48 protein-coding genes and 4 tRNA genes (2 of these 52 cut by a window edge) are annotated in these 57,671 nt (G+C 57.9%); 12 read left to right on the top strand and 40 right to left on the bottom strand.

Annotated elements, in window-relative coordinates:
• The 14 genes from fusA to H2O17_RS02815 form a co-directional block, all read right to left on the bottom strand.
• A protein-coding gene (gene fusA / locus H2O17_RS02880) for an elongation factor G (protein ID WP_182050249.1) crosses the window boundary here: on the bottom strand, window positions 1–281 show its beginning. The gene continues 1,846 nt to the left of window position 1, outside the view; only the first 281 of its 2,127 coding nucleotides appear in the window; the start codon lies at window positions 279–281; the stop codon falls past the left edge of the window.
• Window positions 282–336: 55 nt separating this feature from the next.
• Window positions 337–807, bottom strand: coding sequence for a 30S ribosomal protein S7 (gene rpsG, locus H2O17_RS02875; RefSeq protein WP_182050248.1), 471 nt, complete (start codon window positions 805–807; stop codon window positions 337–339).
• Window positions 807–1,181 (bottom strand): 30S ribosomal protein S12, encoded by a 375-nt coding sequence (gene rpsL / locus H2O17_RS02870; RefSeq protein ID WP_182050247.1) that lies wholly within the window; start codon window positions 1,179–1,181, stop codon window positions 807–809. The genes rpsG and rpsL overlap by 1 nt, the downstream gene beginning before the upstream one ends.
• Window positions 1,182–1,440: 259 nt before the next feature.
• The gene (locus tag H2O17_RS02865) at window positions 1,441–5,325 is read right to left on the bottom strand and encodes a DNA-directed RNA polymerase subunit beta' (RefSeq protein WP_182050246.1); all 3,885 of its coding nucleotides are present in this window, start codon (window positions 5,323–5,325) and stop codon (window positions 1,441–1,443) included.
• A 106-nt stretch (window positions 5,326–5,431) separates the two neighbouring features.
• Window positions 5,432–8,893, bottom strand: coding sequence for a DNA-directed RNA polymerase subunit beta (gene rpoB / locus H2O17_RS02860; RefSeq protein ID WP_182050245.1), 3,462 nt, complete (start codon window positions 8,891–8,893; stop codon window positions 5,432–5,434).
• A 444-nt stretch (window positions 8,894–9,337) separates the two neighbouring features.
• Complete coding sequence (gene rplL, locus H2O17_RS02855; RefSeq protein ID WP_182050244.1) at window positions 9,338–9,721, bottom strand: 50S ribosomal protein L7/L12; 384 nt, start codon at window positions 9,719–9,721, stop codon at window positions 9,338–9,340.
• 67 nt (window positions 9,722–9,788) lie between these two features.
• Complete coding sequence (rplJ, locus tag H2O17_RS02850) at window positions 9,789–10,310, bottom strand: 50S ribosomal protein L10 (RefSeq protein ID WP_182050243.1); 522 nt, start codon at window positions 10,308–10,310, stop codon at window positions 9,789–9,791.
• A gap of 317 nt (window positions 10,311–10,627) precedes the next feature.
• The gene (udk, locus tag H2O17_RS02845) at window positions 10,628–11,242 is read right to left on the bottom strand and encodes a uridine kinase (protein WP_182050242.1); all 615 of its coding nucleotides are present in this window, start codon (window positions 11,240–11,242) and stop codon (window positions 10,628–10,630) included.
• A 101-nt stretch (window positions 11,243–11,343) separates the two neighbouring features.
• A complete protein-coding gene (locus tag H2O17_RS02840) occupies window positions 11,344–12,663 on the bottom strand; it encodes a hypothetical protein (protein WP_182050241.1) in 1,320 nt (439 codons plus the stop codon).
• A gap of 162 nt (window positions 12,664–12,825) precedes the next feature.
• Window positions 12,826–13,542, bottom strand: coding sequence for a 50S ribosomal protein L1 (rplA, locus tag H2O17_RS02835; protein WP_182050240.1), 717 nt, complete (start codon window positions 13,540–13,542; stop codon window positions 12,826–12,828).
• A 101-nt stretch (window positions 13,543–13,643) separates the two neighbouring features.
• Entirely contained in the window at window positions 13,644–14,078 is a 435-nt protein-coding gene (gene rplK / locus H2O17_RS02830) for a 50S ribosomal protein L11 (RefSeq protein WP_182050239.1), read from the bottom strand.
• A 96-nt stretch (window positions 14,079–14,174) separates the two neighbouring features.
• Complete coding sequence (gene nusG / locus H2O17_RS02825; protein ID WP_182050238.1) at window positions 14,175–14,951, bottom strand: transcription termination/antitermination protein NusG; 777 nt, start codon at window positions 14,949–14,951, stop codon at window positions 14,175–14,177.
• Between the two features lie 39 nt (window positions 14,952–14,990).
• Complete coding sequence (gene secE, locus H2O17_RS02820; RefSeq protein ID WP_182050237.1) at window positions 14,991–15,239, bottom strand: preprotein translocase subunit SecE; 249 nt, start codon at window positions 15,237–15,239, stop codon at window positions 14,991–14,993.
• Between the two features lie 65 nt (window positions 15,240–15,304).
• A tRNA-Trp gene (locus H2O17_RS02815) sits at window positions 15,305–15,377 on the bottom strand.
• 242 nt (window positions 15,378–15,619) lie between these two features.
• Between H2O17_RS02815 and H2O17_RS02810 the strand changes: the two genes are divergently transcribed.
• A complete protein-coding gene (locus H2O17_RS02810; RefSeq protein WP_246311317.1) occupies window positions 15,620–16,825 on the top strand; it encodes a pyridoxal phosphate-dependent aminotransferase in 1,206 nt (401 codons plus the stop codon).
• A 157-nt stretch (window positions 16,826–16,982) separates the two neighbouring features.
• Here the strand turns inward: H2O17_RS02810 and H2O17_RS02805 are convergent, their stop codons facing one another.
• Window positions 16,983–18,242 carry a phosphotransferase family protein gene (locus H2O17_RS02805; protein WP_182050235.1) on the bottom strand — a complete coding sequence of 420 codons (1,260 nt, stop codon included), beginning with the start codon at window positions 18,240–18,242 and terminating at the stop codon, window positions 16,983–16,985.
• Window positions 18,243–18,463: 221 nt separating this feature from the next.
• Here H2O17_RS02805 and H2O17_RS02800 point away from each other — a divergent pair, with 221 nt between their 5' ends.
• Complete coding sequence (locus H2O17_RS02800) at window positions 18,464–19,486, top strand: adenosine deaminase (protein ID WP_182050234.1); 1,023 nt, start codon at window positions 18,464–18,466, stop codon at window positions 19,484–19,486.
• Window positions 19,487–19,533: 47 nt separating this feature from the next.
• Here the strand turns inward: H2O17_RS02800 and H2O17_RS02795 are convergent, their stop codons facing one another.
• The 5 genes from H2O17_RS02795 to H2O17_RS02775 form a co-directional block, all read right to left on the bottom strand.
• The gene (locus H2O17_RS02795) at window positions 19,534–20,709 is read right to left on the bottom strand and encodes a UDP-N-acetylmuramate dehydrogenase (protein ID WP_182050233.1); all 1,176 of its coding nucleotides are present in this window, start codon (window positions 20,707–20,709) and stop codon (window positions 19,534–19,536) included.
• A gap of 117 nt (window positions 20,710–20,826) precedes the next feature.
• Window positions 20,827–20,997, bottom strand: coding sequence for a 50S ribosomal protein L33 (gene rpmG, locus H2O17_RS02790; protein WP_182050232.1), 171 nt, complete (start codon window positions 20,995–20,997; stop codon window positions 20,827–20,829).
• A 48-nt stretch (window positions 20,998–21,045) separates the two neighbouring features.
• Window positions 21,046–21,119: transfer RNA gene (locus tag H2O17_RS02785), tRNA-Met, on the bottom strand.
• Between the two features lie 26 nt (window positions 21,120–21,145).
• A tRNA-Thr gene (locus tag H2O17_RS02780) sits at window positions 21,146–21,221 on the bottom strand.
• 111 nt (window positions 21,222–21,332) lie between these two features.
• Window positions 21,333–21,414, bottom strand: a tRNA-Tyr gene (locus tag H2O17_RS02775).
• Between the two features lie 207 nt (window positions 21,415–21,621).
• On the opposite strand from H2O17_RS02775, the gene H2O17_RS02770 reads away from it, so the two are divergent.
• Entirely contained in the window at window positions 21,622–22,116 is a 495-nt protein-coding gene (locus H2O17_RS02770) for a YajQ family cyclic di-GMP-binding protein (protein ID WP_182050231.1), read from the top strand.
• Between the two features lie 189 nt (window positions 22,117–22,305).
• Here H2O17_RS02770 and H2O17_RS02765 read toward each other — a convergent pair whose 3' ends face one another.
• From H2O17_RS02765 to H2O17_RS02735, 7 genes are all read right to left on the bottom strand, one after another.
• On the bottom strand, window positions 22,306–23,724 hold the full coding sequence (locus H2O17_RS02765; RefSeq protein WP_246311315.1) for an FAD-dependent oxidoreductase: 1,419 nt from the start codon (window positions 23,722–23,724) through the stop codon (window positions 22,306–22,308).
• A gap of 102 nt (window positions 23,725–23,826) precedes the next feature.
• A complete protein-coding gene (hpf, locus tag H2O17_RS02760; protein WP_182050230.1) occupies window positions 23,827–24,456 on the bottom strand; it encodes a ribosome hibernation-promoting factor, HPF/YfiA family in 630 nt (209 codons plus the stop codon).
• Between the two features lie 198 nt (window positions 24,457–24,654).
• Entirely contained in the window at window positions 24,655–25,557 is a 903-nt protein-coding gene (locus H2O17_RS02755) for a ComF family protein (protein ID WP_182050229.1), read from the bottom strand.
• A 176-nt stretch (window positions 25,558–25,733) separates the two neighbouring features.
• On the bottom strand, window positions 25,734–27,422 hold the full coding sequence (locus tag H2O17_RS02750) for an LpqB family beta-propeller domain-containing protein (RefSeq protein ID WP_182050228.1): 1,689 nt from the start codon (window positions 27,420–27,422) through the stop codon (window positions 25,734–25,736).
• Entirely contained in the window at window positions 27,419–29,317 is a 1,899-nt protein-coding gene (gene mtrB, locus H2O17_RS02745; RefSeq protein ID WP_246311314.1) for an MtrAB system histidine kinase MtrB, read from the bottom strand. Before mtrB ends, H2O17_RS02750 begins: the two co-directional genes overlap by 4 nt.
• Window positions 29,314–29,997, bottom strand: a complete 684-nt coding sequence (mtrA, locus tag H2O17_RS02740; RefSeq protein ID WP_220456812.1) for an MtrAB system response regulator MtrA — start codon at window positions 29,995–29,997, stop codon at window positions 29,314–29,316. Before mtrA ends, mtrB begins: the two co-directional genes overlap by 4 nt.
• Window positions 29,998–30,205: 208 nt before the next feature.
• Window positions 30,206–30,547: a DUF3499 family protein gene (locus H2O17_RS02735; RefSeq protein WP_246311313.1), complete on the bottom strand. Its 342-nt coding sequence runs from the start codon at window positions 30,545–30,547 to the stop codon at window positions 30,206–30,208.
• A gap of 121 nt (window positions 30,548–30,668) precedes the next feature.
• On the opposite strand from H2O17_RS02735, the gene H2O17_RS02730 reads away from it, so the two are divergent.
• Window positions 30,669–31,103, top strand: coding sequence for a metallopeptidase family protein (locus H2O17_RS02730; protein WP_182050225.1), 435 nt, complete (start codon window positions 30,669–30,671; stop codon window positions 31,101–31,103).
• Between the two features lie 157 nt (window positions 31,104–31,260).
• Here H2O17_RS02730 and H2O17_RS02725 read toward each other — a convergent pair whose 3' ends face one another.
• Genes H2O17_RS02725 through H2O17_RS02715 form a run of 3 tightly spaced genes read right to left on the bottom strand, consistent with a single transcriptional unit; the run spans window position 31,261 to window position 36,014 of the window.
• On the bottom strand, window positions 31,261–32,673 hold the full coding sequence (locus H2O17_RS02725; RefSeq protein ID WP_182050224.1) for a DUF5719 family protein: 1,413 nt from the start codon (window positions 32,671–32,673) through the stop codon (window positions 31,261–31,263).
• Window positions 32,670–35,732 carry a glycosyltransferase family 2 protein gene (locus H2O17_RS02720; RefSeq protein WP_182050223.1) on the bottom strand — a complete coding sequence of 1,021 codons (3,063 nt, stop codon included), beginning with the start codon at window positions 35,730–35,732 and terminating at the stop codon, window positions 32,670–32,672. The genes H2O17_RS02725 and H2O17_RS02720 overlap by 4 nt, the downstream gene beginning before the upstream one ends.
• 3 nt (window positions 35,733–35,735) lie before the next feature.
• Window positions 35,736–36,014: a WhiB family transcriptional regulator gene (locus H2O17_RS02715; RefSeq protein WP_182050920.1), complete on the bottom strand. Its 279-nt coding sequence runs from the start codon at window positions 36,012–36,014 to the stop codon at window positions 35,736–35,738.
• A 344-nt stretch (window positions 36,015–36,358) separates the two neighbouring features.
• Between H2O17_RS02715 and H2O17_RS02710 the strand changes: the two genes are divergently transcribed.
• Genes H2O17_RS02710 through rfbA form a run of 3 tightly spaced genes read left to right on the top strand, consistent with a single transcriptional unit; the run spans window position 36,359 to window position 38,749 of the window.
• Window positions 36,359–37,222, top strand: coding sequence for an inositol monophosphatase family protein (locus H2O17_RS02710; protein ID WP_182050222.1), 864 nt, complete (start codon window positions 36,359–36,361; stop codon window positions 37,220–37,222).
• Window positions 37,215–37,868 carry a TIGR03089 family protein gene (locus tag H2O17_RS02705; protein ID WP_182050221.1) on the top strand — a complete coding sequence of 218 codons (654 nt, stop codon included), beginning with the start codon at window positions 37,215–37,217 and terminating at the stop codon, window positions 37,866–37,868. The genes H2O17_RS02710 and H2O17_RS02705 overlap by 8 nt, the downstream gene beginning before the upstream one ends.
• Window positions 37,869–37,882: 14 nt before the next feature.
• A complete protein-coding gene (gene rfbA, locus H2O17_RS02700) occupies window positions 37,883–38,749 on the top strand; it encodes a glucose-1-phosphate thymidylyltransferase RfbA (RefSeq protein WP_182050220.1) in 867 nt (288 codons plus the stop codon).
• 262 nt (window positions 38,750–39,011) lie between these two features.
• On the opposite strand, the gene H2O17_RS02695 is transcribed toward rfbA, so the two are convergent.
• From H2O17_RS02695 to H2O17_RS02675, 5 genes are all read right to left on the bottom strand, one after another.
• Entirely contained in the window at window positions 39,012–40,706 is a 1,695-nt protein-coding gene (locus tag H2O17_RS02695) for a DUF2142 domain-containing protein (RefSeq protein WP_182050219.1), read from the bottom strand.
• Between the two features lie 162 nt (window positions 40,707–40,868).
• Window positions 40,869–41,717, bottom strand: coding sequence for a dTDP-4-dehydrorhamnose reductase (rfbD, locus tag H2O17_RS02690; protein ID WP_182050218.1), 849 nt, complete (start codon window positions 41,715–41,717; stop codon window positions 40,869–40,871).
• 78 nt (window positions 41,718–41,795) lie between these two features.
• Window positions 41,796–42,830: a lysylphosphatidylglycerol synthase domain-containing protein gene (locus H2O17_RS02685; protein WP_182050217.1), complete on the bottom strand. Its 1,035-nt coding sequence runs from the start codon at window positions 42,828–42,830 to the stop codon at window positions 41,796–41,798.
• On the bottom strand, window positions 42,827–43,948 hold the full coding sequence (locus H2O17_RS02680) for a glycosyltransferase family 4 protein (protein ID WP_182050216.1): 1,122 nt from the start codon (window positions 43,946–43,948) through the stop codon (window positions 42,827–42,829). Before H2O17_RS02680 ends, H2O17_RS02685 begins: the two co-directional genes overlap by 4 nt.
• 22 nt (window positions 43,949–43,970) lie before the next feature.
• On the bottom strand, window positions 43,971–44,966 hold the full coding sequence (locus H2O17_RS02675) for a glycosyltransferase family 2 protein (RefSeq protein WP_182050215.1): 996 nt from the start codon (window positions 44,964–44,966) through the stop codon (window positions 43,971–43,973).
• Window positions 44,967–45,164: 198 nt separating this feature from the next.
• On the opposite strand from H2O17_RS02675, the gene H2O17_RS02670 reads away from it, so the two are divergent.
• Window positions 45,165–45,776 (top strand): dTDP-4-dehydrorhamnose 3,5-epimerase family protein, encoded by a 612-nt coding sequence (locus H2O17_RS02670; protein WP_182050214.1) that lies wholly within the window; start codon window positions 45,165–45,167, stop codon window positions 45,774–45,776.
• On the top strand, window positions 45,776–46,669 hold the full coding sequence (locus H2O17_RS02665; protein WP_182050213.1) for a glycosyltransferase family 2 protein: 894 nt from the start codon (window positions 45,776–45,778) through the stop codon (window positions 46,667–46,669). Before H2O17_RS02670 ends, H2O17_RS02665 begins: the two co-directional genes overlap by 1 nt.
• A 22-nt stretch (window positions 46,670–46,691) precedes the next feature.
• Here H2O17_RS02665 and H2O17_RS02660 read toward each other — a convergent pair whose 3' ends face one another.
• From H2O17_RS02660 to H2O17_RS02645, 4 genes are read right to left on the bottom strand one after another with little or no spacing between them, the layout of a single operon-like run.
• Window positions 46,692–47,033: a hypothetical protein gene (locus H2O17_RS02660; protein WP_182050212.1), complete on the bottom strand. Its 342-nt coding sequence runs from the start codon at window positions 47,031–47,033 to the stop codon at window positions 46,692–46,694.
• Between the two features lies 1 nt (window position 47,034).
• Entirely contained in the window at window positions 47,035–50,001 is a 2,967-nt protein-coding gene (locus H2O17_RS02655; protein ID WP_182050211.1) for a YfhO family protein, read from the bottom strand.
• Between the two features lie 3 nt (window positions 50,002–50,004).
• Window positions 50,005–51,246, bottom strand: coding sequence for an ABC transporter ATP-binding protein (locus H2O17_RS02650; RefSeq protein WP_182050210.1), 1,242 nt, complete (start codon window positions 51,244–51,246; stop codon window positions 50,005–50,007).
• A complete protein-coding gene (locus H2O17_RS02645) occupies window positions 51,247–52,182 on the bottom strand; it encodes an ABC transporter permease (protein ID WP_182050209.1) in 936 nt (311 codons plus the stop codon).
• A 163-nt stretch (window positions 52,183–52,345) separates the two neighbouring features.
• Between H2O17_RS02645 and H2O17_RS02640 the strand changes: the two genes are divergently transcribed.
• From H2O17_RS02640 to rfbB, 3 genes are all read left to right on the top strand, one after another.
• Complete coding sequence (locus H2O17_RS02640) at window positions 52,346–53,932, top strand: hypothetical protein (RefSeq protein ID WP_182050208.1); 1,587 nt, start codon at window positions 52,346–52,348, stop codon at window positions 53,930–53,932.
• Window positions 53,929–56,379 carry a glycosyltransferase gene (locus H2O17_RS02635; protein WP_182050207.1) on the top strand — a complete coding sequence of 817 codons (2,451 nt, stop codon included), beginning with the start codon at window positions 53,929–53,931 and terminating at the stop codon, window positions 56,377–56,379. The genes H2O17_RS02640 and H2O17_RS02635 overlap by 4 nt, the downstream gene beginning before the upstream one ends.
• Before the next feature lie 133 nt (window positions 56,380–56,512).
• Window positions 56,513–57,505: a dTDP-glucose 4,6-dehydratase gene (gene rfbB / locus H2O17_RS02630; RefSeq protein ID WP_182050206.1), complete on the top strand. Its 993-nt coding sequence runs from the start codon at window positions 56,513–56,515 to the stop codon at window positions 57,503–57,505.
• 102 nt (window positions 57,506–57,607) lie between these two features.
• Here the strand turns inward: rfbB and H2O17_RS02625 are convergent, their stop codons facing one another.
• Window positions 57,608–57,671: the 3' portion of an N-acetylmuramoyl-L-alanine amidase gene (locus H2O17_RS02625; protein ID WP_182050205.1), read on the bottom strand. It continues 2,048 nt past the right edge of the window; the window shows 64 of its 2,112 coding nt (coding positions 2,049–2,112); the start codon falls outside the window, past its right edge — the gene reads right to left on this strand; it ends in the stop codon at window positions 57,608–57,610.

The following is a 57,671-nucleotide window of genomic DNA, read 5'->3' as shown; positions in this document are numbered from 1 at the left end:
ACCTCGACGGTAAAGTCCACGTGTCCGGGGGTGTCAATAAGGTTGAGCTGAGTGCCCTTCCAGAAAGCAGTGATGGCCGCGGAGGTAATTGTGATACCGCGTTCCTTTTCCTGCTCCATCCAGTCGGTGGTGGACGCACCATCGTGCGTTTCGCCGATCTTGTAGTTGACACCGGTGTAGTAAAGAATGCGCTCGGTGACGGTGGTCTTACCAGCGTCAATGTGCGCCATAATGCCAATGTTGCGGACCTTGTTCAGGTCGGTTAGCACGTCAAGTGCCACGTAAGGCTCTCTTCTCGTTCAAGGACGCGACCCTTGGCCCGCGCCCGGCAGTCTATTACCAGCGGTAGTGAGCGAAGGCCCTGTTGGACTCCGCCATACGGTGGGTGTCCTCGCGGCGCTTGACTGCGGCACCAAGGCCGTTGGAAGCATCGAGGATTTCGTTCATGAGACGCTCAGTCATCGTCTTCTCGCGGCGATCACGTGCGTAATCAACGAGCCAACGAAGAGCCAAAGTGGTAGCGCGGCCAGGCTTAACCTCAACGGGGACCTGGTAGGTTGCGCCGCCAACACGGCGAGAACGAACTTCGAGAGAAGGACGGATGTTGTCCATAGCGCGCTTGAGAACTGCCAACGAATCTTGGCCTGACTTCTCTGCGACGCCTTCGAGTGCGCCGTAAACGATCTTCTGAGCGGTGGACTTCTTGCCATCGATAAGAATGCGGTTTACGAGCTGAGTGACCATCGTGGAGCCGTAGACCGGATCGTTGACGAGGGGGCGCTTGCGAGCGGGTCCCTTACGTGGCATTACTTCTTCTCCTTCTTGGCGCCGTAGCGGCTACGAGCCTGCTGACGGTTCTTCACACCCTGGGTATCAAGCGCACCACGGATGATCTTGTAGCGAACGCCAGGAAGGTCGCGAACGCGGCCACCACGGACCAGCACGATCGAGTGCTCCTGGAGGTTGTGGCCCTCGCCAGGGATGTAAGCGGTGACTTCGATTCCTGAGGAAAGACGGACACGCGCCACCTTGCGCAGAGCCGAGTTCGGCTTCTTTGGGGTGGTGGTGAAAACACGGGTGCAGACTCCACGACGCTGCGGGCTCCCCTTGAGAGCTGCGGTCTTGGAGGCCCCGACTTTGTTGCTGCGGCCCTTACGGACCAGCTGCTGAATAGTGGGCACTATTTCTCCTGAATAATTTGTTTCGTCTTTTGCTCGCCGGGCCGGGCGGATGTACACCGCTCATCCTCGCAAGCTCTCCCGCAATTTGGCGCGGAATTCGCGTGCCGGGCCCGCGAACGGGCAACCCACACAAGATTAGCCGCTCACCATTGACATCGTCAAAGAATGAGCAGCACTGGTGGCGGGGAACACAAGATCCCGCCCCCGCGCCGAAGCGCGGCTGCTGGGCTGGCAGCAACTCCAGCCCAGCGCGCAACGATTAGTACGGACCGTAACCAGAGCCCAAGTCGAACTCTGGGAAATCCGTGTAGGAGTAGCCGTCGTCGAATGGCTCGAGATCGCGATGGCTAAAGCCATTGGTCTTCTCGAATTCGACTCGTGCCTCTGCGGTTGGCTCAACGCGTGCCTCACGCAGCTGTTCCAAGCCGGTACCGGCCGGGATCAGCTTTCCAAGGATGACGTTCTCCTTCAGACCCGCAAGCGGATCCGACTTGGAGTTCAGTGCAGCCTCGGTAAGTACCTTGGTGGTCTCCTGGAACGATGCAGCCGAAAGCCACGAATCGGTAGCCAGAGAGGCCTTTGTGATTCCCATGAGTTCAGGACGTCCGGAGGCTGGCTTGCCACCTTCCGCCATAGCTGCACGGTTCTCATCTTCGAAGATTGCCACATCCACCAGTTCGCCCGGAAGCAACTTCGTGGTACCAGCCTCAAGGATGGTAACTCGGCGAAGCATCTGGCGAACGATGACCTCGATGTGCTTGTCGTGGATCTCCACGCCCTGCGAACGGTAAACGTTCTGCACCTCGTTAACGATGTGCTGCTGGGCGGCCTTGCGTCCGTTGATACGCAGGACCTTCTTCGGATCAACTGAACCCTCGACAAGCTGCACACCAACAGCAACGCGTCCACCTTCGGGAACCAAGAGCTTGGCGCGCTTGGCAACCTGGTAGATGATGTCGTCGTCGCCGTCATCGCGAACGATGATGAGGCGGCGCATACGCTCGCCATCCTCGATCTTGAGCGTGCCAGCTGCTTCCGCGATGGGAGCCTCGCCCTTCGGGGTACGTGCCTCGAAGAGTTCCTGAACACGAGGAAGACCCTGTGTGATGTCGTCAGCAGATGCCGAACCACCGGTGTGGAAGGTACGCATCGTCAACTGGGTGCCTGGTTCGCCAATGGACTGCGCGGCAACGATACCGACGGCTTCGCCAATATCAACAAGCTTGCCTGTAGCCATCGAGCGTCCGTAGCACTTGGCGCAGGTTCCGATGCGAGAATCACAGGTCAACACGGACCGCACTGTAACTTCGGTGACGCCTGCAGCAATGAGCTGCTCGATGACCACGTCACCCAAGTCAGTTCCAGCAGACGCAATGACGTTGCCTTCGGCATCCGTGATATCGCGAGCAAGTGTGCGTGCGTACACCGAGGTGTCCAGTGCCTCGTCTGGAACGAGGTTCCCTGAAGCATCCGGAGCGGCAATGGTCTTTGTGAGGCCACGGCGGGTTCCACAGTCGGTCTCGCGAACGATGACATCCTGAGAAACGTCCACCAGACGGCGGGTCAAGTACCCGGAATCGGCCGTACGAAGAGCCGTATCGGCAAGACCCTTACGAGCACCGTGCGTCGCGATGAAGTACTCAAGGACTGAGAGGCCCTCGCGGTAGTTGGACTGAATTGGGCGAGGAATAATGTTGCCCTTTGGATCGGCAACCAAGCCTCGCATACCAGCGATCTGACGAACCTGTTCCCAGTTACCACGCGCACCGGAGGAAACCATGCGGTTAACCGTGTTGGTGCTGGTGAAGTTCTCGCGCATTTCCTGAGCGATCTTCTCCGTCACGTTGGACCACAGATCAACGAGGTCGCGACGGCGATCCTCATCCTCAATACGGCCCGTCATGAACTGGTGCTCGATGCGCGCAGCATCAGCTTCAGCCTGAGCGAGAATCTCTGGCTTGTTCTCCGGAACGATGACGTCAGAGACCGCAATAGTTGCGCCAGAACGTCCTGCCCAGTAGAAACCGGTGGACTTCAGTGCGTCGAGCGATGCGCCCACGGCGACCTTCTCGTAACGCTCAGCAAGCTCATTGACGATCGATCCCAAGACCTTCTTGTCCACAACACCGTTTACGAACGGGAAGTCGGTTGGAAGAGTCTCATTGAAGATCGCACGGCCCAAAGTGGTTTCCAGCAACAGATCGTTGCCTTCTTCGTAGCCCTCGGGGGCGACCCAGTCACGCGGAGGAACAACATCACCTTCAAAGCGAATGTGGCACTTGGCGTTCAAGTGCAGTTCGCCCAAATCCATCGCCATTTCTGCCTCTGCAACGGAGGAGAAGTACCGGCCTTCGCCAGCAGCTCCCTCTCGCAGCGTAGTCAGGTGGAACAGACCAATGATCATGTCCTGTGACGGCATGGTCACGGGGCGACCATCCGACGGCTTCAAGATGTTGTTCGAGGAGAGCATGAGGATGCGTGCCTCGGCCTGAGCTTCAACAGAAAGCGGCAGATGGACAGCCATCTGGTCGCCGTCGAAATCGGCGTTGAATGCGCCACAGACCAGTGGGTGAAGGCGAATAGCCTTGCCCTCAATGAGCTGCGGCTCGAAGGCCTGGATGCCCAGACGATGCAGGGTTGGTGCACGGTTGAGCAGCACTGGGTGCTCCTGAATGACCTCTTCAAGAACGTCCCACACTTCGGAACGCTGGCGATCGATCAGGCGCTTTGCAGCCTTAATGTTCTTCGCGATCTCAAGATCCACAAGGCGCTTCTGCACGAAGGGCTTGAAGAGTTCCAAAGCCATGATCTTGGGCAGACCGCACTGATGCAGCTTAAGTGTTGGTCCGACGACGATGACCGAACGGCCAGAGTAATCGACGCGCTTGCCCAGCAGATTCTGGCGGAAGCGTCCCTGCTTGCCCTTGAGCATGTCAGAGAGCGACTTGAGCGGACGGTTACCGGCGCCCTGAACCGGGCGGCCACGACGTCCGTTGTCAAACAGAGCGTCAACAGCTTCCTGAAGCATGCGCTTCTCATTGTTGACCATGATCTCCGGTGCACCGAGATCAAGCATGCGCTTGAGGCGATTGTTGCGGTTGATCACGCGACGGTACAGATCGTTGAGATCGGAGGTGGCAAAGCGGCCGCCGTCGAGCTGAACCATTGGGCGCAGATCCGGTGGGATAACCGGAAGAGCATCCAGAACCATCGATTCAGGCTTGGTGCCTGAATGCAGGAAAGCGTTGATCACGCGAATACGCTTGAGCGCGCGAGCCTTACGCTGAGCAGTACCGGTCTCAATAACATTGAGCAGGTTGTCATGCTCGGCCTGAAGATCGAAGGTCTGCAGGCGCTTCTGAATAGCTTCCGCACCGCGGCAAGCCGAGAAGTAATCGGAGTAACGGGACTCCATCTCACGATAGAGATCCTCATCGCCCTCAAGATCGCCGACCTTCAGCTTAGAGAATCGATCCCACACCGCATCCAAGCGAGCCAGATCAGCATCAAAGCGCTTGCGAGTGCGCCCGAGATCCGTTTCAGCGGCTCGCTTGATCTTGTTGCGAACATCAGCCTTCTGGCCTTCGGACTCCGCTTCTGCGAGGTCTGCTTCGAGGCGCTTCTGGCGTTCTTCGAGCTCGACATCGCGAGCCTTCTCGAACTGGGCGCGCTCAAGTTCGTATTCGGACTGAAGGCTGGGAAGATCGTCACGGCGTGCTTCGGCGTCGACATCGGTAACCATGTACGCAGCGAAGTAAATGACCTTTTCCAGATCCTTCGGAGCGATGTCTAGCAGGTAACCCAAGCGCGAAGGAACGCCCTTGAAGTACCAGATGTGGGTGACGGGAGCGGCGAGCTCAATGTGGCCCATGCGCTCGCGGCGTACCTTCGAACGCGTGACTTCAACACCACAGCGTTCGCAAACAATTCCCTTGAAACGAGGGCGCTTGTACTTGCCACAAGCACACTCCCAGTCACGGGTTGGTCCAAAAATGCGCTCACAGAAAAGGCCATCCTTTTCAGGCTTGAGCGTACGGTAGTTGATGGTTTCAGGCTTCTTGACCTCGCCGTGCGACCACGCACGGATATCTTCCGAAGTGGCCAGGGCAATGTGGAGCTGTTCGAAGCGATTGACGTCGAGCAAGATTCCTACTTCCTCAGGTATTGCACCGTTTAGTTCTTGTGTGGGAGCCGGTAGGTGGGAGGGAGCCGCAAGGCGCTAATCGCGCTCCCTCCCCCAAGAAGAATTCTTAGAACTCAGCTCCGGACGTCAGATCCTCGAGGCCGGTTGGCATTGCAACTGGCTCAGGGGTGTGGAACTGGTCTTCTTCGGCATCTTGCAGGTTGATTGCTTCGCCACTGGCGTCGAGTGCTTCGACGTTCAGGCACAGCGAACGCATTTCCTGAATGAGGACCTTGAAAGACTCAGGAATGCCAGGTTCAGGGACGTTGTCGCCCTTCACAATGGCTTCATAGACCTTGACTCGACCGACCGTATCGTCAGACTTGATCGTCAGCATCTCCTGGAGAGTATGCGAGGCACCGTATGCTTCCAGGGCCCACACCTCCATCTCACCAAAGCGCTGACCACCAAACTGAGCCTTACCACCGAGCGGCTGCTGCGTAACCATCGAGTACGGACCAGTCGAACGGGCGTGGATCTTGTCATCCACAAGGTGGTGCAGCTTCAGCATGTACATGTAGCCAACTGAAACCGGATCCGGGAAGGGATCGCCAGTGCGGCCGTCAAACAGCTGAGCCTTGCCTTGCGGGTTAACCAGAACGTCACCATCGCGGTTCGGCAATGTATGGCAAAGCAGACCATCGATTTCGTCAGCCTGAACGCCATCGAATACTGGAGTTGCAACGCGCTGACCAGGAACACCTGTCACAGTGCCTTCGCCCAAACGCAATGCCCATTCCTCGCCCGCCTCACGTGGAGTCGTGGCGTCCCAACCTTGGCTGGCAACCCAACCCAAGTGGAGTTCGTAGACCTGACCGAGGTTCATTCGGCCAGGAACACCTAGTGGGTTGAGGATGATGTCAACTGGAGTTCCATCGGCCATGAACGGCATGTCTTCAACGGGAAGGATGCGCGAGATGACGCCCTTGTTACCGTGGCGTCCTGCCATCTTGTCACCAATGGTGATCTTGCGGCGCTGAGCAATGTATACCCGCACGGTTTCATTGACATCCGCAGCAAGTTCATCATTGTTGTCCTTCGTGAACTGGCGAACGCCAATCACGATTCCGGACTCACCATGAGGAACACGCAACGAAGTGTCACGAACTTCCTTGGCCTTCTCGCCAAAGATGGCGCGAAGCAAGCGCTCTTCCGAGGTCAGTTCGGTTTCACCCTTTGGCGTGATCTTGCCAACGAGGATGTCGCCAGCCTGAACTTCAGCGCCGATTCGAATGACACCGTGTTCATCGAGATGGGAAAGCATCTCTTCGGAGACGTTCGGAATATCGCGAGTGATTTCCTCCGGTCCAAGCTTCGTGTCACGGGCATCCACCTCATGCTCTTCGATATGAATCGAAGTCAGGAGGTCATCCTTGACGCAACGCTCAGACAGAATGATGGCGTCTTCGTAGTTGAAGCCGTTCCATGACATGAACGCGACCAGAAGGTTTTGGCCAAGCGCAAGCTCGCCGCCTTCAGTGGCTGGGCCGTCAGCTAGAAGCGTTCCAGCTTCTACCCGGTCGCCTTCACTGACAACAACGCGCTGGTTGGTGCAGTTGCCCGGGTTTGAACGATCAAACTTGGTCATCTTGTAGAGGACGTGCTTGCCGTCATCCTGTTCGATGTGGATTGCTTCCGCTTCCACCTCGGTTACGACGCCAGCTGCCTTTGCCACGGTGGCATCGCCGGCGTCAACAGCCGTGCGCATCTCCATGCCGGTGCCGACGAATGGTGCGACGGGACGAATGAGCGGCACAGCCTGACGCTGCATGTTGGCGCCCATGAGTGCTCGGTTCGCATCGTCGTGCTCGAGGAACGGAATCATTGCCGTACCAACAGAGCACATCTGGCGTGCCGAAACGTCCATGTAGCCGATTTCGTCTACAGGAACCAGCGCGGGTTCGCCACCCGGCATACGGCACAGCGCTTCATCCTGGACGAAGTGACCGGTCGCATTAAGCGGGGCCTCAGCCTGGGCGATAACCGTGCGGTCTTCGTCGTCGGCCTGAAGGTAATCGATCTGCTCTGTAACCTGGCCGTCAACAACCTTCCGGTACGGAGTCTCGATGAAACCAAACTGGTTGATACGCGCGAACGATGCCAACGAACCGATCAGGCCAATGTTCGGGCCTTCAGGAGTTTCGATGGGGCACATGCGCCCGTAGTGGGAAGGATGGACGTCACGAACTTCCATGCCCGCGCGATCACGGGAAAGTCCACCAGGACCAAGAGCCGAAAGACGGCGCTTGTGGGTCAGACCCGCAAGCGGGTTGTTCTGATCCATGAACTGGGAAAGCTGGGACGTTCCGAAGAACTCCTTGATAGCTGCCACGATCGGACGAATGTTGATAAGAGAAGAAGGCGTAATGGCTTCCGTCTCTTGTGTGGTCATGCGTTCGCGAACCATACGATCCAGACGCGCCAAACCAGTACGAACCTGATTCTGAATCAGTTCGCCAACGGCGCGGATGCGGCGGTTGCCGAAATGATCGATATCGTCGGTCTCAACGGCCACAGCCGTAGCGCCCGGCGCACACACGACTTCCTCAGACCCCGCGTGGATAGCGAGCATGTAGCGCAGAGCGGCAGTGATGTCTTCAATACCAAGCTGACGCGAGTTTGATTCGGACGGCAGACCAAGCTTCTTGTTGATCTTGTAGCGGCCGACCTTCGCGGTGTCATAGCGCTTCGTGTTGAAGTAGAAGTTGTTCAGCAGCGTGCGGCCTGCTTCCGCTGTTGGCGGTTCGCCTGGACGTAGCTTGCGGTAGAGATCCTGAAGGCATTCTTCCTGTGTGTGAACCGAATCCTTCTCAAGAGTCTCAATGAGGATCGGAAAATCGCTGAAGCTATCGCGAATCTCGGATTCAGAAAGGCCAAGAGCCTTGAGGAAGACAGTGACAGACTGCTTACGCTTGCGGTCCACGCGAACGCCTACGGCATCGCGCTTGTCAATCTCAAACTCTAGCCATGCGCCACGTGACGGAATGAAGCGTGAGGAGAAGATGTCCTTATCGGACGTCTTGTCAGCTACGCGCTCAAAGTACACGCCGGGTGAACGGACCAGCTGAGAGACGACCACGCGCTCAGATCCATTGACAATGAAGGTGCCGCGGTCAGTCATGAGCGGGAAGTCGCCAATGAAGGTGGTCTGCGACTTGATTTCGCCGGTCTCATAGTTTTGGAACTCGGCAGTGACATACAAAGGAGCGGCGTACGTCAGATCGCGCTCACGGCATTCCTGAATCGAATACTTCGGTTCTTCCAGGTGCGGCGCCGAAAGCACAAGACCCATAGTTTGGGCGGCATTTTCGATCGGTGAGATCTCCTCGAAGATCTCCTCAAGTCCAGATTGTTCACCGGGGTGCTCAGCCGCCCATGAATCCGATCCGATGAGCCAGCCAAAGCTGTCAGTCTGAAGACCGAGCAGGTCAGGCACCTGCAGCGGCTCATGAATCTTGGCAAAGGAAACACGGTCAACAACCGGCTTGCCATTGAGAGCGGAGAGCGAATAGGTGCGCGAAGCAGCCAAAGGGGGTTCCTTCCCTGACGTTGGTAAGGCATTGGACCAAACATTATCCGCAGCAGTTTCGTATTCCAGCTGCTCATTGGAGGTTTCACCAGGAGTGAGCCACCAAACTGAGCCAGAATTGGACATAACTGTAGATATGTCGGCGCAAATATCCAATATACACGTAAGGAGTGTGCAAAGCTACCCCTCACCCTGTGAGGGAGGGCACCAGGAACCACGATGTTCACCTGAACTCTGACACAGAACCTTCAAACATGCAAACAGATCTCTAGAAGAGGGGCACATTAGGGCACAGAGATGCATGGAGATGCCCAGGGACGCCCATTACGGTAGAGACGCAAAGTGCGGGGCACGGATTCCTCCGTGCCCCGCACTTGTCAAGCTGCAGGATGCAGTTGCCTGCTCGATGAAGAGCTGTCAAGGTTGCGGCTCAAGCCGCATGCCTCACTTGAGGGTGACGGTTGCGCCAGCGCCCTCGAGAGCTTCCTTGGCCTTGTCGGCAGCTTCCTTGTTGACGCCTTCGAGGACAGCCTTAGGAGCTGCATCGACGAGATCCTTAGCTTCCTTCAGACCGAGGGAGGTAAGGCCGCGCACCTCCTTGATGACTGCAACCTTCTTGTCGCCAACGGACTCGAGAACGACGTCGAATGAGTCCTTCTCTTCTTCAGCGGCGGCTTCGCCGGCGGGGGCTGCGGCAACAGCAACGGCGGTGGGAGCAGCGGCGGTAACGTCGAACTCCTCCTCGAATGCCTTGACGAAGTCGGAGAGCTCGACGAGTGTGAGCTCCTTGAATGCTGCAATGAGCTCTTCGGTGGAGAGCTTAGCCATGATGGCCTTCCTTCCTGATGCCTGCTACGCGAGCAGATATATCTGGTTAAGTTGGCGCCGCCTGAAATCAGGCAGCAGCCTCTTCCTTCGCGCGCAGCGCGTCGATGGTGCGTACAGCCTTGGAGACTGGCGCCTGGAAAACGTATGCCGCCTGGTACAGGGCAGCCTTGAGCACACCCGCAGTCTTCGCGAGCAAAACCTCGCGGGACTCGAGATCGGCAAGCTTCTTGACGTCGTCGCTGGAGAGCACGCTGCCCTCGAGAACGCCGCCCTTGACGATAAGTGCCGGGTTGTCCTTGGCGAAGTCGCGAATAGCCTTGGCGGCATCGGAAACTTCACCGGTAACGAAAGCAATTGCGGTTGGGCCGGAGAGAAGATCAGAAAGACCTTCGACGCCTGCCTGGTTTGCCGCAATGTTTGCCAGCGTATTCTTGGCGACCTTGTACTCCGCATTGCCTGCGAGCGAACGACGCAGCGTCTTGAGCTGCTCGACGGTCAGGCCGCGGTATTCAGTGAGCAGGACGGCGCTGGAGTTCTCAAAGTTCTCCTTGAGTTCAGCGATCGCTGCAGACTTGTCGGTCCTTGCCATTGGGCCTCCTTCCGGTCATGTGCCGCAGAGCTCATAAAAAGAACCCCGTGCAGGCGCACGGGGTTCGACTGAGTTCTATCAGTAAATCCTGTTATCACCTGCGCTGGCCTCTGCTTATGAGTTTCATCCCGAACGAATCCGGGAAACCTGCGGTCTTGGGCATCAGCCAGCTTAGCGGCTCGCATCCACGATTCCAAGTCATTGGCACAGAAGGTGATACAGGTCGCGCCGTCGTCGCCCAAGTCCCTCACACGTAGCCAACGCTCAGGCCCTTGGTACCACACCAACCCTCAGGCCCTCCCCCAAAAAGGCGACCCTCAGTTTTCTATCGCTCCACGCACGCGATGGATGAGCATATCGAGGGCTACGAGGTTGCGGCCGCCTTCGGGAACGATAATATCCGCGTTGTGTTTGGAAGGTTCCACGTATAGCTCATGCATCGGCTTAACCGTCTCAAGGTACTGGCGTTCCACAGATTCCAGTGTGCGCCCGCGGTCGATAACATCGCGTTTGATGCGGCGGAGGATGCGCACGTCGGCGTCGGTATCAACAAAGATCTTGATGTCCATGAGTCCGCAGATCTCCGGTTCGGCGAAGATGAGAATGCCCTCAACGATGATCACGGGAGCGGGCTCAACGTGCTTTGTCTCTTCGGATGGGTTGTAGATCGAGTAGTCGTAAAGGGGCATGTCAATGGACTCCCCCGCCACGAGCTTCTGCAGATCTTGGACCATCCGATCGTTGTCAAAGGACTCAGGCGCATCCCAGTTGAGCGCCTTGCGCTCTTCATACGTGAGGTCAGGGTGCGCCTTGTAGTAGGCGTCATGGTAGATCACGGCTGTCTGGCCCGGAAAGGCATCCATGAGTGCTTGGGTGAGGGTTGTTTTCCCACTTCCCGTTCCGCCCGCGACGCCAATGACCAAGGTCTTCATCGCCTCACCTTTCTGCGGCCGGCCGTACCGCACCCACCAAACCTTCCGTACTACGTTAGCCGATCTGGAGAGCAATCATTGACAACTAGCCGTTAGCCTCCTCACCCTGCCGTTAGTGGGAGCCACGGGCTCGCCATCACAACGGCATAGGAGGCAAGTCCAAAACCGAGCAAAACCCACCGCAGAATCTTCCTGTCGAATAGCGCCGCAGCGGTGGCGCCAAATAGTGGAACTGCGGCCATCGCGTATCGGCCCGAAAGCACCCGGAAGAAAGAGTGGTTGGTGAGGAGTTCACGCCCTTGTACAACAACGGCCGCCACAAATGGCCCAATTGCCGCACTCCCGGCAAGCAGACGCCTCGCGCTATCCCCAAGGAATGCCAGCAGTCCAACCCACGGCAAGGCAATGTAGAACCAGTACAACACGTTGTTCGACCAGCCAATGAGCACGTCTGAGACGAGCGTATCCTGCATGTACCAGTCGTACGGGTGCTGCGTAATCCCGTAAGGCGCGATGAGCGTGCCGATCACTTGGGCAAACTGGCCCGTGAACTCCGAAGTCGACAGCCCGTTGATGGCGGGAACGTACCCAGTTGGCGTGCGCGCGTTCTGCCACATCGACCACGCAAAGTAGCCACCAAAGATAGCGATAAGACCGACGACGACGATCGTCACCAGCTTTCTTCGATCCGACCTTCCGAATCCGCCAGCCTTGGGGAAGATGGCGCTCAGCGCCACCATGGCAAGGACACAAATGATCCCGACAGTCGAGACCACCCGTGTGAGTGTGATGGCGAGAGCTACGAGGGAAGGCACCGCCCAGCCCAGCTTGTGCTGCACGAAGATTCTCGCGCCAATCCACACTGCCGCGGCTCCAGCCAAAGCGTTGGCTGATTCGCTATGGACCATAGTTCCCGATGCGGCCACAGCGGGTGTAGCCAACACGACCAACGCACCGGCGAATGCTGCCACCGGCCTGACCCGCCAGGCCCGTATGGCCAAATAGAGAGCGGCGATGCCACACGCCAATACGAGCGCACAAAACACCCTCGCTCCGGTTACGAATCCGGCGCCTGTGACAAACGCGAAGGCCCGCCCAAAGAGGCCAGTGAAAAGAAAGAAGAACGGCGGGTGGAACGCGTTATAGTTCTCGCCGTTAAATGGCCAGTCATGGGCGGCGTGGCTCGCCACTTCGGAACATGCGGGCGGTACGACTTTCCGTATCGCGCCCTCCATGCCACGGCAGCTCCACGCGGTACGCGCCTCGAGCCCTAGCGCCTCTCCACGAACCGGTATATGCCCCGCCGAGATCTTCCACGAATAGTCGATATAGGTCCATTCATCTAGACGTGAAAGCTGCGGTGCGTGATACATGGCGTTGATTGACCACGCCACAGATAACACAATCAAGACTATTGCCAATAGTGCATCCACCTGGCGCGGCCGCTGGCGGAAGCGTCGAAGCGGCCGTGGAGTGAGTGTCTGAGTTATTGCTGGCACACGGAACTTCTATCAGAAAAGGCTGGGAGTGCAATGTGGCCCCGCTCCATACGGAACGGGGCCACACATGACGAACGTTGCCTATCAGGCGGCGTCGTCTGCGAGACGAGCGCGAAGCTTGCTCAGATCCAGCGGGATTCCAGGACCCATGGTGGTGGAAACGGTTCCCTTGAGGATGTAACGGCCCTTAGATGTGGCCGGCTTGAGACGAAGGATCTCTTCGCGGGCAGCGGTGTAGTTCTCCAGAAGTTGATCTTCAGAGAACGACGTCTTGCCAATGATGAAGCCGAGGTTGCCGTAACGGTCAACACGGAACTCGATACGTCCACCCTTGATGTCCGAAACAGCCTTGGCCACATCCATGGTCACGGTGCCGGTCTTCGGGTTTGGCATAAGACCACGCGGGCCGAGCACGCGGCCGAGGCGGCCAACGCGACCCATGAGGTCTGGGGTTGCAACTGCCGCATCGAAATCGGTGTAGCCAGCGGCCACCTTTTCAATGAGCTCGTCGCCACCAACTTCATCAGCGCCGGCGTCAATTGCTTCCTGTGCACGTGGACCAACGGCGAAGACGATGACCCTAGCGGTCTTGCCGGTGCCGTGAGGAAGATTGACGGTGCCACGAACCATTTGGTCGGCCTTACGAGGGTCAACACCGAGACGGAACATGACTTCAACGGAGGAATCGAACTTGGTGGTCGATGTCTCCTTGGCGAGGCGAATTGCCTCAGTGGGGCTGTAGAGGACGCCGTCGGCAATCTTCTCAGCAGAGTTGCGGTAATTCTTTGAGCGCTTAGCCATTCTGCTATCTCCTTAAAACAAGCAGTTGTGGTCAGCGGGCCTGCGCAGGCCCTTCCACGTGCCCGATGGGCACTTGGGTGCACCCTAAGGTGCGAGCGAAATCAGATTGCGTCGGACGTGATGCCCATCGAACGAGCAGTGCCGGCGATGATGCGAGCAGCGTTGTCGATGTCATTGGCATTGAGGTCTGGCTGCTTAGTCTTGGCGATCTCGCGAAGCTGATCAGCAGTGAGGTGCGCGACCTTGACGGTGTTGGGGGTTGCAGAGCCCTTGGCAACGCCAGCGGCCTTCTTGATGAGTTCGGCTGCCGGAGGAGTCTTGAGAACGAACGTGAACGAACGATCTTCGTAGACAGTGATTTCGACAGGAACGATGTTGCCGCGCTGAGATTCAGTCGCAGCGTTGTACGCCTTGCAGAACTCCATGATGTTGACGCCGTGCTGGCCCAGGGCAGGGCCAATCGGCGGAGCAGGAGTGGCTGCACCAGCAGGAATCTGGAGCTTAATAAAGCCCGTAGCCTTCTTCTTCGGTGGCATAGTAGGGTCCTTTTCTTGTTTCTAAAACTGCCGCAATGGCATGAGCGACAGCCAGCCAACAACCTTACGCGAAAGACGCGCTGATCCGAAAGTGGGTCAGTCTTCCTTGCGTACCTGGTTGAAAGCCAGTTCGACGGGAGTTTCCTGGCCAACGAGGGTCATAAGCACGGTAAGACGCTGGTTTACCGTGTCCACAGAGGAAACTGTTGCGGGCATTCCGGCCCACGGTTCGGAGGTAAGTGTGACCGATTCGCCAACTTCGAATGGAGAAATCGTCTCTGGCTGGCTGCCAGTTGGCAGGCCCGCGGCTACTGCTTGAGCCGCAGCTTCTGCTTCGATCACTGGCGTCAGCATCTTGACAACCTCATCGGGTGTCAATGCGACCGGAGTGCGCCCGTTACCCACGAATCCTGTCACACCGTTGGTGGACTGGACTACGCGCCAGGCGTCGTCGGTCATATCCATGCGAATGACTACGTAACCGGGCATACGCACGCGTGAAACCAACTTGCGCTGGCCACGGCGGATTTCGAACACGCTTTCCATTGGGACCTCGATCTGGAAGATGAAATCTTCCATGTTCATGGTCTGGATACGGACTTCGAGATCCTGCTTTACGCGCTTCTCATAACCGGAGTACGTGTGCAGCACGTACCAGCGGCCCGGGAGCCCGAGGAGCTGGGCGCGCACTTCATCTTCAGTAGCTGGGGCTTCATCACCGGCATCTGAGCTGGCTGCTGGCGCCTCGGTTGCCGGTACTTCGGCTTCCGCGGATTCCTCAGTAAGCTCTGCTGCCGTTTCTTCGGCGGATTCTACGGCTTCGGTCGCTTCCTCACCGGAAACGTCCTTGGGCTCGAGGGTATCCTCAGGCACGCTCTTCCTGCTTTCTGACTAATGGAGAGGCCAGGTGGCCTATCCAAAGATCCACAGTGTGAGCCGTCCGAACGCAGCGTCAAGCAGCGCAACGAACACCATGATGGCGACGACAAACACAATTACTGTCACGAACATCTGCCCCAGTTCCTGACGGGTGGGGCGCTGAACCTTCTTGAGTTCTGAAAGAACCTGACGGAAGAAAAGAGCAATACGTGCGAAGAGGCCACGCTTCTTGGGTGCCGCGGCCTTCTTGTTAGCGCTCGAGGCGCTGAGGGCTTCGTTCACATCCGTCCTAACCGTCAAGTTCCTTTAGTTGAAAAGGCGGCCCATGCTTACATGAGCCGCCTTTGCAGGGTAGGAGGGACTCGAACCCCCAACCGCCGGTTTTGGAGACCGATGCGCTACCAATTGCGCCACTACCCTTCGGCTGTTTGAGCTCTTAGCATTATGCCTCATTACTGAGACTATGTGCCAACGAGCTCGGCACAACGAGTATGAGAGTACATCATTTTATAGCCCGACGTCGAACTGGTTGGCATAGTTGTTGTTCCTTGGTTACACACCTCACAAGGCCACAGGCGGCTGTTCGCGATGACCTGCGTCACTCACATTCACTATCCGGATATGAGTTCCCCCGGCCGTGTGGCCCGTGCGACGATGAGCGTGTGACCACATCTACTCCAGCTCGCCGCGTTTCGGCCCGGCTCGCAGCTATTCAGGAATCTGCTACTCTCGCCGTCGATGCGAAGGCCAAGGCTCTCAAGGCAGCCGGCCGGCCCATCATTGGTTTCGGCGCTGGTGAACCCAACTTTCCCACACCGGACTTCGTGGTAGAAGCCGCCGTCGAAGCCGCTCGCGATCCAAAGAATCACAAGTACTCCCCCGCCAAGGGGCTCCCAGAGCTTCGCAAGGCCATCGCTGAGAAGACGCTCGCTGATTCCGGTGTGGTGGTTGACCCGAACAACATCGTCGTAACCAACGGAGGAAAGCAGGCCGTCTACCAGGCCTTTGCTGCGCTCCTTGACGAAGGCGATGAGGTTATCCTCCCAGCCCCATACTGGACCACCTATCCCGAAGCCATCCGCTTGTCTGGTGGCGTCCCCGTCGAAGTATTCGCCGGGCCCGATCAGAACTACCGCGTCACTGTGGATCAGCTAGAGGCCGCGCGCACGCCAGCCACCAAGATCTTGCTCCTGTGTTCGCCATCTAACCCAACAGGTGCCGTCTACACCGAAGAAGAGCTCACGGCGGTCGGCACGTGGGCGCTTGAACACGGCATCTGGGTGATCAGTGACGAAATCTATGAGCATCTAACCTATGGGATCAAGAACACCTACATCCTCGCAGCAGTTCCCGAGCTTGCCGACCAGACGATCGTTTTGAACGGTGTTGCAAAGACCTACGCCATGACGGGTTGGCGCGTGGGCTGGATGTATGGCCCAGCTGACGTCATCAAGGCTGCAACGAACATGCAGTCGCATACCACGTCCAACGTGGCCAACGTTTCACAGCGTGCGGCACTAGCGGCGCTCACTGGCCCCCAAGAAGTAGTTGGTCAGATGCGCGAGGCATTCGATCGGCGCCGCAAGCTGATCGTTTCTATGCTTCGCGAGATTGAGGGAGTTGAGGTTCCAGAACCTCAGGGCGCCTTCTATGTTTATCCAAATGTTGAGGCCCTGCTTGGCCGCGATATCAACGGACGGGTGGCCACCAACACCTCGGAGTTAGCCACAATCATCCTCGAGGATGCAGAAGTTGCGGTAGTTCCAGGCGAGGCGTTTGGCGCCTCCGGGTACCTCCGTTTGTCCTACGCACTCTCGGACGAAGACCTCGTTGAGGGCATAACTCGCCTCCAGAAGCTCTTTGCGTAAGAAGCTTGGCGGGTTCGCGGCCTAGCAGGTTCGCGAGTTCGCAGCCCAGCCGGCCAGCCGGCCAGCCGGTTCGCGAGATGTCCTTAAGCAAGTATGTTGGAAACGGCGCTCCTCAGTGGGGCGCCGTTTCTGTACGTGGGAGCACGTAGTTCTGGGCTTATCCGCGCGCCTCGCGATAGCTTTGCGAATCTCGCCAGCTGCGCGCCCTAGCCAACCACATCTCGGATGTCTCGAGCCGCCCACGCGCGTCCCGCTCCCATTCAGAACCGTCCACGCGTTTGGCACCGGCAATCAGCGAGAGCACCACACCTGCACAGCGAGCGTTGAGCGCCACGGGATCTACGGATCTCTCTGCCATTTCGAGCCACACAGGGAGCTCCGCACTGACTTTGGGATAGGAATCTGGCGCTAGGTGCGGCAACACAGAAAGGTGGCCAAGGAGGCACGCGAGATCATCCACCCGATGGCCTGGGCCCATCGAATCGACGTCAATGATCCCAGTTACCTTCGGCAGCTTCCGGTCTACGAAGACGTTTGCCTCGTAGAAGTCCCCGTGCACAGGAACGATCGGACCGGGGTGTGACACCGCCATGAGTTCAAAGACCTCGCGGGCCACTGCAAAACAGCGCGTGGACTCAGACGGCAGCACCGTAGCTGCAGCGTGAGCGTAGTGCTCCGCGCGTTCAGACCAAGCTGGACGGCGCCGAAACCTCGTAATGTCGGCCGGAAGTGCGTCTAGCACGCGTTCGAGGGCGCGAAACATGCTCCGCACCTGCGTGCCGAGACCTCGAGAAATGACGTTTGCAAGAGGAATCCCGCTGATTGCCTCCGTCACCAGCAGCCCTTCTGGATGATCAAAAAGGAGCAGCGGGGCCGGTACTCCCGCTTGGGTGAGCATACGGTAGCGTTGCGCGAGCGCAGCCACCTGCGTGGGCCGCACCACCTTGCCAAATGCCATGACTCCGATCTCTGAGGAGATCTTGACAACGGCGCGCCGTGTTGGGCGGTATCCGAGTAGCTCTATCGAGACGGGAGTGCCGAGCAAATCGCTCATGTGTGCTGGTGAACATGCCACCCGCAGGATTGGCAGTTCCGGGTCTTCGGGAAACTCCCACACACGAATATCGGTTCCGTTGGTGGCAATAGTCCGCACGCCAGCGGAGGGAACGGTGTGTGCAGTTGAGGCGCATAAGTACTTCTCACGCCGGACTATGCTTCCGTCGGGCTGAGGTTCGTCTACGACGACGCCGTATCCAACGCTCACTCCCGCTCCTGGACGATGATGCTGCGAGTGAACGCCCCATGAGCGTAAAACAACCCCTGGCCCCAACGCTGCGCGCAGGACCTCGGCGGCGCCAGAGCTCGTAAGGAAAGCTAGGTCAGCTCCTTCGCGGGCGGAGTCGGCGGGAAGTGTCATACGTATGTTGTACCCTATTTCGAGCCAATCAATGTAGCGTGAAGGTGACCGGGCTCTCATTCTGATGGTGCCCGCCTTGTTACTCCCTGCCGTTGTAGCCTTACGCGCTTCCAACAGCAGTTGCCGCAACCTCGAACTACTCCGCCACGCGTCAGCAACACCACGTCCGTTCACTCAGCACGCGCGCAGGGGAACGCACCCTAGTGTGAAAAGATGAGAATGTGCGAGACCTCAACAAGCTTCCCAAAGCACATCTGCATCTTCATTTCACCGGGTCAATGCGCGTGCCCACTTTGCAGGCAATGGCCACGGATCAGCAGATCCGACTTCCGGATACCTTGGTTGATAATGTCGCGCTGCACGTGGCACCCGACCAGCGCGGCTGGTTCCGCTTTCAGCGCGCTTACGACGCCGCACGAAAGGTAGTTCAGTCCGAGCAGGCTATGCGCCGCATCATTTCCGAAGCGGCGGCCGACGACGCGAGCGAAGGCTCACGGCGTTTGGAGATTCAGATTGATCCGACTTCCTACGCTCCATTCGTTGGCGGAATAACACCGGCGCTGGAGATCGTGCTCGATCAGGCCCGTATATCAAGCAAACAGACTGGCGTCGAGGTCGGGGTCATCGTTGCAGCCTCACGCATCCGCCATCCGCTTGAAGCACGTACCTTGGCACGCCTAGCGGCTCAATACGCTGGTACGCGCCCTGGCGACGTCGTCGGCTTTGGACTCTCTAACGATGAAAGGCGAGGCGCGACTCCGGAATGGGCGGCCGCGTTCAACATCGCGAGGCGTGCGGGGCTGCCAAGTGTTCCACATGGTGGCGAGCTGCTCGGCCCAGATCACATCCGTGACGTCCTCACTCATCTTGGCCCAACACGAATTGGGCACGGTGTGCGGGCTAGCGAGGATCGCGAGTTACTTGATCAGATAGTGACTTCCGGTATCGCTTTAGAGGTGTGCCCAGAGTCGAACGTTTCATTGGGCGTGTATGCCGATGAATCACAGGTTCCTGTGCGTCAGCTCATGGAGGCGGGTGCAACCATTGCACTGGGCGCCGACGATCCCCTGCTCTTCCTCTCACGGCTCACCCAGCAGTACCAGATCCTGCGTGACCGCGGATTCTCGGATGCTGAACTGGCATACCTCGCCCGCAGCTCAATCAACGCATCCTTCGCATCAGAGACGTCAAAGCGCGCCTGGAACGCGGAAGTCGACCAGTGGTTGGCTGCGCCCGAGAACTAGTTGCTCGCTCGCACTAGCTGCCGGCTCGCACTAGCTGCCAGCTCGCACTAGCTGCCCAAACCGCCCAACACGACTGGTTCTGGATGCAGCTCGACTCCGTATGCCTCATGTACTCCGCTCTGAATGGTTCGGGCGAGGGCGCGCACATCCGCGCCTGTTGCTCCCCCACGATTTGTGAGGGCAAGGCAGTGCTTTGTCGAAAGTGCAGCGGGCGCGGGCAGGCCGTAGCCTGCAGGGAATCCCGCGTGGTCGATGAGCCAGGCCGCAGATGTCTTGACTTGCCCCGGGATGGTAGGAGCAGCGACACCCAACATCGCACGCGACTGGTCGCTCACAGCGAAGCGAGGAGCCTCTGGAGGTAGTTCGGCGGCTTCTGCCTCAGTCAAGACCGGATTGGTGAAAAAGGACCCGCAAGAGAACGTATCGGGATCCATATCGTCCAACACCATGCCCTTGGACCTGCGCAACTCTAGGACGGCGGCACGCACGTCGGTCGAAGGCACACGTTTTCCAGGTTCTACGCCAAGCAAGCGAGCCAACTGGCCGTACTGGATGGGGGCTGAGAGCGAGGCAATTCGTAGTTGCAGATCAACGTTCAGTACGACGTATCGCGGGGTCGGGCCAAAGCCATCCGTGAGCGATTCCTTAAGGATGCTGGACCGGTAGCCAAAATGCAGGTCAGCCATCGAAAACTCGCGGGTCCGCAGATCCTGACGGTCCCATACCCGTACGCGCGCGACGGAGGTAGAGATCTCCTGACCATACGCGCCAATGTTCTGAACCGGCGCCGCGCCTACCGTGCCCGGGATTCCCGAAAGCGACTCCAAGCCCATCCATTCGTTCTCAATCGAATGGACCACTACATCGTCCCACGCAGTGCCAGCCAGCACGCGCAGGTTTGCCCCTTCACAGCCACCTTCCTGGACCAACGTGATCTCCGAACGCATGTCCCGAACCACAACGCCCTCGAAAGTAGCGTCGTTGGCGAGAACATTGGAACCCCCACCCAATACAAGAAGCGGCACATGTTCCTCGTCGGCATAGCGAACCGATTCGATGACCTCTTTCTCAGACTCAGCCTCAACGAGCTCCTTGATGGGCCCACCTACGCGAATCGTGGTGAGGTCTGCCAGCGTTGTGGCGCCCTTGCGGCTGCGGTTCGATGGAACCGCTGGAACAACATCTAGTGGAACATCCGAATGCTCAGGAATACTGCAACTCACAAGTTGAGCCTACCAGCGGGCCTGCCAGATCTATCACCCGCGGCATGAGCTCTTCGGGCACAACCAAACGGGGCCCGCAACTTTCGTTGCGGGCCCCGTCCAAACGCTCTCAAAGACTCAACGAGTCTCGCGATGCGTCGTCGACTTGTTGCACCTTGAGCAGAACTTCTTGAGTTCAAGACGATCTGGGGTGTTACGACGGTTCTTCTTTGTAATGTAGTTGCGCTCTTTGCACTCCTCGCAGGCGAGAGTGATCTTCGGGCGAACATCCTGAGACTTGCTTGCCACTTTTAGCTCCTCACGGTCCGGCATGAAGCGAATTGACGCTTCCTATTGTAGCGGGGGCGGGGTTTGAACCCGCGACCTCACGATTATGAGTCGTGCGCTCTGACCAACTGAGCTACCCCGCCTCATCTCGCTGCCTTGTGAGCAGCGATGGAGCCCCGAAAGGGAATCGAACCCTTGACCTTCTCCTTACCATGGAGACGCTCTGCCGACTGAGCTATCGGGGCAACGCGGATAAGCTTAGCAAGAAGACCGCGCTGATCCAAGGTGGAAAAGCAGAACTCCAAGTGAAGCCAATCACGCCCGCCATTAGACGGCGACTCGGAAAACCGAACCAGTGGCGGGTGCAGGATTCGAACCTGCGAAGCTTACAGCGACTGATTTACAGTCAGTTCCCTTTGGCCGCTCGGGAAACCCGCCTTGCTGCGAGCGGGAAGTACCGCATCGCTGCCAGATGAGATTAGCAGCTTGCACCCGTAGACTGTCAAACTGACCGACACTCGTGTGACGCACGTGGCTTTTTTGGTGTGAACGCCGAAAGCCCTGCACGCTCGAGGCTACGTGTATCAGTGCCTTGCTCCCCCGGATTACCTGAGGATGCCGGGCTTTGGATCCAGAAGGGACATAATGGCTGACTCATCATTTGACGTTGTTTCCGAATACGACATGCAGGAGGTGGACAACGCAGTCAACCAGGCAGCAAAAGAGATCGCCCAACGCTACGACTTCAAGAACGTGGGAGCTTCGATCACACTGGCAGGTGAGACCATCACAATGGTTGCTAACGCGCCGGAACGTTGCTTGGCCGTGTGGGATGTGCTCATTTCCAAGTTGACGCGCCGCGGAGTCTCCATCAAGTCTGTGGATATTGGCGACGGCGAACCCAAAGCATCTGGCAAGGAGTACCGCCTAGAGGGGCACCTGAAGAAGGGCCTGAGCAAGGAAAATGCGAAGAAACTCTCAAAGCTCGTTCGCGACGAAGGTCCTAAGGGAGTCAAGGTTCAAATCCAGGGTGAGGAGCTTCGCGTCTCGTCGAAGTCGCGCGATGATCTTCAGGCCGCTATAGCCCTGCTCAAGGGCGCCGATGTGGATTGCGCGCTCCAGTTCCAGAACTACCGCTGAGATCCACCCTGAGCCACGTGGTCAACCTGCGCGGCGGGCACCGGCGCGAGCTACGGGACGCGCCTGATCACTACGGGACACGCCTTTACCATGGCAGAGGGAGAGTGGGCGGGTAGGGACGGTGTCCACCGTCCCTACCCGCCCACTCTCTCAGTTCGATCTAGGTTGAGCTCTCAGTAGAGCTTGCCGTCAGTAGAGCTTGCCGTTGTGTTCTTCCCCGCGGGAGATTGCAGTCATGGTCTCGCGCTCAACCACCTTGATGCGTTCGCGCCCTTCTGCCTGCCCGAGCTGCATCTCATAGGCTTCCAAGAGCTCCCATCCGCGCCATGAGGTGTAGCGCACTCCGCGCTTCTCGAGCAGATCGAACATGCCGTCTGCTCCAGTGCCAGGACCCGTGGGAGCTAGGAGACCCGCATTGGCGTCTTCTACCAGATTCGAGATCGTTTCCTGCGCGTCTGACTTAGTTGAGCCGATGAGGCCAATTGGCCCTCGCTTAATCCATCCAGTGGCGTAGAGCCCATCTACCGTCTTGCCGTCCCGTTCCACGCGTCCACCCACGTTTGGTACCACGTGCCGCTTGGCATCGAATGGCGCACCAGGAACAGGCGAGGAGGCGTAGCCCACCGCACGGTAGACCGCCTGAACCGGGTAGTCGATAAACTCACCCGTACCCTTGACCGAGCCATCGCCTTGCAGCTCTGTGCGCTCCATGCGGATACCTTCAACCTTGTCAGTGCCCAACACTTCAACGGGCTGCTGCATCATGTGGATGTGTATGCGGTGGGAGGCCGTGAGGTCTTCCGGTTCTTGGAACACCCAGTTGGTCAGCTGCTCCACTACCTGCTTGGTCATCTTGGATTGCTGAACCGCTTCTTCGGAAGCTTCGTCGTACTGGAAATCTTCGGGATCGACGACGATGTCGACGTCGGGTACGTGCCCGAGCTCTCGCAGCTCCATGGGAGTGAACTTCACCTGAGCGGGCCCACGGCGGCCGAACACATGGACATCGGTGACGTTGGATGAGCGTAGCCCTTCCACAACGTTTGCCGGGATCTCAGTCTCCATAAGATCGTCTGGATGCTTGGCGAGGATGCGCGCCACATCGAGAGCTACATTCCCCACTCCGATAACTGCAACTTCCTTAGCTTCGAGTGGCCACGTGCGCGGGTAGTCTGGGTGCCCGTCATACCAGGAGACGAAGTCCGCCGCACCATAGCTTGCGGGAAGGTCAATACCCGGAATGTCCAGCGCGGCATCTTGGTCTGCACCTGTAGCCAGAATGACTGCGTCGTAGTAGTCATGTAGCTCACTCAGTGTGACGTCAGTGCCGATGTTGACGTTTCCGTGAAGTTGAATGTCACCCCTCTGCAGGATGTTGTAGAGGGCATTGATGATGGCCTTAATCCGTGGATGATCCGGAGCAACTCCGTAGCGCACCAATCCGTAGGGTGCGGGGAGCCTCTCGAAAAGGTCAATGGAGACATCGAGTTCGGACTTAGACAAAATGTCCGATGCGTAGATTCCGGCGGGGCCAGCGCCGACAACGGCGACGTTGAAATGACGGTCTGTCACAGTATTCCCTTCGTTGCGCACAACGAGACCCATCATAGCGGGGCAACGTCCCACTCCCACAGGGATGTGTGGTGAAACGCAGGTGGACGGCAGTGATGATTCACTGCCGTCCACTGCTTTCTTCGGGTCATTGGAGGGTTATTGCACTTCCGCGTCCAGCCGAATCACGCCATATGTCCATCCGTGCCGATGGTAGACCGCGCACGGTTGCTTGGTCTCCTCGTCGATGAACAGGTAGAACGGGTGCCCCACTAGCTCCATTTCATAGAGAGCTTGATCAATGGACATTGGTGCGGCCTCGTAAAGCTTCTGGCGAACCACGACTGGTGAATCACCGAGCTGCGTCTCAACTGCTTCGCCCGGTTCTGAAGGCACGCGCTTTTCGTCACGCTCAACCTTCTGCTGGGGAATATTCACGTCTTCTGGCGTCAGGTTCAACGGCTCCGCCACGTTCTCACGCCGCGGATGCTCCTTGCGACGATCGCGCACCCGGCGCAAGCGTTCGATGAGCTTTCCCATTGCAAGGTCCAAAGCGCCATATCGGTCAGACGCCGCGGCTTCTGCGCGGATGACCGGGCCTTTGTCACGGATTGTGATCTCAATGCGCTCGGAAGTTTCGGCCTGCGCCGGATTTGGTTCGTGAGTAACTTCCACATCCACGCGCTGTGCGCGTGGGGCGAACTGTTCGATCTTCTGGAGCTTTTCTTCTACGTGCCCGCGGAATCGGTCAGACACTTCAGCGTTCCGACCCTTTACAACAATCTCCACGATGCCCTCCTCAGGTTCAATCTAATAGATGTCATGCTGTGCTTCTCACGCATGCCTGAGACGACCACCCCCTTGAGTCCCCATTGGGCCGATTGCCCGACCGGAGCCTGCTGGCTTTGTTGGCTCAATGTTAGCCCAATCACAGGTCAGAAGTTCACCGTAGACCGAAGTTTGCTCGGCATTCTTTCAGTATTTCGCTTATGGCTTGTCACGCTGGCTTCGGGAGACATTGTGTGCGTTGGCACGGCCGGTATCGCGGGGATCCCGCGCGGCTAACAGGACGATTGCTGCCACCACATGGCCGCCACCGCCTTCGATTGCATTGGCTGCACCCGCTAGAGTCGCACCCGTAGTGACGACATCGTCTACCACAATCGTTGAATGCGAAACGCGACTGCCGCGCTTCAATCCGATCCCCCGCGTCTTCGACCTTCGTGCGGCAAGCAATCCATCACCGCGCGCTCCCCGCGAGCGCAACGCCGCGTTGTAGCGTGCCTCAATGCCACCAGCCTGCAAACCTTCGCATGCTGCCTGCGCGAGTGATCCCGCCACAAAGCGTCCGTCATGTATGCGCGTGAATCGAGAAGGTGCCGGCACCACATCCACTCCACCTTTGCCCAACGCCGGCAGTTGCAACGCAGCTGAACTATCCTCCGGTCTGCCGGAAGAGCTGACCTTCCGCGAATCCGCGCGCGGCACCAGCTCTTCCACACGTTGTGCGAATAGCGCGCAGATTGCCTCTGTGAGGCCGCGATTAACGGTGTTCTTCCACGTTAGAACCACACCGCGTTGTGGGAGTTCGTAAGGAGCCATCGCGAAGACGGGAAAGCGAGATTCAAACGAGGGTGCATAGCGCTCAGTTCCTTCAGGGGATGCGACCAACTGGAGGTAGGGAGCTTGAACTGCTACATCACGCCACGGGCCGGCCAACGCCGCTGCGCACGGATCACACAGGAAGCAGTCCCATTCCCCACACCCCGCACACCACCGCGGAAACACCACATCAGCTAGCTCCGCAAGATACCCCGATACACCCATAGAACGATTGTGTTTGAGTCCGCCGCGATTGAGCGAAGATGTGCACACGTGATCCCCGCGCATGATTCCGAGCATGTCTGTGGAACGCGAGCCACCAGAGATGCCGTGGAACGCAAACTACGAAAGGCGCGGCAAAGCGCAGGCGGTAACGAACCTGTGGAACGCGAGCCACCAGAGATGCCGTGGGATGCGAACGACACACGACGCTCCGGAACACGCCGCGATAAGTACTGCGGGAATCATCCCGGATAGGCAGCCCACGTCACATCTGTGATGAGCGACCTCCAGGCACCACCACTGCGTCCGATCACCACACCAGCGGAGGTGACTCCCGCAATAGACTGTTCATCCCGCCCGGAGGTGACAATCTGGATCGGGGACGATGGCGAGGCCAGCCTCTCCATTGGACCGCCGATTGGAAGCCTGTATAGGCCAGTCTCAGAACCGGCCGCAGAGGTTCCGAGCACCACCAGATCAGTAGCGCTCATCCACGAGACATCGGTAACTGTTGCGAGGCGTTGGGCAATCTGGACCGGTTCGTTCAGGCTCGATGGGACTCCGTCGCCATCACGGGTGATGGAGGATGCATACACCACGGTATCGCCACCCACATCGCACACAACGATTACTCGGCTCCCCTCGCGGGATACCGCAATGCCGGTAATTGTGACACCCTTCAGCCACGACGCAGTGACGGAGATGCCATCACTTGATCCGGCCTGATAAGCGGTAACAGAACCTTGGCCGATGGACTCGCCGCTCCAAATCCAGCCATAGACGTCAATTGATGGGTCAACGAGGTTGCTACCGCTACCAAGTTCAGTGACTGTGTCAGTTGCGCTTTCGATGGAGTACAAAGTACTGCCGTCTTGGGAGAGTGCGGCGTACACGGCGCCGGAATCTTGGTAGCCAACGGCCAATGCGGTCAGGTCAAGCCCATCCACCACATTCGCACTCACAACGGGACTTGCCTCACCATCGGACACCGTGGCCGGAACACCGTCCGCCAAAACCGAAAGTGCGTACGATCCGAACGGATAGATAGACAAATCTGGCATCGACGACGCCGTCAGTGCGGCTCCTTCGACAGTCACCTCGACTTGTTGGATCGAAGAGAGTGAGATGAGCGTGCGCCGCAACTGGGCAAGCAGTTTGCCGCGCTGTTCGGCTGAGGCCGACAAAACCTCAGACGAGAGGTTGACAGTTGCCACACCATCGTCAACGGTCACAGAGTTTTCGAGCGATGTGCCGTCTGGGAAAGCCGTACCCACGCCCCCGGATAGCCAATCGGAGGGCCCTGCTAACAATGCGCGAACGGCCTGTGTGGCAAAGCTTCGGCGCGGGTACCAGTGCAGATCTGCCACCAAGGCGCTTTGATCGGCGGAAAGAAAGTAGAGCGGGGATTCCACATAGAGCTGACCAAAAAGGTGCTCGGAAAGGAAGAAGCCGTCCTCAAGGCTAGCGATACGCCATTCCCCATCCGAGTTGCGTGCTAAGGAGAACTCCGTGGTGATCGTCGCGTCATTGGACGATTCGGAGTACACACCCTCATCTGAAAGCGTTCCTATGGATCCCACTGAAACGCGAATAGCGCCAGAATCCTCAGTAGAACTCTGGAGATTCTGCGTATCGGGATACACGCGCACCTCAGCCAGCGGGTTCCAATCGGAGGCGGCCGTGCCGGTCAGATACTGCCGTGCCACAGCGAAATCATCATCCAGACCCGCGGCCGATGCTGCCAAGAATCCTGCCACAATCTGCTCAGGTGTAGCTCCTGATGCCGGCGGCTGGGCCACGAGCCCGATCTCCCCTTCTTGGGTGGCAGATGGGCTCACAGCGTGCACTTCGCCGCCACGGGGGAGGTTGGAGCAGCCCGCCAACACGATGGCTACCACCGCCAGGATCGCCAGAAATCGGGTCCGATTCACTGTTGCTCCCTCGATTGGCCAGTTGTAGTTGCGTGGTCTCTGCCGTCTGCCACATCGCGCACCTGTTCGCCCTCGTTGCGCTTTATCGCACCGGGATCGCCAATACCGACGTCTATCGCAGGGCCACCTTGTTCGGCACCAGAAGCCCGCGAGGGCGAGCTTTGCGTATCACCGGAATCCAAAGGTTCGGCAGAGTCCACAGGCTCGGCAGAATCCAAAGGCTCATCGGAATCCAAAGGCTCATCTGGGCCGGGCGCCTCCACATCCCATGACGGCTCAGCAGCAGCCACCCGCAGGGGAAGTGGAGCACTCCACTTCTTGCCAGGTTCACGCGGCAGCGTGAGGAGGAAAGTGGAACCCACACCCAGTTCACCCGCACATTGCAGCTTTCCACCATGCAGGAGCGCATCTTCACGGGCAATAGTGAGGCCTAACCCAGTGCCACCGGACTTGCGCACGCGGGCAACATCAGCTCGCCAGAACCTATCAAACACATGAGCGGCCTGCTCCTCGCTGAGTCCAATGCCGTGGTCTGAAACCTCAATAGCCACCGCAGACTCCGCGCCAGCCACCGTCACGCGAACGTCCTGACCATCCGCGTGTTCGAGGGCATTAACTAGCAGGTTGCGCACAATCCGCTCCACCCTGCGCGGTTCCACCTTGGCTTGCGTGTCACCTGTGACCACAAGTCGAACTTCCACTCCATTGGCCTCGGCCAGCACTTGTTGCGCTTCGATCGTTTGGGAAACCAGTGCACTCAAATCGGTGTGTTCGGTGGCTAGGCTCATTGCTCCGGCGTCAAAACGGGAGATCTCCAGAAGATCCGAGAGTGTGGTATCTAGGTTTATGAGCTGGCCATGCTGTAGCTCCGCACTTCGCCGCAAGGAGCTGGGCAGTTCGTCACGCTTGTCATAAATGAGTTGACCAGCCATGCGGATGGTAGTGACAGGCGTACGCAACTCATGTGATACCGCAGAAACGAACTCTTGCTGCACCTTGGACATCCGTTCGAGGCGCGTGAACTGCTCCTGCAGGGACTCCGCCATTTGGTTGTAGGATTCGGCCAAATGCGCCAGTTCATCGTCGCCACGAACAACCATGCGGGTATCAAAGGCGCCATCTGCCAAGCGTTGAGCGTTACGGGATGCCTCTTGGACCGGGCGCAGAACAAGCCCTACTACGATCCACGTAATGAGTGCAAGCAGCAGGATCAGAACCATTGCGCCTGCTGTCAGAGTTCCAACCACTAGGCGGATTGAGGATTCTTGGCTTTCGAGTGAGTATGCGACATAGAGTTCGTAGTTGCCTGCGCCAGGAAGGCTGAGCGATGCACCCACCATAATTCCTGGTTGGGAAACACCGTCACTGCCCACCAAATCGATCGACTGCCAGTGCACGGCGTTGCCACCAGGTACTTGTGCGCGCATCTCATCAGAGATCAAAGTCCGAATCTGAGAAGAGGATTGGGTGAACGGTTCAACAATTTGGAACGAGGTGTCATTCTGGCCCGGGGTGCGCAGCATTGCACTACCCACAATTCCGCGTGCGGAGTCATCTAGTGAAACCACCACTGAGTTGGCGATCTGTTGCATTTCGCCAGCCGTAGGCGATGTAGAAGCATCGAACTGAGACTGGGCGTTGCTCCGAGCAGATTCAAACTGATCCACCACAGAAGTGACGGCGCGCTCAAACAGTTGCGAACGAGTCTGCGTGACGATGATTGATCCCGCCATAAGCATCGAAAGAATGCCAGCGGCCATGACCAAGCCGACTACGCGGACAGTCAGGGACGAGCGCCACCACGCCGAGAGCGACCGCACCCGCGCCCGAAAGACATCAACAACGCTGCGCCGTGCACGTGGACGGTACTGGGAAGTCCCAGACTTTCGAATCACTCCTGCACGGCCCCCGCCCTGTATCCCACACCGCGAACAGTCACAACAACCTCAGGAGAATCCTGATCCTTTTCCACCTTGGAGCGAAGGCGCTGGATATGAACGTTTACAAGCCGCGTATCAGCCGTTGAGTGACGGTATCCCCACACCTGCTCAAGGAGTTCCTCGCGAGAAAACACCTGCCACGGTTTGCGTGCCAGAACTGCAAGTAGATCGAATTCGAGAGGAGTGAGCCGAAGATCTTTGCCACCGCGTAGTACTTGGTGCCCCTTGAGATCAACAGTGAGATCGGCAATGCGCAGCGATTCGGACTCAGGTTCTTGGCGGCGCAGCCGCGCCTTGACGCGAGCGATAAGCACGGAGTTTTCGAAAGGCTTAGTGACGTAATCATCCGCCCCGGCTTCCAAGCCAGCAATTACATCCACAGAATCTGTGCGGGCACTCATCATGATGATGGGCACATCCGATTCCTCGCGTAACTGCCCGCAAACAGTGACGCCATCAAGGCCCGGGAGCATCACGTCAAGGAGGACTAGATCAGGGCGTTCTGCCCGGAATAACGGAAGTACATTCAGCCCGTTTGCGCACACAGTGACGTCATAGCCTTCGGATTCCAGAAGGATAGCCACCATTTCTGAAATGCCTGGATCATCATCAACCACGAGAATGCGAGTGCTCATGGACATATCTTCGCACGCAATGGGGACAAATGCGCGATGGGTTCGAGAGGCTCACACGACAGAGGTCCCCATCTCCCGCGAGAAAATGGCATCTCAAGACCCCGCGAATTGTGTGTAAGCTCCAATGCCCACGTCCGCTGCCCCCAGATGACTCATTACTACTGCGCTAGGCGACGACCATTCCGGGACTCCCGGTAACTCGAAAGAGTTACTTCTCAGGTCCTGGTACAGGAACGTCAGAAACCGGGGCTGGGACCGCGCGCAGTTGTGGGCGTTCCTTCACATCGGTGCGACGGCGCACGTCGCGGGCGGCACGATCCGGAGCTGGCACTTCGCGCTTCGAGGTCTCCCGAATGGCGTTCGCGAGCGCCATGAGATCTGAGTTGGAAGGAGGCGCTGGTTCGAACTCTGTCACAAGGCGCACCATGGACCATCCGTGCGGAACCGTAACAGAGTGGGCGTGCTGCGTGCACAGGTCAAGCGCACCCGGTTCCGGCGATGGCGATAAGGGGCCGAGAACTGCAGTTGCCTCGTCATACCCGTAGGTCATCGTCGCGACTGCGGGCTGGTGACAATTCTGGCGGGAACATTGACGGACATGACTCACAAGAGCTCACGCTACCACCAACCACACACATCTCTGATCAGCGAATCGGCGTTAGTCTTGATGTATGGCAGACGTTGGTATTCCTTCCCGTGGTAGAGCTCGCGGCCGCGACCGGCACGGCCGCGGCATGCGTGGCCCCATCGTCCCGTTCACCGTGCCCGCGTGGCGGACCCGATCGGATAAGTTCGACGACGTCGTCGCGCTCGAACTTATGACATACCGTTCACTTCTGGGGGAAGCCTTGAAGCACATCGACTACGGCGTTCTTGACGTTCCTGAAGTCGATCCCGCCCCGTGGGAGGAGGGCGTGCCGTTGGCACGTTATCTCCCCTTCGAGCGCCCTGCCCGGATCACCGGCCGAATCGTGTTCTATCGGATGCCGATTCTCGCGGCAGCCGCGCGGTCAGACTTTCCGCGCCTCGTGATTCACGACATTGTGACTGAGCAGCTCGCTGCCGCGATCGGGCGCGACGCCGAGGATATTGACTATCTCAATTAGTCGCGGGCGCGAACAACTCACACGAAGCCTCACGCCAGGCCTACTTGCCGAGCCCACGCACCGTACCACCGTGCAACCACTCAACGTCCACGCCAGCTCACCCCATGCGCAACCTACCCGTGCTGGCCAAGTCCACAATCAGCCCACAGCAGGTATCTCAGTCGCTCACAGCGATTGCGCGGCTAGCATCTTCGCGCAGGGGCGAGAAGATTGGAACCCAATCTATGGTCTTGCCGGCGCGAACATTGGCTTGCGTCACAACCGCCGCATAGACTGGCGCGGTTGCCTTGAGCGTGACGGCAATAGTTCCTTCTGGCATTTCGAACGTGACGTGACCGCCCGCATCCAGTTTCGCGTGAAAGGCCTCACCGGCTGAACCATCACTATCAATAGGTGTGACGGTCACAGAGGATTCTGTGCCCTCGGGAGCGGTGACGGTCACGAGGGCACCCAAGGGTCCGAACACAGCTGCTCCAGCTGTGACGGAGGATTCGGCCGCCGCCCACGCGATATCGCGCGGCTCACCCTCCGCCTCCTGCGAGACCAGCTCGACGCCAGCCGTCACGGCCGCCTGCGAAGTGATGTGGACCGTGTACTGCCCGGCAGCCAGGCCTGAGAGCGACAGATCCAGTACGGTTTGTGCTGCGATTGGCACGTTCGTGCCGCCTGGCAAAGGCGATGTTCCCGAGCCGTCGGTGACCGAAATACTCACCTTAGCCGCTTCAGGCTGAGTATTCACAATGCGAAGGGTGGGCACTTCCGTCGCTTCCTCGCCAACCGTCACGGCCGCAACAGTCAAACTCGTGCTTTGCTGCGAGGGGGTCACGAAGGTGACACCCGAGGGCCGAGCCCCATCAAGCACAGTCTCTTGGAGCACAGCAGTGACGGAGCCCCCGCTTGTGACATGCACTGCAATGCGTGAGTCCGATTCCAAGGCCCCATCCAGCGAGGTCCGCACGGTTGCTCCTGCGGCCACTGCGATCTGTGAGAGCGATCCGAGGTCCATAAGTCCCGTGGATCCATACGCTTCAAGATCCACGACAACGGCGTTTTCGCCCGGATTCGTGACCACCAATACGTTGGATGTTCCCACACTCGCTTGAGATCCAACCAACCACATGTCTGACTGGGCGCTCAGGCAGGGATTGACCGCAGCTCCCCGCGCATCCCCAGCCGTGGCGGTGTGCAGAGTTCCGCCTGCCAGTTGAAGGTCTTCAGTCTCACCCGGAACTGAATAGACCCCGGTGAGAGCCCCGGCGTCGCCCTGAAGAATCGCCGAATCACTCGACAATGCATTCCCTTGTGCATCCGTCACAGATTCTGAGCCCGAGGTTCCCACCAACCACGAACGGGACTTCATATCCGCGTCCACGGATTCGACGTCGATACCACTTTGCGCGTTTGCCTCAAAACCACCGGAGCACACAAGGCGTATATCAGCCGGTGCAGCGGAAGAAACCTGTGCGGGTATGGCGGAGGCATCCGATTCAGGCACCGACCATACAAGGAACCCGGCACCTGCAGTCAGTGCGCATACCGCGAGCGCGCTTATTAGGCGTGCGCCTTTCACTCTCTCACCTGCTTCCGCTTGCGCAACGGCACAGCCATCACCACAGCTGCAATGAGTATGGCAAGTTGAAGGTAAGCCACCCACCGCTCGCCAGATGAACGCGTGACCACAAGGTGGCCGCCGTTGGATGGAAGCTCCCATTGTTGGTTCCACGATTGGCCCGAGGATTGGAGGGCCACGCCGTTTAGGTAGGCTCGCCAGCCTGAATCTGCCCGCTCTGAAAGCGTCAGCGTTCCACCAGATCCAGCGGCTACGTCCGTATCAACGGAGAAGATGCCGGATGCCAGAGATTCGACGTTCGAACCAACTATCCGGGCTCGTGCAATTGGATCCGCACTCTCAACCCGCCAGAACGCTCCACTCGCATTCTCCGTGATGAAACTGAGGCTGCCGGAAACGTTCAGTTCAGAAACGAGGACCGATCGCGCCTGCTCACTGATACTTGAGTCAGATGCGGGGATAAGGACGATGGACACGTTGAGATCAGCCAGTTCATCGGCCACATCGCCGCCGGAAACAAGGTTTGTTACTGCTTGGAGGGTGGCCGATTGCGCAGCATCAGAGTCGATGCCCTGTGCCACGCGGAGGGCACGATACTCGCCCACCAGAGAGACCTCATGAAGCTGACGGCCAGAACCGCGCCACATCTGCGCTCTCACGCCGTCTTGCGTTGGGATGAGTGCAAGCACACGCGAACGGTCTGCGGAGACTTGAGCGGTAGTGGCTAGCGCAGGAACACGTTCCGAAGTGACACTGTGGAGCGCCGAGCTTTCCCCACGCAACGATTGAACCGCCCACGTTCCACCCAACGCCAACGTACTAAGCGCCGTCAATCCCACAGCTCCCAGAACAACGACGTGCCGGAACCCAAAACTGTAGCGCGAGAGCGAGGTTCGTAAGCCATCCCCTCCACTCACGATCGCGATCCAGAGGCCCGCGCAAGCCAATGAGAGGCCGGTCCCCGCCCATGCGGTAACCGGAAGGGTGCTGGCCCCCTCGGCTGACGTCGCAACAAGGGAGATCGAGCTCAACCGCGCCCACACAAGGCCAATGGGGACAAGGAACCACCCCATCCGAATACTGATCCAGTTCCGCTTCTTTGCGAGGCACAGCAGCGCGGAGATCAGGATGACCAACAGGGCCACCGCCCCGATCCACTCCCCTGCTGAGTATCCTCCCGCCCGCGCCAGCGAAACGGAAGACGATGGATCGAGTGTCACCAGTCCCAGCCACGAAGGAGTCACTGCCACCGGATTTCCCACAGTGGAAAGGAGAACCCGCCAGCCTTCAGGGATGGATGCCAACTCTGTCAAGAGTGGGAACGAAACAGCCAGCGCCGGAACAGGCAGCCACAACCAACCGGCACGTGGGCGCCTCAAGATCAGACCCACCACAGCCACCGCGAGTGCCACGACCAGTGTTCCTGGCGCGGCCGCGCTCGCGAAGGCCACAGCTAGCGAGGCAATGCCTAGGGCCGACGACGATCCGCGCCTCCAGTATTCGACCACTCCCGCGAGCACTATTGGGAACACAATGTGCCAGATGGCGGCTGCCACCTGACCCTCATTGACGGCCGCAAGAAGCGGCGGAGCAAAACCCCACAGCAATGCGCCGATGAATCGGATCTGCGGCGAATGAGTGAACCTGCCTGCGCATAGGTAGGCCGTGAGTGCCGCAAGTGGCGCAGCTGTAATCACAATGGCTGTGACCACCCAGCCGAGGTTGCCCCCGAAGAGTTCACTTATGGCAACGAGCGGGATGAGCAGTATCCACAGGGCATCTATTTGAGTGCTCTGACCGAGCCCGCTGGGCAGCCACCAGTTGGTTGCGGCGCTGAGAAGTTCGCTACTCGTCCACGAATCGGTGAGGAGCGCCCCGCCGCTCAGGACCCCCTCACCCACAAGAGGCAAGAGGGCAGCTACGGCCACCACTGTTGGCACAACGAGGGCTGCTATGGCCCAGTTGCGCGTGGACTTACGCCACTGGCGGCGCTCACGAAGCACGATGGGATCTGGACGATCAACAAGTTGGATGGCCTCGCGGCGCTGCCGCCGCAACTCGCGGCGCTCTTTACTCAGATCACGCGCAGTTGACTCAAGCGATCGAATAACGGATGCCGGGGCGCGCTTGGCACGCCGCACCCTCCTGCGGCCAGCCATGAGAGCAGGCAGATGTGCTAGCGGAATAATCGCGCCATGCAGTTCGCCGCTAGCTAGCCTGCCTTCCTTTGTCACAATGCGCGCGAGAGATCGCACCGGGGCGAGGAGAAGGTACCCGAGCAGCATGAAGAGCCACAGGACAGGCGGAGCGGATAGAAGCGCGTTGTATAGCTGAGCACCCCTGCGCTGACCGAAGGAGGCGCGTTCCACGCCTTCGAAACTTCCACGAGCATGCCGAATCACGGCGTTCGGTTCCACCGCTACTCGCCAGCCTCCGAGCCACAGGCGGCGCGATAGCTCGAGGCCGTCGCCAAAGGGTCCGAAGAATGGGTCAAAACCACCGATCTGCGCTAGGGCAGCACGGCGCACGAGCATTCCCGCAGTGCCCACTGCCAGGATGTCTTCCCGCCAATCGTACTGGCCCTGATCGAGTTCGTTCTCCGGGATTTCGGGGATACGGCGTGCAGTGCGTGTGGCGCGGATGCCCACTTCGATGAGCCGGCGCGGGTTCTCCCATGCAACCTGCTTTGGCCCCACCGCACCCACCTTCGCGGAGGCTTCACCGAATCGGAGCAGTTCGTCAAGACATTCGGGTTGTGGTGCCGAATCACCGTGAATAAGCCAGAGCCACTTCTCATCTCCGCCAGCGAGCTCATTGACCGCTTGCCCCAATGTCATGGCTGAATCGACTGTGCGAACCTCCACGGGGAACGCGAACGTCAGTAGATCTACTGAGGCTTGGACCTGGCGGTCGGCGCCGCGCACAGCCACGATGAGCCGCGTTGGTCCGCACACTTGGCGCGCGAGTGCACCAAGCACTTCAGGAAGCTGGGGATTTCGGGCGTGTGTGATCAGCAGAGCGAGAACTGACTCGCGCTCCGCCAGAGCTTCATCAGTCAAGAATCAGGCTCCGGTGCCGCGGCGGCGTTCCCGGCTCAGCCGCCGGCGATCATTATCAGACATTCCGCCCCAGATGCCGTGGCGAATATCGTGAGTAATTGCGTACTCAAGGCACTGCGCCTGAACATCGCATGCCGCACATACGCTGGTTGCCGGCGTTGTTGAACCACCCTTTTCAGGGAAGAAGATGTCAGGATCCGTTTGCGCACACAGAGCACGTTCCTGCCAATACAACTCTTCGTCTGAGGATTTTTCATATCCGAGATTGAAGATGTCAATCATCTCTTCCTGGGCCTGTGCAGCCGAAAGCGATTCGCCACGATTATCGACACTGTGGAGAGTGGGTGAGGCCTTGGATGGACACTCTTCGAAGTTGCGCACGAAGCCTCCCTGAGCTCATTGGTTTTGCTGCTGACTATAATTACAAGCGTGTCATTCCCCGAAGTCAAGGCGAAGACGCTAAATTGGCGTCTTGCATTTTTGGGGACTTGACAGTTGGTCTCCCCGTTGCATGAACCACACCTTCAGGTGTATCGGTGAGGACCCATGCAAGATGTAACCCGTTCAATCGGCATGCCTACACAGCGGCGCGAAGGCGCTTCCACGCCGTGTGGCACGATTGCTGTATGAGCTTCTCGATTCAGTTGGCGGACATCGCCGAACAGGCAGCGCGCTCGGTTGGTGGATATCTCACAGACGCTTTCATCACCCCGGGCAAAGTGGACTTCAAGGTGGATTTCCACGACGTGGTCACGGTGCATGACAAAGAGTCTCAACGCCGGATCGTCGCGGCGATCTTCCGGGAGCTGCCAGATTCGTTTGTTGTGGGAGAAGAATCGCACGAACTGCTGAGCGCCGATGGATCCGAACATACTCCCGGCCCCGACGACGTCGTCTGGTACGTGGATCCGATCGATGGAACCTCGAACTTTGCCGCCGGTTTTGACCATTGGTGCGTCTCGATCGCCGCTGCCCGCCGGGGAAAGGTGGTGGCCTCAGTTATCTACCAGCCAACTCTGGGCGCATTGTATCGGGCCGATTCCCGGGGGACCACCCTCAACGGCGTACCCACCGCGGTGCTTGACTCTCCCCTCTCGGAGAACCTTGTGGCAACCCAGTACCCCTCATCTCGCCTAGCCGATCCCACCACAATGGCACAACTGGCCCGCCTCATCGGCGCCGCCCGTGGTGTTCGGCGGCCAGGCTCCACTGCGCTGGCGTTGGCGGAAGTGGCAGCCGGCCACTTTGTAGCCTCATTCAATCGCCACACCCACCCGTGGGACGTTGCGGCCGGGATCCTCTTGGTCCAGCAGGCCGGCGGCCTGTATCTAGGCTTCAACGATTCTGAATCACATTTCCTTACTGAGCTTCCCACCGCGCCCAACTTCGTCGCGGCCGGAAACCTTGAGGCCGCTGCGCAATGCCTGCGTATCTTGGGCCGCGACGATCTGGCGGACCTCCTCCTGGCAGGGGGAGCACCCAATGCCTGATGCACTCGCCTTGTACAACGCTTGCGTATCCCGTGGAACCTCGCCGACCCTCACGTGGTACGGCCCAGACGGGCGCATGGAACTCTCAGGCAAAGTTGTGGCGAACCATCTCGCCAAAATCGCTGGATACCTCTGTGATGAGATCTGGCTGGAGGAATCCGAAACCGTGGTACTCGCCCTTCCCGCCCACTGGAAACAGGTGCTGTGGGGTCTGGGTGCGATGCTCGCTGGCGGGCAGGTGCAGGTTGGCTCAGCGCGCGAAGCAGCTGTGGCCATCACTGATACGCCTGAGGGCGTGCAGGCGCGCGAGGTGCTCGCTCTGGACCTTGGCCCACTCGCACTTTCGTGGACAGGCGCACCGCTACCCGGAGGTGCCCATGACGCCTCCGCCGAAGTCATGGGCTCCCCCGACGCGCTCCTTGACTCTTCCCGCCACGCAGCCTCGAACTTCTCACAGTGGGCGGAAATGGGTGCTTCACCCTCAAGCGCCGAACGCCTGCTCATCGCCTCCTCTGATCCACAAGCCGTGCTGGCGTGCGCGAGTTTCCAACTCGGGCGAGGGGGCCTCGTCGTCGTCGCAGAAGGCGATCCTGTTGTTGTTGCGAACACTGAAGGTGCACAAGTTGCACATCTCACCCACAATTAGGGAAAACTAGAACCATGCGTGGAATCATCCTAGCCGGCGGCTCCGGCACCCGGCTCAACCCGATCACTCTTGGCACCTCAAAGCAGTTGGTGCCTGTGTATGACAAGCCAATGATCTACTACCCGATGTCAACCTTGATGCTTGCTGGCATTCAGGACATCCTCGTGATCACCACTCCTGAGGATGCGCCTGCATTCCATCGTCTGCTGGGCGACGGTTCGCAATTCGGCCTCAACCTGCAGTTTGCTGTACAGGAAGTCCCCAATGGCCTAGCTCAGGCGTTTGTGATCGGCTCCCGCTTCGTGGGTGACCAACCTGCCGGATTGGTTCTGGGTGACAACATCTTCTACGGCCACGGCATGGGTACGCGCCTGCGCCGCAACGTTAACCCAGACGGCGGAGCGGTTTTTGCCTACCACGTCTCCGATCCCACCGCTTACGGTGTTGTTGAGTTCGACGACGAGTTCCGGGCACTATCAATCGAGGAGAAGCCGGTCAAGCCGAAGTCCAACTACGCGGTCCCGGGCTTGTACTTCTACGACAACGATGTTGTGGACATTGCCAAGAACCTCAAGCCTTCGGCACGAGGAGAATACGAGATCACCGACGTCAACCGCACATACCTCGAAGCCGGGAAGCTTCAGGTTGAAGTACTTCCTCGCGGCACCGCTTGGTTGGACACCGGCACATTCGATTCCTTGGCGGACGCCACCAGCTACGTGCGTACTGTGGAGGCGCGCCAAGGCTTGAAGATTGGTGCGCCGGAAGAGGTCGCGTGGCGCATGGGATTCCTTTCTGAGACCGAATTGCGCGAACGGGCCGAACCGCTGGTCAAGTCCGGCTATGGTGCGTACCTGCTGGGGCTTCTGCGCGAGGACTGAGGCGCTGCGCTCTGGAGACTCTGAGCTTTCGGGACACTGAGCTTTAGGGACACTGAGCTTAAGGGACACTGAGCTTTAGGGACACTGAGAGCTCCAGAGACACCAAGCTCTAGGGACTTTGCGCTGCGGAGGCTTTGAAACACAATAGCTCCGCGGAACCGTGACGGATTCCGCGGAGCTATGTGCATTCTTGGGCCTTGTACCCGGCAGGAAACTTGTGCCCGGCAGGCGGCCTTCGCCCTCTAGGCGAAGCCAGCCGATCCTATTCGGATGCCACGAGGTCGCGGGAACGGGCTTGTGATACCTCCGCGCTGTGGCTCCATTCTTCGAATGCCTCGGCGCTGATTTCCTCTGCCGTATCGACTGCCTCGGCAATCGCCGCCTGGTACATCAACACGCATGGAGCTGCCGCAGAAGCCACTACCAACAGTATTGCTACCGCGAGCAAGAGTTTTAGCCACACCACATCGAAGCCAGCGACCTCCGACCACCGCATCCAGTTGATACCAACTCTGGAAATGGTGGACGGGTAGCAGGCATGAGCCCACGCCCACGCTGCGAACACCGCGATGCTGGGTGCGATCACGCTCGGCAGAGCGAAGACCCATTGGCTACGCCGCGTTGCTAGCCGTCGCAGCGCAGGAAGCCATGCAGCTCCAGCGATAACAATTAGGGCCACCACAGCTGGGAACAGATACCTGCCCTGCGTACCAGGAACCGTTCCGGTCTCTCGGTACTTGTTCCATGCCTGTACAAAAAGCATCGCGATAGTGAGTGGATAGAAGCCGAGCAGCACAAAGCGCTGCACCTTCTGGTGGCCACGCAGAAGAGAATGCGCCACCGCCCACAAGGTGAAGAGCGCAAGGCCGGTGAGCAGCACCCATGGCAAGTTCCAGTTGAGCCAGCCGAACCGTCCCCACGAAGATTCACTGAGATTGCCCACGGCTTTGGAGATGAAGTACCAGATCCGTTTGCCTTCGCGCAGATGCTCGGTCTGGTATCCCTCTGGCTGAAGTGTGCCGAACAACATGAGGTTGCGCAACCACCACCAACCGCCCGTCAGCACGCCGATGATTCCCGCGGCGAAGCCCCGAACCAGCCGCACGCGTATTCGCCCAGCGCTCGGGTTCACAACGAACGATAGCGCCACTATGAGGCCAAATGGGATGAAGGTTCCTTTGCTCCACAGGCCCAAGCCAAGAGCTAATCCCGCTGCGAGTACTGTCCAGCGATTCTGCTTCCCGAAGGCCGCCTGCGCACAAGCAGCCACAGTCAAAGCTCCCGCACCAATTGCCAAGGAATCATTGTTGAGCGAACCCGTAATGAACGCGAGCTGAGGGATGGCAAATGTCGTGACAGATATAAAGACCGAACCAATCCGCCCAATGCCCAGCTTGCGTGCGGTAAACAATGTGCATGGGATAAGAGGGATGGTCAAGAATGCGCTGAAGATGCGCAACAGGAGGAGCTGGCGATCCCACGTCCACGATTGTGCACCAAACACATCCATCACCTTGGCAGCTGCCACATAGAACAGCGGCGGGTGCTGGGTCATTTGATCCACGATCTCCGTAGATCCATTGGCACCGTACTCGATGACCGAGCGGTTTACGTGTTCAGTGATACTCGTTGTTGCGAAAGCATCCGTGTAGACCGCACTGGTACTGCCCGCAATTCTGGTGCGGGACAGGGCCTCAAAGTCCTGGGCGTCAGGTTCAATAAAGCCTGACTCAACCACGGTAGTAAAGACGTCCTGATCTACCAGCGCATCGCCGGGGTCAGGCCATTCGCCTGTAGCTTCAACGCGAAGTACTGAGTTGAAATGCAGCGGTTCGTCTGGGCTCTGGAACGGCGGAGTAACTACGGCCCACAGTACCTGCCACACGAAATAGGCGAGCGTTACCAGAATGCCTACCTTGACAAATGACTTGCCAGATATCCGGTTCTCACCCCGCATGCCTGTATGCCTCCACATAATCATCAGTGCTTGAGCCGGGCGTCGCAGTGTGCGCGTGAACCCAGCACCATTGCGTTTATTGCCACCTTCTCAAAACGGTAGCACTCTTAGCTTGAAGTTGTATGGAGGCATAGCCCACCTCACGCGGAGGTGGGCACCGCGTCAACGAGGTAAAACCACTGGCGATGCAGTGTTCCACCGCTCATTCCAATCGCCAATCGGGGCAACACCGATGCGCTCGAGCGCGCCATGCGAAAGCACAGAGTAGTGCGGGCGAGGAGCCGGGCGCTTAAAGGCTGCAGCTGTGGTTTCCTTGATCATCTCGGGATCCTTGCCGATAGAGGCGATGACGGCCTTCGCGAATCCGTTCCAGTTCGTCTGCCCTGAGGACGTGCCGTGGTATGTGCCAGAAGGTGCCTTCGCATCAACAAGCCGCACGATCAGGTCTGCAAGGTCCACGGTCCACGTTGGCTGGCCAACCTCATCAGTCACTACATCGATAGTGGGATGGCTCTCAGCGAGTCTGGCCATAGTGGCAGGAAAGCTGTTCCCGTGCAAGCCGTAGAGCCATGCCGTCCGAATGATGAGGTAATCAGACGTATTCACCCGTACGGCCCATTCGCCAGCAGCCTTGGTGCGGCCATATGCACCCTTAGGCTCGAGCAGGCCTTCTTCCTCGTACGGAGAGTCTGATTCGCCACCAAACACGTAGTCAGTGGAGATGTGCACCAACCGTGCCCCAATCTGCGCACACTGGCGTGCCAGTATCTGCGGGCCAGTGGCGTTGACTGTGAAGGCGGCTGCTTCTTCCTCCTCCGCCTTGTCTACCGCGGTGAAGGCGGCAACGTTGACCACAACGTCCACATCGCGCACTACCTGAGCCACGCTAGCCGGGTCCGTAATATCGATCTCGGGGCGATCAACGGCGACGACGTCGTGCCCATCCTCTTGTACTCGGACCACGAGGTCGTGGCCGAGCATTCCGTTCGCTCCAGCAATCAACCAGCGCATGTTTCCTGCCTTTTCTGCGGCCGAGCCGCGATGCAACTTCTTGAATGGCCGCCGAAGAAATCCATGGCGGCTTGGTGGTCAGGAACCGGAGGTTGTTGCCTGAGGTTCCGATTGGTCGGGGGATGAATCATTGCCGATGGGATCAGAGTGCGGGGCATCAATTGCATTACCGGAAGCAGACTCTTTCGAGATTGCCAGCGCATCCCTGCGCATACCAAATGACGCTCCAACGCCTAGTCCGATATCGGCAATTGTTGTGAAGACTCGAGCTAGTAGCACCACGACTACCACAGCACCTGGGCTCACAGCCGTTGAGAGCACTGCAGCAAGCGTCACTTCGCGCACCCCAGCGCCAGCTGGAACAAAGAACACGAGGAAACCTGCCGTCCAGCCGAGCGCGTATCCACCCGTCGCCAGCCAGAAAGTGGAGAAATCGCCACTCATTCCAAGGTTGGTCAGCATCAGCCATAACTGGAAGCCCACTACAAGCCAGCCGCACAGCGACCACAAGGCCGAGAGGAACGTACCGCCCCAGCTCATCTCATCGTCAAGCGGATCACGCTTGAGAATGCGCAGCCCAAGGTTGACGAGGCGGTTGAGTACCGGTGGGCACAGAACGACTATCCCCACCGGAATGGCCACAATCAGCCACGAATACCCCTGCAGTCCCTCCGTGGGGCCCAACAGCACCGCCAGAACAGCGAGGAGCATTCCGGTGACGATCGAAATGACAATTGAGACCATAAGCGCACATATGGAGCGGCGCCGGGAGATCTCGTAGTCACGGCCCACCTCTGCGGCCGCCACGAAGTTCCACACACCTCCAGGCAGATACTTCGCCACTTGAGATGAGAAGAAGATGCGCCTGGCAACCTTCTTCGTGACGGGCGCTCCGACGTCGTTCAGAATAACGCGCCATGAAGCCATCGTCAGGTACACGTAGACGAATGCCAGAACAATCTGGGCACCAATCATCCACGCGGGCAACGCATTCAACGCGCCGGAAACCTCGCTCCAGTTTCCGGCGACGGCCCACACCGCGGCGATGAGCGCCACAACAAGAAAACCTGTGCGGAAGGCGGAGGATTGGAGGAAGGAGAGGACTCGTTTCACCGGAGAACCTTATCGAGGGGCGTTGTGACTGAGTAGGGGTGGAATGCTTGAGCGGCACGTTCAACAGAGCAACGCTTCGCACGTTCCAGATCGGATGGTGAGGTCACCAGTGCTTCGATCGCGTCGGCGAGGGCAACCGGGTCCGCAGCGGGAACGAATGACGCCTCCCCCAGCATGGCACGCTGCACCGGGGTATCGGAGGTAATGAGCGCGCAACCTGCCGCCATACCTTGATACGCCTTGTTGGGCACAACGCGGAGTGCCTTCCCGGAATCCCCAAAGATTCCGAGGCAAATATCGAAGCCAGCAACGAAAGCCGGAAGGTCGGCGGAGGCCACCCAATCAAGCCATGTCACATTCACGCAACCGAGATCACCTGAGAGAATCTCACGGCACTCGGACTCGTCTTGGCCTGTACCCACGAGTGTCACGTCGACCTCGATTCCGCGTTCGGCAAGCAGCGTGAGCGCGCGCGCGATCGTTGGGGTGCCCTGAAGCGGTGTGAACAGGCCGAAGAAAACCACTGACGTGGGGGAATCGGGATCCGAAACCGGTGCTCCCGCTCTTGTTCCCGATTGGGCCTCGAACCACACCTCGGGCGCTCCCACAGCTACCACGACCGACTTTTCTTGCCACTTTTCGGGAACCATCTGGGCGTGGTCGGGAGTATCGAGAATGATGACGTCCGCGGCCCGAAGAGCCAAGTTGTCAAGCGTCTGCAGGATCTTGGTTTTCGCTCCACCATCGAGGCGTCTGTCTGCTGCGGTGTCTGCCGCGAAGATGAGGTGATCAAGCAGGATCTTGGTGCGCGGATAGAGCAGACGTGCCAAGAGCACGTCGAAGTGGCCCATGTATCCGACCAAGATGGCGTCCGGTGCGTTCGCAGCGCGGAACCTCATGGAGCCCGTGACGAGCGAAGCCCATCGACGAATGAGCGTGAGCCCGAATCCAAGTGCGGCACGGGGGCTTTTGAGCGCAGCAACCCGTCCGCTGGTCCCCACTCCGAGGGGGTAATTGAGCTGCTCCACGGTGTGGCCGTGTGCGCTTAGCCCATCAATCAAGACGGCTACTCGGGGATGCGATCGAACGTCGTAGGTCCCGAATCCGAGAATTCTCATAGCTCCCTTTTCTGCCTCCCGGCTATTCAGCGCTGGCGGCGGATTCGTCAACTGGAGCAGAGCCGGCTTGTGGCTTGGCAGGACCGTACTGAAGCTCTTTGATTCTCTCCAAGCTCTCCTCCACCAGCACTCGGTTGGTGCGTTGGAGATCTGCAATCACCAGAATCGCAAGGCTGAGGAGGCTCGCCACAAGCATCGCCGAACCAAAAATGAGCGACTGGATGTGCCCTCCGCTCTCTCCTTGAATCAAGTAGATGAGGAAGCGAACAAACGGAACCGCGCCCAGCACGCCAGTGATAAACGCAAGCCAGCCCAATGGGACATGCGGCTTGAACATCAGGAATGAGCGCACGATCGCAAGGCCTGACTTGAACATGTGCTGGAAGATGTTCTTGAAAAGGCGTGATTCGCGAGTCTTGGGGTTTGTGGTGATGGCGTGCGAGGCGATCCGCAGCTGCTTATTTCCAGCCTGGATGATCGTCTCCATGCAGTAAGAGAACTGGGTAACCACGTTTAGCCTGTAGAGCGCAGACTTTGAATATGCACGAAAACCGGATGCTGCGTCCGGAAGATGAGTGCCAGCGGCGATGTTGACCACGCCTGAGCCCACATTCTGCATGAGCTTCTTGAAAGGGGAAAACTCCGAAATCTTTGAGGTCTGACGGTCAGCAATAACGATGTCTGCCTCATCCCGAATGATCGGCTGAACCAGCTCGGTGATCTCCGCTTGCGGGTACTGATTGTCGCCGTCCGTGTTGACCACGATGTCAGCACCGTGAGCTAACGCGTAGTCCACGCCATCGCGGAACGAACGAGCCAAACCTTGATTGCCCGAGTGGCGAACGAAATGATGCACGCCCAACGATTCTGCAACCTCGATGGTCCTGTCGGTTGAGCCGTCGTCGATCACCAAGATCTCGACTGAGTCCACGCCCGGAATCTCACGAGGGATGGTCGAAATCACCAGAGGTAGAGTCTTCTCCTCGTTGAGACACGGAATCTGGACAAAGACCTTCATTGATTCTCCCATTAGGTGCGCCGGGCAGGAACGTGCATCGAGATTCTACCGTTACCATCTTAGGAGCTTGCTGAACGTGGCACGTCTCATGGCACATTGCGCGCGTAGGACTGGCGATAGACTGTCATGGTATGCCAGTTCGGCCTGATGCTGTTGGCAGACGCAACATCATTTGTCACGTACCACAAAGGAGCACCCATGGAAATCCGCGAGTTGAAAGTTGCGGGAGCTTGGGAATTCACACCAAGGCAGTTCCCCGATGAACGCGGATTGTTCGCTGAGGTATACAAGTCGTCTGAGTTTGAGAAGGTCATAGGTCACAAGCTCGAACTCCGCCAGGGTAATACCTCCGTCTCCAAAGCTGGCACCGTGCGCGGCATCCACTTTGCAGATGTCCCGCCCTCGCAGGCCAAGTACGTGATGTGCCCCTCAGGAGCGGTGCTCGATTTTGCAGTAGATATCCGTGTTGGCTCCCCCACTTTTGGTCAGTGGGATTCGGTTCTTTTGGACGACGTCGACCGCCGCGCAATCTATCTGTCTGAAGGCTTGGGCCACGTGTTCGTGGCGCTCGCAGACAATTCGACCGTGGTGTACATGTGCTCCGCCGAATACGCACCGGGCCGCGAACATGGCATCAACCCGCTGTGCCCCGAAGTGGCCATCGATTACCCCACAGTTGATCGTGACGGAAACCCGCTCGAACTCCTGCTTTCCCCGAAGGACACGGACGCCCCGGGACTTTCCGAAGCTAAGGAATCTGGGCTTCTGCCATCGTGGGAAGCCTGCCAGCAGTTCATCGCAACTCTCTGATGAGCGTCGTCGCGGTAGTCGTCACATTCCGTCCGGACGGTGATTGTGCCGAGCTGGTGAGCGAACTCGCCCGTCAATGCGACGACGTCGTCGTAGTTGACAACGGTTCTGGCCCTGAGACGGCCCAGCAGCTCAGTGCCACGTGCCACGCGGCCGGGGCACACTTCGTGCCACTTGATGAGAATGTGGGGATTGCCGCGGCGCAGAACATCGGGATCGAGGTAGCCGACTCGCTTGGTGCGGACTTCGTACTTCTCTCCGACGACGACTCGCTCCCCTCACCTGGCATGGTTGAGGGACTTGTGCATGCGATCGAAGAAGATCCGCTCATCGCGGCCACCGGTCCGTTGCCCGCAGAGGACCGTGAGGGTGGCGACCAACTCGTTTACTGCGCCCGCACGTGGGGGCCCAAGCGGGCCCACCCCGAAGAACTTGAGCAGGAACGGTTGGATGTGGCGTTCCTCATCGCCTCGGGCTGCCTCATCCGACTCGAGGCACTCAAGGTGATCGGTCCGATGAACGGCGCGATGTTCATCGACCATGTGGATCTGGAGTGGGGCTTGCGGGCCCGCCAGCTGGGCCACCGCCTAGTGTGTGTGCCGTCAATCGGCCTGCATCATTCGTTGGGAGACGAAGTAGTGCAGCTCCCTAACCGCCCGCAGCCGATCCATGTGCACGCGCCTTTCCGGAACTACTACATCCTGCGCAACACGATCTCGCTCATCAAGCGTGACCTTATGCCCGTGCCGTGGCGAATTCGGTACGCCTACTGGGCCGCAAAGTACATCGTTTTCAACTCGGTACTAGTGGATCGTCTGCCTGAACGCAGGCGAATGCTGGCTCGTGGCTTGGCCGACGGCATCCGCGGCCGAATGGGAAAGCTCAAGAACTGAAAACCCGCAAAGCTGCCTTTGGTTAAGCTCGTGTCAGGGCACGCCCTATGTCTCGGGCAACCCGCCGGATCAGCAGTTCGCAGCCCAAACCTTGCAGCACCTGTCCCCGAAATCGTGCCCGCACATCAATGTTGACGCGCGCCCCAGAGGCACTCTGCTCGATGGTGAACCGAACACTTTCACCCGAACCGAGGATGTTCGCAACTCCCGTTGCAGCAATCAATCGGCCTTCCACCTCGCCGTTTTGCTTGAGATACGCTGCAGAGTCGACGAGCTTTCTGATCAACCGGAAAGACTCCTCTGCACTCTGCTGAACCACATAGGATCGCGAGTACAGTTTGCCGCTGCTCACAAATCGGCCCATGTCACTCTCCGGAATGCAAACTACTGTCCCGGCGCCGACGCACCCTCTGGATCCTTACGACCGTCACAGCAACTATACTGAGCACCCCGGCAGTACATGTGACCGCAAGTCCAATACTGAAATAGGGCGGTGAGTAGGACAAGCTGATCGTATGCTCACCCGCCGAATCGACATAGACCGCAACGGTCGCGTGATCAGCATCGACAAGATTCACTGACTCGCCATCCAGCGTTGCAGACCACCCGCGATCCCTCATAGCATCCGCAATAGCAACCCAGCCTGCACCGGTTGATTCCACGTGGATCTCGATGTTATCCGTGTCGACATCCTCAGATGTGACCACGGCCGTCGACGTGCCGTCCACAGCCTTTGCATCTTCCTCGTGCTCGAGAATCACCGTGTCATCAAGGTCACCAGAGCCGTAGAGTGCTTCAAGATTCTCTTGGGAATCCGCGACGACCTCTTCGGACGACGCCCAGCGGACTCGCTCCAGAGCGGTTGTGCGCTCAAAGATCGTTGCGTCACCGGTATGAACAAGTTCAAGGCCGTCATCAACAGGACGAACCGGAGCCACCGAAACAGTGCCGTCACTACCAGTTGCAAGAATAACTCGGGCATTGGAGTCAGAGAACGTCAGTTCAACGTGCCACGTCGTGGACTCTGGAATACCTTCGCCCTGAACGGCGAGACTCTGATCAGCACCTATCCCGCCAATGGTCTGCGAGGTTGTGGCAAGAACCTGCCCACTTTCTGAAACCACGTTGAGTTCCAGAGTGGCTGAGTCGTCTGGCAATCCAATCTGCTGAAGAACGCTGAGCTGAACACCGCGGAGCGGGCCTGAGAAGACAGCCGTTTTGAGCGTCCCAGAATTCTCAGATAATTCAGTCTCACCTGTTGCAGAAGCGAAGTCATCGACATCGCCCGGAATGGTTTCTGAGGGTGATACGACGATGTACTTCACGCCAAGCCGATCCAGGATAGGGTTCTCGATTGCTTCTTGCCAGCTATCTCCCGGTAAGCTCGAATACGTTTGGGTTGCGTAGAAACCTGGAACGGCAGTCTCCGTGAGCTCACGCCACTCGGGAGAAGCAAAAGTATGGCCGGAAAGCGCACGTAGTTGGTATGCCGACGACGTAGCCGGCGACATCGTACGCCCGACTGTCACGAACCTGTCTTGTCCCAAGTTCTGTTCGAGGAAATCGTAGGCCGGGGTCTCCGGATAGAAAGAGTCTAGGTCACTCAACGGCCACCACGTGTGCGCAATCAGAATCGCTGGAACCAATGTTGTGACAATCGCCGCCGCAGAGACAATGACGGAAAGCCAGCGCCGAACGGTGAACCACACCAACAACGTAGCGGTTCCAACAAGCATTGCGATTCCGATTCCAATCGCAATGTCTCGCCGAACGATCGACAAATTGCCCGCCGCATAGACATCACCAGACATGTATATGGTGACGACCTCGCGGCAAGTAACCAGAAGAACAACGCCAGCGAGCGCGACATAAATGAGTGCGTATGGCACGCGCGTCAGAGGCCGATTGCGAATTTGCGCTAGCTGTGCGCGCAGGCCAACCGGCTCATACAGCGCCGTCGCACCTAGGGCCGCCAAGACTGCCACAAAGAAGCCTAAGACGGAGCGAATTCGCCCAATAGGACTAGTTGAAATCGCGGGCAGCAACGTCAGAATGTCGTTTGCCAAGCCCGCCGAATACACGGCTGTACCGACAAAAACGAGTGCTACCGCAAAGAATGGAAGGACGCCCGGAAGATGCTCTCGTTTCGGCCGCACGAGCATTGCGGCAACTATAAGAATCACAGAGGTTACACCTACATAGGAGAAACCCTCTATGAAGTGCAGTGGCCAAATGTAGCCGCTCAGGTCCGGAAGGCCGAGCATAGTTGGCACAACCGTGGTGCTGAGCAAGGATGTTGGGAATGCTTCGCCATAGCTTCGTGCCTCGAAGTTGACATTATGAGTTGACTGCCACACAAAGGGAAGTAACTGCACCGCTGAGAGTGCCAGGCCCAGCATTACTCCAATTCCCGAACGCAGCAATGCCATAAAGACGGGCCTTGCTTGGCGGTGTTGCGCGATAGAGCGGCAGAAGAAGAAACCAACGGCCGCATAGATCGTATAGACAGTGACTGCGGGGAACCCGCCGAAGATCATGCAAGCCACCAAAACGCCCATTGGCACAGCGTTTATCCATCGTTTTTCCACAGCCAAGCGATCGGTAGCCCAGAAGATGAGCGGAATGAACGCGGCAACGCGTGTCTGTGGCCAATTTGTCCACGAAATCATGAAACCACTTGACACAAAAATGAGAGTTGCGAGAGGCACAGTGAAAGATGGGAGTCTCCAGCGTCCGCGCAATAGCAGCGCCATTCCGAGTGCCACAGCCGCGATCTCTGAAAGCTTCACCCACGCCGGCGCAAGTTCATGGGAAAGCACCCACCAGGGCCACGAAAGAGGCGAGAGCATTCCGGTATTTGTGGTTGCGAGCGCTTCTGTTCCACCTGCGTTGTATGGATCCCACAACGCGAAGTTCCCCGTTGAAGCAGCGTCGGATATCAAGATTGAAGTCGGAGCGACAGAATCGATCGTGTCGCCAACTCCGCGGTTCGTGATGGAGTCTGCCGAGCTCAACGATGACCACGGAGCAAACTCCGTCAGCAGATCGGTACCGAGGAACACCTTCGTTCCAATAAGCCCTGGACCAATCGTCATGATGACAAATGCCAGCAACGCCAGCCAGCCCAAGATGTTGAGCCAGGATCCAGCGGTACGAAAGCTAATCTGGAAACGAGGAATCCTTACCAGCAGGTTGGGTGGTTCCCTAGTATCAGAATCATGGTCAGTCAAGACCTCCGGAAACACCGGTGCGCTTGTTGAATCGTATTCGGCCAGCAGATCGCCCATCACTGAGCGACTGCCTGATTCATCACGTTGGGTTCCGTCTTCCACTACTCAACCCTCATCTAAGAATGTTTCGCCTAGCGTCACAGCGACCTCTGGGAAAGTCTTAATGAAGCCCGTTGTCATACCATCGGATCTCACCGTCATCAGCGCAGCATGCTGCCGGCGGTCCATCTCGATACCTGCAGCATTTACGATCGAGGCGTTGAAAGCGTAGTCACCTTCTCCGAGTGCAAGTTTGGGCAACGTGACTTCGATACGGGCCCTTCCGTAAATGTTCGGAAGTTTGAGTTGGAGCCGTTGGCTGTTCATGCCGAACACAGGTTCGTCTTTGATGGTGTCAATGCCCAAGACAATCCCGTAGTTTTGCAACGGCTGTGAGACCTCGACGTCAACTCCGACGACGATCGAGTCACCCGAGATGAGCACTCGCAGCCCGTCGGGCTGTTCGATGAGGCCCTCAATGACCGAAATGTTCGTAATGTTGCACAGTCTTTGATCTCGGTGCGGTCGATACTGTGAGGCCGCGTCAGCAGCTTCCATGTCTTGGAGGATGTCATCCTCATACTTCTGGTGCAAGCGGCTCATGGCATCGCGAGCATCGCCCATGGCGATAATTCTGCCGTGGTCAAGCACAACAGCACGATCACAGACGTCAATGATTTGCTCGGCTGAATGCGACACGAGGATGATTGATCGTCCTTCGGATTGAAACTCACGAATCTTCTCCATGCACTTGCGTTGGAAGGGTTCATCGCCCACGGCAAGAACCTCGTCTACAAGCAAGATGTCTGGATCGGAATGGACCGCGACAGAGAACGCCAGACGCACATACATACCCGACGAATAGAACTTCACTTGGGTGTCAATGAAGTCCCGAATCCCTGAGAAGTCTACGATTGAGTCCATCCGAGCCGAGATCTCTTCATCAGACAATCCCAAGATTGACGCATTTAGGTAGATATTCTCTCTCCCTGTGAGATCTGGATGAAATCCAGCACCCAGTTCGAGAAGCGCGGCTATTCTCCCGCGTACCCTCACATCGCCGGAGTCAGGTGTGAGAATTCCACCTATGATCTTGAGAAGCGTCGACTTGCCAGAGCCATTCGCTCCGGCCAGTCCGATCGACTCACCCGCGGCAATAGAGAACTTAATATCGCTCAACGCCCAATACTCTTCGGCGTGTGCGCGCGAGCGACCAGCATTGACGATTCGTTCCTTGAGTGACTTGTCCTTGTGAACGATGAACTTCTTGGAAACATCATTGATCTGGATGACATCTGGATGTGCCAATTAGAGCTCCTGAGCAAAGTTGCGCTGCATCCGCGAGAAGACTCGCTGTGCAACAAACACGAGCACGCATCCAATCGCCAACATTATCGTCAGACGGGTGAACAGGTGCGAGGGCCAAATGATCGATTCGCTTCCTACGGCCCAAAATGCTTTCTGGAAGCCCAAGACAGCAAGTGTGGTGGGATTTGCCAGATAGATGTCAAGCATCCATGCAGGGGCTTCGTTGATCACCATCTCGAATGAGTACACGGAAGGAGTGAGCCAGAACCCCACCATCATTGCGACCTCAACCAGGTACTGGACGTCGCGAAGATAGACGTTGGCGGCAGCGAGAACAACACCGAATGCGACACCCCATGTCAAGAGAACAAGCAGTGAAAGCGGGCCGTACATCACAAGACTCAACCAGTCCACGTCACGGATGATCAGTGCAGTTCCAACGACCAGAATGGCCAGCTGTGCGAGGAAGTCGACGCAAGCAGCTCCAGTGGCGGATAGCGGAAAGATCTCGCGTGGAAGGTATACCTTCTTTACGATTCCCGAGTTACCAACAATTGAGCCTGTGGAACTCGCCACAACCTGGCTGAACAAGCCCCAAGCCGTCAAGCCGGCGAAGACGTATACCGCAAAGTTATCGATCGAACGTGAAGCGCCAAGGATTTCACCAATTGCGTAGTAATAGATCAGCAAGTTGACGAGCGGACGAACCAAAGTCCACAGAAACCCAAGCACGGAATCCTTGTAGCGCGCCTTCAGCTCACGTTTTGTCAGTAGCCACCACAGCTCACGATGGTTCCATAGGTCCAGCAATGAGCCACGCGCACCTCCGAAGAAGGACGTATCAGGTGCGACGATGCGAAGCTCCTGTTGTCCGAGCGAATCGATGCGGCGCTGGGCAACCTCCTGCATCGGATCGTATTCATCCGGTTGTGACATTCCTGCTCCCGTAACATCCTTCAATGAGACGATGTGATACTAGCATCGTGCCGCCTGTACGTTTCGAAGACCCCCGACAGTGCATTTGCGGATTGGCGGCATATGGTCGTGTTATTTCGCCTCGGGTGATGCATTGGGGCGACAGCGGCCACATTTTTCGGTCATGTATCATGGCTTAGCTACACGAATCCGTATCGAGGTTGTCATGCGAATCTTCTTGGTCGTCCCTCCGAACTACAAGGTCACGCCCGATCTAAAACGCGAACTTGGTCCTGATGCCACGATCCGCCACTCTCGGGACGACTCAGCATCCGCAGTGGATCTCGGCCTACCAGACCCCAGTGGATTAGTCGTCGTCTGGACTGACCCGTCAGCGGTTGGACCCAATGAAGTCGCTTCCCTTGTTTCTCAGGTCTCGGCAGACCAGCTGTACTCATCCAACACCGCGTTTGTCCCAGGCTCGGAGCAGGTACCCGTCTTGGCGACAGCCGCTGGCCTTTACTCGTTTGACGCGCATGCGGTTCACCTTTCTGGCGGTCTCGATAGCACTCTTGGGATCTACGCACTTGCGCTTGACCTTCAGCTCCGGCTCACGGGGCGTGGCACTCCTGGCCGTTCCGTGGGAGTTCCGGCTGTTATCGGCGTACCCTCGATACCGTTCAATGAGTATCTTGCCGTCATGACGAAGAACCTCACGTCCCAACTGCAAGGTATCTACTTGGCTCCCATGCTTACAGGCGTGGTTGCTCATTCGCTCTGGGCAACGAACACCAACACGTCCATTCTCGATCTCCAGCGTTCACCGGGCAACGACGATGTCAACTCATTCACATACGCCCGTGGAGCTTTCGACGGATCTCACACCGTGCGGGAGTGGGGCGCACAGCTTCCGTCACTTCTGCTTTCTAAGGCTGTGACGTCCAGCGCCCGTCGCATTCCTGACAAACGGCTGCCGCACCTAGCCGAGTTCGTGAATGAAGTATGGGGCAGTACGGGGATTGCAGATCCCAAACGTCGAGTCCTTGAGGATGCTTTCGCCGAACTTCGCGAGACGAATGCTCCACAGCTTGCGTTTGCCTGCGCCAGCACCGATGAAGCGGCACGAACGCGTCTACAGCAAGTGGTCGATGGTCTGAGTGAATCATGTTTCTGGTGGGATCCGGTGACACAAGCGATTCAGGAATGGCGCAATGGCCAATGGTATGCGAGTCCTCACAGCGTGAGGTCGATGTCAGAGTCCGCATGCGTGACGTACCTGATTGGCTTGCCACTGCGGTCCGCACCTTGGGCGGCCACCTCAAGCCAAGTTGTGGTAGTGGACTTCACTACGGCGGAACTCGAAGGCTCCTTTACCACTGGATGGGTAAACCATGAGTCGGGACGCAACTTCCAGAACACCCAGAGTCAACAGCTCACGGAGACTGTGGCTGGGGCTGATCGAATCATTGCTTCTTCTCAGCAACAGAGGGATTTCCTGTTGGGAGTGCTCGCCTCCGAGCTACGGTTGAACCAATACACCTATGATGAGGACCCATCTCTCAACTCCCTGATCAGAGTTGAGAACGGTATGGACGCAGCTCTCGAGACGATTGCCAATCCAATCCATCCTTTCGAGCGAGTGACAAACACAGCAGAGTACGAGACGTCTCCATACTCCGAAATGTCAGGTGGGATAAGGTCGCATCTTCAACGCCTCTCGGCTGTACCATCAAAGTCAATCAAACTCATTAAAGGAGTTGTCTCAAAGTGACCCGTGTTTCAGTGATTCTGGTCAACTTCCGAGGCGCAGAGGATTCCATTGCAGCAGCGGAGTACCTTCGGCAATCCAATTGGCCAGCTAATGATCTTGAGATCGTCATTGTGGACAATGACTCCGGAGATGGGTCATTCGAGCATCTTCTGGAAGCACTTCCAGACTGTGTGGTGGTTGAATCTGGCGCAAATCTCGGGTTCGCTGGCGGTTGTAACTTCGGCGTCAGTCACGCATCAGGAAGCGTTGTGGCATTCCTGAACAACGATGCACGACCTGATCCGAACTGGATCTCTGCAGCTGTTGCCGAACTCGAAGCGGATCCGACCATTGGTTGCGTAGCATCAAAGGTCCTCGACTGGGACGGCAACAAGATCGATTATGTCGATGGGTCCCTTACTTGGTTCGGAATGGGTTACAAGCGCGAAGCCGAACGCGAGGACCGCGGCCAGTGGGAGACTCCCAAGGACGTGCTCTTCCCGACTGGTGCTGCCATGTTCGTGCCACGGCGCGTCTATGAGGAGTTAGGCGGTTTCGATGAGCGATTCTTTATGTTCTATGAGGATGTCGACTTCGGTTGGAGGGTCAATCTAGCGGGCTACTCCGTCCGTTACGTACCGACTTCAGTGGCGTATCATCGCCACCATGTCACGATGAACAAGTTTGGCAACTTCCGCGAGACGTATCTGCTTGAGCGAAATGCTTTGGCCTGTCTCTACAAGAACCTTGGAACAGATCTCCTGCGAACCGTTTTCGGTCCGGCTGTGGCGCTCGCTGTGGAACGCTCGGCTTCTCAAGCGGAGGCGGCCTTTCCGGATTCAGGAACCGTGTTCGCACCGGATGCGACAGAGATGCCAAAGTCGGGTGCCACAGCAACATTTGGCATTAGCTACTTCGTTGATATCTTGCCGAGCCTTGCCGAGTCACGGCACCAGATCCAGTCCACACGTAAGAAGAATGACGCCCAGATTCTCCCGCTGATGCGCAACGCTATAGAGCCTGCATATCCACTCCCCAAGTATCTAGACCTTCATGAGAAGCTTGTGGAGCTCTTTCACATTGATCAGGCTTTTGCTGGTCAGTCAAAGATTCTCGTAGTCACTGGCGAACCGATCGCGGCGAAGATGGCTGGTCCCGCGATCCGCGCGTGGGAGATGTCCAAGCGGCTTGCTGTGGAACATGCGGTGCGTCTCTGTTCAACGGCGGGCGTCAGCAAGGACGTCTCTAATGAGACCTTTGAGATCTTTTCCGGAGATGAGCACACTCTTCGTGCCTTGACGGATTGGGCAGACATCATTATCTTCCAAGGTTTCTTGCTTGAGTCCGCACCTTGGCTCATGTCATCTGAGAAGATCGTGGTGGCCGACATTTATGATCCCATGCATCTTGAGCAGTTGGAGCAGGCACGCGATCAGGGACCGAAGGGACGCAAGAACTCCATTGATGGTGTGACCGGAGTTCTCAATCGACAGATCGCTCGCGCAGACAAGTTCCTCTGCGCCTCTGATAAACAACGCCAGTTCTGGCTTGGACAGCTGGCCGCTCAAGGGCGCCTCAACGCCAACATTCTGGGGACCGGCCGAGTTCCGAACGATCTCATTGCAATTTGCCCATTCGGACTTGACGAGGTTGCCCCTGTACAGACTGAGCACGCGATTCGTGGCAAGGTTCCGGGGATTGGAATGAACGACAAAGTTATCATCTGGGGTGGAGGTGTCTACAACTGGTTCGATCCTCTGAGCTTGATCGAAGCAGTTAGTGTTCTAAAGGACTCGCACCCGGATGTCCGGCTGTACTTTCTTGGCATGAAGCATCCGAATCCGGGTGTACCTGACATGGAGGTCGCTCAACAAGCACTTGATCTCTCCGAACGGTTGGGACTCACTAACAAATACGTGTTCTTCAACCATGACTGGGTCCCTTACAACGAGCGTCAGAACTACCTGTTGGATGCCAATGTTGGCGTCTCCACACACTTCGAACACATCGAGACTCAGTTCTCATTCAGAACCCGCATCCTTGACTATCTGTGGGCTGGTCTGCCGATCGTCGCAACTCGAGGCGACTCATTTGGCAACATCCTTGATTCCGAAGGAATCGGCATCTCAGTGGAGCCGCGCGATGTGAATGGCTTGGCTGCGGCGTTGGAGAAGGTGCTGTACGATCTCGCATTTGCAGAGTCGTGCACAGCCCAGATTCACTCGTACTCCGAACAGTTTGAATGGAACAACGCGCTGCAGCCGTTGCTCTCCTTCTGTCGTGAGCCACAACGCGCGGCAGATCTTGAGTTCATGGAACCGACGGATGTACCAGAGGGCATGCTCGGCTTCATTGATCCGGGGTTTGACCTAAAGAGAGACGTCAAGCTCGCAGTGGACTACATGAAGACTGGTGGTCTGTCAGTTCTCAGGACCAAGGTTGTCAGTCGCCTCAAGAAGTACATCTAACGAAGCTGGCTAGAAGCATGCAGAGTTGGCAGAGATCAGTTGCGGTTGTTGAGGAACCGCCCCTGTTGCATGCCACATGGGTTCACTCATTCAGCTACTCTGAAACAAAACGACCACCGCAGAAAGGGTATTCATGCGCGTCCTCGTAACCGGAGGTGCCGGCTTCATTGGTGCCAATTTCGTTCATTCAACAGTTGAGGCTCATCCGGATGCAGAAGTAGTTGTGCTCGATAAGCTCACCTACGCAGGAAATCCTGCTTCGATTGAAGGGCTCGATCGCGTCGAGCTAATTGTTGGGGACATCGCTGACCCAGACACTGTGGATCCGCTGGTGAAGGACGCCGACGTCGTCGTGAACTTTGCTGCCGAATCGCACAACGACAACTCGCTGAATGATCCTTCTCCCTTCATCCAGACCAACATCGTTGGAACATTCCAACTTCTGGAGGCTGTGCGCCGCCACGGCACGCGCTACCACCACATCTCCACCGATGAGGTCTATGGAGATCTGGAGATCGATGAACCGCGCAGGTTCCAACCTGGTGATCCCTACATTCCCTCCTCGCCATACTCCTCCTCGAAGGGCGCCTCGGACCTTCTGGTGCGCGCTTGGGTCCGTTCGTTCGGCGTTCCGGCCACAATCTCTAACTGCTCGAACAACTACGGTTCGTATCAGCACATCGAGAAGTTCATCCCGCGCACCATCACAAACCTGATTGATGGCGTGCGCCCCCGCGTGTACGGCACCGGTGAACAGGTGCGCGACTGGATCCACGTGCTCGACCACAATACGGCCGTATGGGAGATCATCAACAAGGGTCGCATTGGCGAAACCTACTTGATCGGCGCGAATGGCGAAAAGAACAACCTTGAGGTCACACAGCTGATTCTGCAAGAGTTCGGCCGCGAACCAGACGATTTTGATCACGTCAACGATCGCCCGGGTCACGATCAGCGCTACGCAATCGACAACACCAAGCTAGTTGAGGAAACCGGCTGGGAGCCCAAGTTCAAGGACTTTGCCTCTGGTCTGCACGAGACAGTGGAATGGTACAAGAACAACGAAGCGTGGTGGCGTCCACAGAAGACGGCCGTTGAGGCTAAGTACGCCAAGCAAGGCCAATAGGCCCCATCTACGGAATATAGACAATGAAGCGGCTGGCAGAGACATTCTCTGCCAGCCGCTTCATTCTCAAAAACACAACTCTCTAGATGTACTCACAGTGGGCTAGCGTCGCACACCAAGAGTGCCAAGGCCATCTCCATTCCAGTCCCCGACAAGAGTCTCGTCC

Origin of the sequence: Changpingibacter yushuensis, from assembly GCF_014041995.1 — a bacterium.
Lineage (GTDB): Bacteria > Actinomycetota > Actinomycetes > Actinomycetales > Actinomycetaceae > Changpingibacter > Changpingibacter yushuensis.
The sequence above is the reverse complement of the archived record's forward strand: the minus strand, read 5'-3'. Positions and strand labels throughout refer to the sequence as shown.

Excerpts from the sequence above, each read along its gene's own strand:
- rpsG (WP_182050248.1), bottom strand. The coding sequence starts at position 807 with ATGCCACGTAAGGGACCCGCTCGCAAGCGCCCCCTCGTCAACGATCCG.
- rplL (WP_182050244.1), bottom strand. The coding sequence starts at position 9,721 with ATGGCTAAGCTCTCCACCGAAGAGCTCATTGCAGCATTCAAGGAGCTC.
- rplJ (WP_182050243.1), bottom strand. The coding sequence starts at position 10,310 with ATGGCAAGGACCGACAAGTCTGCAGCGATCGCTGAACTCAAGGAGAAC.
- udk (WP_182050242.1), bottom strand. The coding sequence starts at position 11,242 with ATGAAGACCTTGGTCATTGGCGTCGCGGGCGGAACGGGAAGTGGGAAA.
- rplA (WP_182050240.1), bottom strand. The coding sequence starts at position 13,542 with ATGGCTAAGCGCTCAAAGAATTACCGCAACTCTGCTGAGAAGATTGCC.
- rplK (WP_182050239.1), bottom strand. The coding sequence starts at position 14,078 with ATGCCACCGAAGAAGAAGGCTACGGGCTTTATTAAGCTCCAGATTCCT.
- H2O17_RS02805 (WP_182050235.1), bottom strand. The coding sequence starts at position 18,242 with ATGACACTTCCCGCCGACTCCGCCCGCGAAGGAGCTGACCTAGCTTTC.
- H2O17_RS02770 (WP_182050231.1), top strand. The coding sequence starts at position 21,622 with ATGGCTGACTCATCATTTGACGTTGTTTCCGAATACGACATGCAGGAG.
- H2O17_RS02765 (WP_246311315.1), bottom strand. The coding sequence starts at position 23,724 with ATGATGGGTCTCGTTGTGCGCAACGAAGGGAATACTGTGACAGACCGT.
- H2O17_RS02755 (WP_182050229.1), bottom strand. The coding sequence starts at position 25,557 with ATGCGCGGGGATCACGTGTGCACATCTTCGCTCAATCGCGGCGGACTC.
- mtrA (WP_220456812.1), bottom strand. The coding sequence starts at position 29,997 with ATGAGCACTCGCATTCTCGTGGTTGATGATGATCCAGGCATTTCAGAA.
- H2O17_RS02735 (WP_246311313.1), bottom strand. The coding sequence starts at position 30,547 with ATGACCTACGGGTATGACGAGGCAACTGCAGTTCTCGGCCCCTTATCG.
- H2O17_RS02730 (WP_182050225.1), top strand. The coding sequence starts at position 30,669 with ATGGCAGACGTTGGTATTCCTTCCCGTGGTAGAGCTCGCGGCCGCGAC.
- H2O17_RS02715 (WP_182050920.1), bottom strand. The coding sequence starts at position 36,014 with ATGATTGACATCTTCAATCTCGGATATGAAAAATCCTCAGACGAAGAG.
- H2O17_RS02710 (WP_182050222.1), top strand. The coding sequence starts at position 36,359 with ATGAGCTTCTCGATTCAGTTGGCGGACATCGCCGAACAGGCAGCGCGC.
- H2O17_RS02705 (WP_182050221.1), top strand. The coding sequence starts at position 37,215 with ATGCCTGATGCACTCGCCTTGTACAACGCTTGCGTATCCCGTGGAACC.
- rfbA (WP_182050220.1), top strand. The coding sequence starts at position 37,883 with ATGCGTGGAATCATCCTAGCCGGCGGCTCCGGCACCCGGCTCAACCCG.
- H2O17_RS02695 (WP_182050219.1), bottom strand. The coding sequence starts at position 40,706 with ATGCGGGGTGAGAACCGGATATCTGGCAAGTCATTTGTCAAGGTAGGC.
- rfbD (WP_182050218.1), bottom strand. The coding sequence starts at position 41,717 with ATGCGCTGGTTGATTGCTGGAGCGAACGGAATGCTCGGCCACGACCTC.
- H2O17_RS02680 (WP_182050216.1), bottom strand. The coding sequence starts at position 43,948 with ATGAGAATTCTCGGATTCGGGACCTACGACGTTCGATCGCATCCCCGA.
- H2O17_RS02675 (WP_182050215.1), bottom strand. The coding sequence starts at position 44,966 with ATGAAGGTCTTTGTCCAGATTCCGTGTCTCAACGAGGAGAAGACTCTA.
- H2O17_RS02670 (WP_182050214.1), top strand. The coding sequence starts at position 45,165 with ATGGAAATCCGCGAGTTGAAAGTTGCGGGAGCTTGGGAATTCACACCA.
- H2O17_RS02665 (WP_182050213.1), top strand. The coding sequence starts at position 45,776 with ATGAGCGTCGTCGCGGTAGTCGTCACATTCCGTCCGGACGGTGATTGT.
- H2O17_RS02660 (WP_182050212.1), bottom strand. The coding sequence starts at position 47,033 with ATGGGCCGATTTGTGAGCAGCGGCAAACTGTACTCGCGATCCTATGTG.
- H2O17_RS02645 (WP_182050209.1), bottom strand. The coding sequence starts at position 52,182 with ATGTCACAACCGGATGAATACGATCCGATGCAGGAGGTTGCCCAGCGC.
- H2O17_RS02640 (WP_182050208.1), top strand. The coding sequence starts at position 52,346 with ATGTATCATGGCTTAGCTACACGAATCCGTATCGAGGTTGTCATGCGA.
- rfbB (WP_182050206.1), top strand. The coding sequence starts at position 56,513 with ATGCGCGTCCTCGTAACCGGAGGTGCCGGCTTCATTGGTGCCAATTTC.